Raw genomic sequence first — 56958 nt, forward strand, 5'->3', positions numbered from 1 at the left:
CGAGGCCGATGCCGATACCACCGCCCGTCACGATCGCGCGGCGTCCGGCGAGGGTCTGCGGCTTCTCCATGGTGTCTCCTTCAGTCGAGGTCTGCTGAGCTGGCCTGCACGAGCAGGTCACCGCTCACGAACGTATCGCCAAGCCCGATGGTCGAGAACGGCGTGGTCAGATAGGGGGTCGCCACGACGCTCGCGCGGTACCCCTCGGTCACCGGCCCAGAAGGCGGGATCTCGACGGCGAAGCTCGCCTCGCGAGGGATCCTCCAGGTCCCCTGGGGCTCACCGTGCGCGGCGCGGTTCGCGGCCGCGAGGCTGCCGGCCGCGAGCGCACGCTCCTCACGCGCAGGGTCGCGCCGATGCACGCTCATCGCCCACTCGTCGGCGTGCACGACCACCCGCTGCAGTCCGTGCGCAGCAGCGAACACGGCCGCGGCGTGTGACGGGTCACCGGCACCCACCAGCCGGCCGAGCTCGCTCGCGTTCATCCCCACCGAGTCGACGTGGCCGCCCACGAGTGCCATCACGCGATCGAGCTCACCGGCGGTCGCGTACTCGGCGAGCTCCAGGTGCACGAGCCGGGCGCCGCCGGCCCGCCAGCCTGCCGCGGCCTCGGCCACTCGCGGGAGCGCTTCCTCGCGTGCTCGTCCGATGCCGTTGAGGCCGGACACCAGGCCCACGCCGCCGGTCACCAGCGAGGGCGACACCGCCAGGAAGCCCTCGTCGAGCTGCAGGCGCTTACGGACCAGCACCACGGTGATCCGGCTCGATCGCGTCACGGTGACACCGCCGCCGGAGGTACCGCGAGTCAGCTCCAGCACGTGGTTGGAAGGCACCACCGGGCCCGGCACCGGTGCGAGCTGCCTCACGGGTGCCGGCGCACCGTCGTCGATCACATGCACGTTGTCGGCGGTCGCACGCAGCTGCCGCTCGCTGCGGTTCGTCAGCGCCAGCAGGGGCGCCAGCCCGAGCGCCGACCAGCTCCAGCACGCCTGGATCGAGGTACCACCGCACTGCACCCGCTCCGGGGGCCCGACCAGCTGCTCCAGCAGCGGCTCGGCCGCCTCGTCGTCGATGAACAGCTCGCCGTCACGGCCCTCCAGCAACCACGACCGCAGCGTGGCCATCCCGGCGTCGAACGCCTCGGACCCGGCGTGGTCGCCGGTCAGCAGACGCTCGAGCGCACTGTCGGTCACCCGGTGCAGGGCATCGGTGGTCGCGCTGAACCCAGCCACGACCGGTCCGCATCCCTCCACGAGCGCCGCCCGTTGCTCGACGAGCCGTTCGTACCGCTCCCGCGCGTCGGTCATGTCGCCACCAAGCCGGCGACCAGGCCGCCGAGGAAGGTGTCGCCGAGCCCGATCGTGGTCGGCGCAGCGGTGGCAGGCCGCGGGATCGGCACGACGGCGATCATGTCGCCCACCAGCTCCTCGATGCGGCGCGTGACCTCGCTGACCGCGGGCTCGATCTCCAGCTCACCGACGGCGTCCCTGTCGGGCTCCCGCCAGTCGTCACCGTGGGCGAAGCGTGCAGTGGCGGTCAGCACCCCGGAGCGGAGCGCGTGCCGGAGGTCGGAGCCACCGCCGTAGGCGAGCGCCCAGTCGCGCGTGTGCATGACGAGGGTGGGGGTACCGATCAGCCCGTGCAGCGTGAGCACGGCCTCCGCGACCGCGCGGGCGTCGAGCAGGTCGAGGTCGTGGCCGAGGTAGAGCTGCGCCTCGTCCTCGTTCATCGACCACACGTCGATCGACCCGGCGAGGGTGGCAAGCACGACCTGCCGCTGCTCGTCGTGGTGGAAGCCGGCATCCTCGTAGACCACCAGCGCGCCCTGCCGCCGACCCGCCAGCGCATCGCGCACCTGGCCGGTCCGCGCCTGGATCACCTCCAGGTCCGGCATCGAGTTGAAGCCCGAGACCACGATCACCTCCGCCCGTGACACGGCGGCCCCGAAGTCCGGGTGCAGCCGGAGCTCGGCGTTCGGTGGGTCGTTCACGAGAATGAGCCGGTTCGGGCGCGGGGCCACCACCTCCGAGCCGTCGGTCAGCCGGATCCGCGCACCCTCGGCGTACTGCACGATCACGTGCGGGTCGGTCGAGTCCGCCTCCGCGCTGCAGATGAAGTCGACCGAGTCCGGCAGCAGCCTGCGCACGTCGTCGTCGATCGAGACCAGGTGCAGCAGCGAGGGGAGGCCGAGCCGGTCGAGCGCCACCGCTGCACGCACGCTCGACCCGCCCAGCGTCACCACGGTGTCGAAACGCTGCGAGAAGGCGAGCAGCGCCGTCGGGTCCGCGGCGAAGCGCTCCCCTCCATTCCCTGCGCGCATCTGCGAGAGCAGCGTGAGCAGGATGTCGCGCTCGCCGACCACAGCACCTGGCATGACGAGGTCGTCGATGCTGATCCCGTACGACTGGACCAGTCCCTCGATCACCTCCGCGTCCCACGAGATCTCGTAGTCCACGCATCCACCCATGCCGAGCACGATGTCGGCGCTCGCCGAGCTCATCGGTACAGCGAAGCCTTCCCCGCTGCGCCGAACAGGTCGATCTTCTGCGCGGCGACGACCTTCAGCGCCGCCTGGCAGGGCGGCTGGATGACGTTGGGCTCGCGATGTCCGGTGTCGGTGAGCACCTCGCGCATCTTCTGGAAGTACGCGACCTTGATGTCGGAGGAGATGTTGACCTTGTTGATGCCGCGCCGGCAGGCCTGACCGATCTCGTCATCCGGGTTGTTCGAACCGCCGTGCAGCACGAGCGGAGCCGCGACCGCGGCGTCGATCTCGTCGAGAAGGTCGAGCTTGAGCTCGGGCTTGAGGCTGGCGGGGTAGAGGCCGTGCCGGGTCCCGATCGCCACCGCGAGCGAGTCGACGCCGGTCTCCGCCACGAAGCGCACCGCGTCGTCGGGGACCGTGTAGATGATGTCGTCGGTGCCGGCCTCGGCGTAGCCGTCCGTCTTGCCGATCGTGCCGAGCTCCGCCTCGACCGAGACACCGACGGCGTGCGCGACCTCCGCCACGCGCCGCGAGAGCGCGACGTTCTCGTCGAACGGCAGCATCGAGGCGTCGATCATCACCGAGGTGAAGCCGTACTGGATCGCCGTCAGCGCTTGCTCGAACGTGGCTCCGTGATCCCAGTGGATCGCCGTGGGCACAGACGAGACCCGAGCCCGGTCGATGATCGCCGGCAGCAGGTACCTGCCGATGTGCGACACCTCGTCCGGGTGGATCGCGATGATGTGCGGCGACTCCTTCTCCTCGCAGATCTCGAAGACGGCGTTCATCATCGAGTAGTCACTGATGTTGAAGGCGGGGACGGCGAAGTTCGCCTCGGCGGCAACCTTCAGCACCTGGTCTCCGGACAGCAGCATGTGGTCTTCTCCTTCGTCGAGCCTGCGGGTTGTCAGCTGTAGTGATGCGTGGTGCCGGCCGACCCGAAGAGATCGATCTTGTGACGCACCAGGTCCTTGGCCGCATCCATCGCCGTGGGGACGATGAGACGTGGGTCGAGCAGCGAGGTGTTGGTCAGCACCTCGCGCATGCCGAGGTAGAAGGCACGCTTGACGTCGGAGGAGATGTTCACCTTGTTGATGCCGCGGGTGCAAGCATCGCGGATCTCCGCGTCGGGGTTGTCGGAGCCACCGTGCAGCACCAGCGGGATGTCCACCTCGATGTCGATGGCGTCGAGCAGGTCGAGCTTGATCTCGGGGACCAGGCTCTTCGGGTAGATCCCGTGCCGGGTGCCGATCGCGATGGCGAGCGAGTCGATCCCCGTGCGCTCGGCGAACTCCCTTGCCTCCTCCGGCTCCGTGTAGAGGATGTCGTCGGTGCCGCCCTCGTCGGCGCCCTCGGTCTTGCCGATCGTGCCGAGCTCGCCCTCGACCGAGACCCCGGCCGCGTGCGCGATCTCGACGACCCGCGATGTGATCTCGATGTTCTTCTCGAACGGCTGCAGCGAGGCGTCGATCATCACCGACGTGTAGCCGAGCCGGATGGCTCGGACGACCTCGGACAGGTCGTTGCCGTGGTCCCAGTGCAGCACCGTGGGCACGCTGCTGCGCGCCGCCCGTGACAGCACTGCCGGGATGTAGTCCTGGCCGATCCAGTTGCCCTCCTTCGGCCCGAGCGCGACGATGAGCGGCGACTTCAGCTCCTCGCACACCTCGAAGGCGGCCATGAGCATGCCGTAGTCGGACAGGTTGAGCGCCGGAACCGCGAAACCGTGCTCGTTGGCGGGCGCAAGGATCTCGGTCCCCGTGATGAGTGCCATGAAGGTCGTGCTGCCTCTCGTGTGGGTGAAGGGGTCGTTCTTCAGTTCTTGACGGAGCCCGATGTCATGCCGCCGATGAAGTAGCGCTGGAAGAAGATGAAGAGCAGGATCACCGGCAGCGACCCCAGCACGCTCATCGCCATCATCTGGTTCCAGTCGTAGGAGTGCTGGCCCATCAGCAGCTGGATGCCGATCGGGACCGTGCGCATGTCGTCGGTGCGGGTCAGGGTGAGCGCGAACAGGTACTCGTTCCACGCGATCATGAACGTGTACATGCCCACGGAGACCATGCCCGGGATCGCGATCGGGATCAGGATCCGCCAGAGCGCCCCGAACGAGGAGGTGCCGTCGACGCGTGCGGCCTCGTCGAGCTCGCGGGGCAAGGTGTTGAAGTACCCGGTCATCATGATGATCGCGTACGGGAGCGTGAACACCATGTAGGTGAGGATCAGGCCGGGGTAGGTGTTGTACAGCCCGAGCGCCACGACCAGCCCGAAGTAGGGGATCAGCAGCGTGATCGGCGGTACGGCCTGCACCGAGATCACCGCGATGTTGATGATGCTCTTGCCCGGGAAGTCGTACCGGCTGAAGGCGTAGGCCGCGTGCACGGCCACCAGCAGCGTCAGCCCGGCCACCGCCAGCGACACCACGTACGAGTTGAGGAAGAACCTCAGCTGGCGTGAGTCGTTGAGGATCGCCAGGTACGGCGCGAGCGAGGAGTTCTCGGTGATGAGCTGCGGTGGGTAGGCGAAGATCTCCGGGTTCGCCTTGAGCGAGGAGAAGACCATCCACAGCACCGGCGCACCGGCGAACAGGGCTCCCACGATCAGCCCGGCGAGTGTCAGCGCGACGGCGATGCGGCGCCGCCCCGCCGTGCTCAGCTGTCTGCGGGGGCGGCTCTGCTCGACAGCGGCCGATGTGCGGGTCACGGTGGTCGTGGTCATGATCAGTCCCTCGCTCGCTGGTGGCGGACGTAGGCGAACGCCAGCACCGCGGAGATCACAAGCACGACGACAGCACTGGCCGAGGCGGCCGAGAACATGTACTGCGAGAACGCCAGCTTGTAGGTGTAGGTGGACAGCAGCTCGGTCCGGTCGAGCGGACCGCCGCCGGTGGTCATCCAGATCAGGGTGAACTGGTGCGACGTCCAGATGAGGTCGAGCAACGTCATCGAGATGATGATCGGCCGCAGCTGCGGGATGGTGATCGAGAAGAAGGCGCGGATCGGTCCGGCGCCATCGACCGAAGCCGCCTCGTAGAGATCCGCCGAGATTCCCTGCAGCCCCGCCAGCAGGCTGATCATGAAGAACGGGTACCCGCACCAGATGTTGATCAGCACGACGGCGAACAGCGCCAGGTTCGGATCGGCCAGCCACTCGCGCGGTGCATCGATCAGGCCGGTGGAGACCAGCAGGTAGTTGAAGACGCCGTTGGGGTTGAGGATCAGCCGCCACAGCACCGCCACGATGGCGACGGTCAGCAGCCACGGCAGCACGAAGATCGTGCGGAAGATCGTCTTGACCCAGTGCGGCAGCAGCCGGGTGTTCAGCAGCATCGCGAACGCCAGACCGATGACCAGGTGCGCGGCGACCGAGGCGAGCACGAATACCGCGGTGTTCTTGAGCGCTGCGTGGAACTGGGCGTCCGCGAAGATCTCGAGGTAGTGCTCGAGCCCCACGAACTGCGGGCTCGCGTTGGTGATGACGTTGTTCTGCAGCGAGAACCAGACGACCATGCCGATCGGCAGGGCCATCAGGACCGCCATCAGCACGAGCGTCGGCGACAGGTAGGCGAGGGCCGACGCTGTCGACCTGCGCGCTCTGCTACTACTCACGGTGAGCCCTTTCTCACGGTGGAGGACCGAGGAGGCGGCGCGGAGCACCCGGGGAAGGCCCCGCGCCGCCGTGTCATCTAGAAGGAGCCTTCCCACTCCGTCTGGATGTTCCCCAGCGCCTCGTCGATCGGCTTGTCCTCGGCGAGCACCTGCTGCAGCTCCTCGTCGAAGACCCGCATCAGCTCGTCGGCGAGCGGCAGGCCCGTGAACTCACTGACGGGGTAGCCGGCCTGCCAGATGTTGAAGGCGTCCTCGAACAGCGGGTCGGACTCGGTGAAGTCAGGGGTCACGTTGGCGTTGCCCGGGAACCCGTTCGCAAGCGCGCTGAGCTGCCCGTTGGCACCCTCGCTCATGAGGAACTCGATGAGCTTCCAGGACTCCTCCGGGTGCTCGGTGTTGGCCGACATCCCGATGCCCCAGGAGGCGTAGCGCACCCCGGACTCACCGGTGTAGCCGTCCTGCACCGGCAGCGGCACCACCGAGAAGTCCAGCTCGGGGTTGTTCTCCCGGATCAGGTTGATGTGGGCGAGCGAGGACACCATCATCGCCACGCGCTCGTTGGTGAACTCCTCGACCTTGTCCTGCTCGGCCATCGTCAGGCCGCCGGGGGCGATCACGCCGGCGTCCCACATCTCCTTGATGAACTCGATCGTGGCGGTGACGTCCTCGTTGTTGACCGCGGGGCCGCCGTCCTCGGAGAGCATGGTCCCGCCCGAGGCCCAGGTCCACGGGAGGATGTCGATGTTGATGCCGTTGGGCTTCTCGAGGCCGAGCGCGGCCACGAAGCCCGAGGCACCGCTGCCGGAGTCGACGACCGCCTGCGCGGCGCTCTGGAACTCGCTCCAGGTCGTCGGGACCTCGACACCTGCCTGCTCGAGCAACGAGTTGTTGACGAACATCGGGTAGGCGAAGTTGACGACCGGGATCATGCGGGTCGCGCCGTCCACCTGCACCTGTGCCGCCAGCTGCGAGTCGTCGTAACCGGCGTCGGACATCGCTGCCGAGAGGTCAGCGATCGAGCCCTGGGTCGCGAAGTCGTGCACCCAGGCACCGTCGAGCCCGAGGACGTCGGGCATCGTGCCCGACGCGGAACCCGCGATGACCTGGTCCTTGATCGAGGCGTACGGGCCGGAGAGCAGCTCGACGTCGATGCCGGGGTTCTCCTCCTCGAACTGCTCGATCAGTGCTGCGAACTCCCCGTCTGGGAGCTCGGGCTCCCACCACTGCATGAACTCGATGGTGACGTCTCCGCCCTCCTCCGAGCCTCCTCCGCTGCCGCAGCCTGCGGCCAGGGCGACGACGCCGAGCGCCGCCACCATGACGTGGGTCTGCTTGCGCCAGCGGTCGTGCCGAACAGCGCTGTTCATTGCTCCTCCAAGTGTGCTGCAGGTCAGGGCAACCACTGCTGTGTGATGCCCGATCGTGCCGAAGCGGTGCGTGATACTTGCACGAAAATGCAGAAACATGCAAGAGTCGGCAGCGAAGTCGCGTCGGAGAGGCAGTTCTCGGCGCACATTGCCGGTACTTTCGGCATGTCAGGGGCACGACGTCGGGCAAGGGAGGCTGACCAGGTGAGCACGGAGGCCACGGATTCAGGCGGCGGCGAGCTGCCCGCGGTCAGACGGGACCGCATCATCGGGTTCGTCGAGACGGCCCGACAGGCGAGCGTGCACGAGATCGCCGAGCACTTCGACGTCTCGCCCGATACGGTGCGCCGCGACCTCACCGCCCTGCACAAGGAGGGTCAGCTGACCCGAACACGCGGCGGCGCCGTCGCGAACTCGCTCCTCAACAGCCCCGACCGCGAGCTGCGGATCCGTCAGATGCTGCAGGAGCAGGAGAAGTCACGGATCGGGGAGCTCGCCGCACCGCTGATCAGGAACGCAGCCGTGGTCGCGTTCAACGGCGGCACCACGACCCTCGCGGTCGCGCGCAACCTGACCGACCACCGCGAGCTGACTGTCGCGACCAACAACCTGAGCATCCCGTTCGAGATACCCGCCCACGCCGTCAACAACCTCTACGTGTTCGGTGGCGATGTCCGCTTCAGCTCGCAGGTGACGATCGGGTTCACGTCCTTCCCCGATGTCGAGGTGCCTGGGATGGTGCACTTCGACATCGCGATCATCGGTGTCGGCGGCGTCACCACCGAGGGCTACTCGGTGAGCAACCTCGGCGAGGCCTCGATGATGCGACAGATGATCCGTCGGTCCACCACGGTCGTCGTCGTCACCGACGCCACCAAGTTCAACCGGCACCAGTTCGCGCTCGTCGCTCCGCTCGACTCCGCGCAGCACCTGGTCACCGACTCACCACCCCCGCCGGACGTCCACGAAGCGCTGAGCTCGGCCGGCGTCCAGCTTCACTTCGACCCCGCCGAGGACGAGCCTGATGACTGAGCCCGCCGGCGGCGACCGACCCAACATCGTGCTGGTCATGACCGACCAGCAGCGGTACGACACGATCGCGGCGCTCGGCTACCCACACATGGTGACGCCCCATATCGACCGGCTCGTGCGGGAGGGCGTCGCCTTCGTGCAGGCCCACGTGACCGCTCCCTCCTGCACGCCGAGCCGAGCCAGCTTCTTCACGGGGCTCTACCCCTCCGGGTGCGGCGTGCTTCGCAACGACGAGTCGTGGCCGCGGACCTGGGTCGAGGACCTGGCGGCATCGGGCTACCGCTGCATCAACGTCGGGAAGATGCACACCTCGCCGTACGAGGAGGCCACCGGGTTCCACGAGCGTCACGTCGTCGAGAACAAAGACCGCGGCACCCCGAACGTGCCGTATCTCCTCGACAACTGGGACAAGGCGTTGCACGCCAGCGGTCTCGAGAAGCCCGATCGGCGCACGCTGCGCAACCGGCCCGACTACAACGAGCGGCTCGGTGCCTTCGAATGGACGCTGCCGGAACGGCTGCACGCGGACGTGTTCGTCGGCTCTGTCGCCACCTTCTGGCTCGACACCTACCCCGGCGACGAGCCGTTCTTCCTGCAGGTCGGCTTCCCCGGGCCGCACCCGCCCTACGACGCCCCGGCCCGGCTGCTCGAGGTCTACGCCGACGCGGACATCCCCGAGGTCAACCGCCACGAGAGCGAGTTCGCCGCGATGCCGCCGCAGGTGCAGTCCGTGCGGCGCGAGCACCTCGAGCACGACCACGACTCGATCGTCCACCTCGAGAACCCCACCGCGGAGCAGCTGCGCCGCCAACGCGTCCACTACTACGCGAACATCACCCTGATCGACGAGCAGATCGGCGAGCTGATCAGCGCGCTGGAGCGGCGGGGCGTGCTCGAGGACACCGTCATCATGGTCACCTCCGACCACGGCGACGCCCTGGGCGATCACGGCCTCTCGCAGAAGTGGACGATGTACGAGCCGGCGGTCCACGTGCCGGCGATCGTGCACGCGCCCGGGCGGGTACGCGCCGGCATCACGGTCCCCGATCTCATCTCGCACTTCGACCTCGGGGCCACGATCCTGGACCTCGCGGGCGTCGAGCAGCAACCGGGCGTCGCCGCCCGCTCGCTTCGCCCCGTGCTCCAGGGCGAGGAGTGGCAGGGGCGTGATGTCGTGTTCGCCCAGCAGGCACGGGACGGTATCCAGCGGGACTCCGAGATGATGACCATGGCCTTCGACGGACGTTGGAAGCTCGTCAGCTTCAGCGACTCACCCGACGACGGTCAGCTCTTCGACCTCGAGACCGATCCCCACGAGCGTCACGACCTCTGGGACGACCCCTCAGCGGCCGACCAGCGGACACGCCTGCTGGACCGCATCGCCACGTGGCACCGCGACGTGCTGTACAGCTCGCGGGACTGGTGGCGCGCCGTCAGCTGAGTGCGCCGCGACCTCAGTCCGACCGCGAGCGGTCACCGCCCTGAGCAGCCACCCACGCAGTCACCTCGTCGTTACCGAGCCGACCCCACAGCTCGGGGACGTCGGCGCCGAGCTGGCTGCGGAGCCACCCGCGGAACTCCGCCATGCCCGCCACGGCCTCGGGGTGCTGCGGCGGCTGCCCGAGCTCGTCGGGCGCGATCTGCTGGTAGCCGATGGCAGCCAGCCGAAGCAGGTCGAGAGGGCTCCCGATCAAGGAGGCTCCGCCGTCGGGCATGAAGGCGACCACCTTGGTGAGGCCGTCGTCGTCCAGCCACAGCGCGAACCGGGTGTCGAGCGAGGTGCCCGCGATCGGGAGGGTACGGGCGAGCACGGGGCTGCTCTCCTCGTACCGGTCGAGGAGCGTCAGGCCGTCGCTGAACACGATGGCCGGGCGTGCGTGCGGCGGACCGGGGGCCACGAGCCGGGTGCCGTCGTCGGTCGCCATCGCCCACCGCTTCGACTCCATGAAGGCCCAGGCGGCCTCCAGCTCGGCGGGGATCGTCATTCCTTCAGGTAGCCGTGCCTGAAGCGACTCGCCGATCCGGGTGGGCTCCGCGGGGGCGTCACCGGCGCGGTCGAGCCACGTGAGAGGGTCCTTGATGCCCGTCATCACACGCTCCAGGCGCACGCGGATGCGCCACGGGTTCGACATCTCGCCGTACCGGTAGCCGAGCTCGTCGCCCGCGACCTTCAGCATGCTGCCGATCCGCAGGGCGTCGGCGTCCACGACCGCTGCGTGCTCCGGGTCCATGAAGGTGCGGAGCAGGCTCCGCACGGTCGCGCGGGGGGTGCCGTCCCCGGTGCAGAACAGCACCGAGCGGGTGTCACGCCAACCGAAGCCCTCCTGCAGCACGGCGTGCAGCGACGCCAGCGATCCGCTCCCGAGGATGCGGAAGCGCCGCCACACACCCGGGTCGTGCTCGAAGGAGGCCACGAGATCCAGCCCGGCGTCCTCGCGCATCGTGAAGGGCAGCTCGACCGGCTCCCACGGGGCCAGGTCTTCGGGCGCACCCACAGCACCGGTCACGTCCGAGACCGCCTGCACCGTCGCATGGCGGAAGGGTTCCGGCGCCAGGTACGCGATCGAGCCCTGCGGGAGGGTCACCTCGTCGAGCACCCCGAACCTGATCATAGCCTGCAGCACCGTGATCACTTCGGCGGTGAAGGGCGCGAGCCTCTCGTCCTCCGGGCCGCTGAGCAGTCGCTCGACGAGATGCTCGACGAGCTCGGCCGACCCCTCCTCGGGGTCGTCCGCGTCGTCCGGGCCGGGGAGGAAGAGACTCTCGTCGGTCGCCCCGATCACCGCCATGAGCAGCGCCGTTGCGCGGGGTAGGTTGTCGAGCCCGTCCGCGGCGTCGGCGTCGACGATCTGCCACAGCCCTGCGCGGATGATTCCGCGCACGAGCGCGTTCACGAGGTCTGTCGACGGCGGTGGGCACCCACCTGCGTCGGTCACCACCTGCAGGGGTCTGAGCAGTCCGCCGTCGTCCACCCGGGCCAGACCTGCCTCGCCGAGCGAGCGCAGCCACAGCTCGAGCGCGACCGTGTCCTCGGCCACGCCCGCCAGAGCGGCCGCCGCGGAGCGGTCGAGCGCGCCCCGCTCGGCGAGCGCGTCCAAGGTCGCTCGCAGGGGTGCTACATAGGCGCGGTCGATCCCGGTGGCGAGCACGTCTGCCGGCGCGGGGCGCCGAGACCGACGGTCGGCGAGAACGCCGTCGACGACAGAGCCGAGCGTCGTCAGGCCGAGCGGACGCTGGGCAGCGATGTCGACCGCCTCCCAGCACTCCTGCACCGCGCGCTCGCTGCGGCGCCAGAGCTCGTGGGACCGGAGGAACAGCAGGTACCAGGGCAGCACGGCGAGCCGTTCGGTGTACTCCTCGGAAGGCGGGCCGTCGTCACGCGCCAGGTCGCGCGACAACCAGAGGATCAGCTCGCCGGTCGGGTCGTGCAAGTCAGCACCGCCGCGTTCCGCGCTGGCGAACAGGTCGGCGAGATGCCGGGCACCCGAGGCCGGGTCGAACGGCAGCTCCTCCTCGCTGGCAGCCAACCAGGCCTCGAACTGCGCGACCGTCCCGACGCTCGTGCGCTCATCGCTCATGCTTTCCCACTCCCCGCGTGCCGTTCCGTGCACCGTCCACCCTGTCGCATCCACCCGCCTCACGCGGCGCGCCACGATGGGTACCGCTGCCCGAGCAGCATGACAACGCCCCACCCGTCACGCCATGATCGTGCTCGACCAGGAGGGAGGGCCATGCGCTTTCAGCTCGCACTGCTGCGGATCCTCGGCATCCTCGGCGCGGCCGCGCTGCTGGGCCTGGCATCGGTCGCTCCCGCGCACGCCGTGGACCCGCCGTGGTCGCCCGCGGGGCTCGACCTCGGCGAGGAGGCGACGTTCGTGATGGACGGTGAAGCCCGTTGCTCCGAGGGTCGGCGCTGGTCGTGGTCGGACGAGAGCGACCAGATCGGGCTCATCCTGGTGCCGTGCGACAACCAGGTCGCGGCGCAGGCGGCGGCGCAGAGCCAGGTGCTGCTCACCGACGAGCACCCCGACGAGCGGGTCCTCGGCGTCGAGCACGTGAGCTGGTCGGAGCCCGAGCAGATAGCGCTGCGGGTGTGGGTGCAGGAGTCGACGATCGTGGTGCTCGCTGCTGCCGTGATCGACGGCGACGCCGCCGATGCGTTCACACTCGGCGGCCGGCACGCACCGGACCTCGCGGCGTCCCTGCCCGGTGACCCTGTGCCACCACAGGCCGACGGCGCCGGTGTGCAGGGCATGCTCGTCGCGGCCCCGCTGGCGATCTGGGTGCTGCTGGTGCTGCCCGCCCGTGGCCTGGTGGCGCTGCGCCGTCCGCGCTACGACGTCGCCGGCACCGAGCCGGGCTGGCTCGACATCACGCCCGCCGCGCACGGCCTCGCACGGCGCCGGCGTTGGCGTCGCGCGGGCTGGTGGGTGGCAGGTCTCTCGATCAGCCTCATCGTCTTCGGCGTCCTCAACACGATCATCGGGGAGATCGCCGACGGCGTCCCGCGTGCGCTGGTGGGGATCGCCGGCAGCGTCGGCGGCATCGCCATGATCCGGAAGAACGCGGCGCTCCCGGTCGAGCGAGCCGGCCGGCTGCCCACCACGCACGGAGCCCGGGCCTGGTGGGGCACGGCGCTGAGCGTGCTCGCCTACGCGCTCGCGCTCGGCGTCGTGCTCGCGACGGCGTTCGCCGCGGTGGCCAGCGTGATCCTGCCGCCGGCGGATCGCATCCCGACGGTCGCGGAGATCCTCGGCGCCGGATCCGCCGCCCCGCTGCTGCTCCTGGTGACGGTCAGCCTGCTGCTCCGGGACGCCATGGTGCTCGTGCTGCTGGGCGTGGTCGTGCTGCTCGCTGCGGTCGCCGGGATCGACGCGCTCGGGCGGCGGCTGCGCGCAGCGTCTCTGCGCGAGGTGCTCCTCGCCGACCCACGCCCGCCCGTGCTGTACCTGCGGTCCTTCGACGAGGACCGCCTCAGCCTGCCCGCGACGCTGCACCGGCGCGGCCTGATGGACACCCTCAATGTCATCCGGCGGCGGCGCTTCGAAGAGGCGATCGTGGTCCAGCTCCAGCGGTGCGGACCCGTCGTGGCCATCGCGCCACCGGGTGCGCGGCTGCCGCGTATCGGCGCCGCGCGGGCCTCCTACGGGCACGACGAGTGGCAGGACAAGGTGACCGAGCTCGCCCAGCGCGCCGCCGTCGTCGTGCTCTCGGCCACTCCCGACTCGGTCCGTGAGGGCTTCGGCTGGGAGATCGACCTGGTGGCGAACCACCTCGAGCACGGTCGCGTGATGGTGGTCGTGGGGCCGTGGCGTGGGCAGCTCGAGCGGCGCTGGGAGGCGTTCCGCAGCTACGTCGCGCGGCTGCCGTTCTTCGCGCCGCTCGCCACGGCGTCGTTGCCGGCGGGTCTGCTGGTCGCGGCGCACACGACCCGGTGGGGCTGGGCCTCGTGGGGCGCCACGCAGCGAACCGACGTCACGTACGCCGTGGCGATCGACCACGCCCTGCACGCGCTCGCCGAGGACATGACAGGCATCGATGCCGACCCCGACGCCGTCGACCCCTTGCTGGTCGAGGCGAGCGGTCAGTCCCCGGTCACGGCACCCGAACGGTGAGCCCGCCAGGTTCCACGGTCATGGTGAACGCCACCACGTCACCCATCTCGTCGCCGTCGAGCTCGAACGGCTCCGGCTCCGAGAGCCGCACCTCGAACCGCTTGCCCCGGCGGTAGCGGAGTGCGTCCAGCTGCTTGGGGCCGCGCTTGTTGAGCGGCAGGCTCGTCGAGTCCGGACGGCGCCGCATGAACGGGTGCTCCACCAGCACCCGGAAGAGCACGCTCAGCCAGCCCAGCGCACCATCGGGGCGCAGGGCGACCAGGTCGAGCACGCCGTCATCGAGCTCGGCATCGGGGAGCAGCACCACGTCGCCGGTGAGCGTGCCCACGTTGCCCACCATCACCGTGTGCACGGTGGTCTTGCGCGGCTTGGCCCCGTCGATCCGATACGCCACCTTGATGCGGTGGTCGCCCTTCAACGAGAGCCAGATCGCCCGCACGTAGGCGAGCCAGCCGGCCTTCTTCTTCAGCTCGGAATCGGTGTTGACGAGCATCTGCGCGTCCAGCCCCACCCCGCCCAGCACGAGGAACACGCGCTCCTCCTTGCTCGCGATGCCCTCACGCCGCAGGGTGGCAACCCCGAGATCGATCTTGCGCTCCTCGCCGGCGAACGCGGTGGCGACGGCGTCATCGACGTCATCGAGCACGAGCCCCAGGTTGCGTGCCAGCAGGTTCCCGGTGCCGCTCGGGATCAGCGCGAGGGCGACCCCGCTGCCGCGCAGCCCCTCAGCGACCGCCCGCACGGTGCCGTCGCCTCCGGCGACGAGCACGACCCCCACCCCTGCCTCGACGGCCTGCTTCGCCATCTCGACACCCGGATCCTCGGCGGTGGTCTCGATCCACAGGCTCGGCTCGTAGTCGGCGCGTTCCTGCGCAGCTTCCACGGCTGCCTCCAGCACCTCGCGCTCGACCTTGGTCGGGTTGTAGACGATCGCCGCGCGCCGAGGCGGAGGTGGAGTCCCGTGCTCGGCGACCTTCTCCGCCGTCTCGCCGGCGGTCGCGACCGCAGCCGCTCCCGGGTCGGTGTTCTGGATCGGTCCGGATGGATCCGGGATCTTCTCGCTCGCCACCCCCACATCGAACCCCATGGACGACGGCGGTCGCGCCAGTTTCGCTCCCGGCAGTGGTCGGGTGCGTGGCCGAGTGGGCGGGCGAGGCATCGGCTGGCCCCGACAAGCCGAGGTAGCGACCCACGCCGCGCTGACGGAACGCTCCCGACCGTTGTGATGTGGGTACGACGTACCTGACGCGTCCGATCCGCACCGCAACGGCCTCAGCGGTCCTCGGGTCGTTCCCGCCGTCGGAACCTCAGCGGTCCTGCGCGCAGCGGAACCCGACGTGGGACATCCCCGTGTCCTCCGTCTGCGGGGAGCGGGCGGCGGGGCGGAAGCGCAGGCAGTACTCGGGCGAGCAGAGGAACGAGCCGCCCTTGAGCACGCGGCGGGGTGCGCCGGCCGGTTCCGGGTTGAGCAGGCTCGGCCGGCCGGAGAGATCGAGGCTGGGCGCCGGGTGGTGGCCGGGGCGGTAGATGTCGGTGGTCCACTCCCAGGTGTTGCCGATCAGGTCGACGAGCCCGAAGTCGTTGGCCGGGAACGAGCCCACGGGCGAGGTGCCGCCGTAGCCCTGGTTGTCGTACGGGAAGCGACCGATCCAGGTGTTGGCCTGCGGGACGCCGTCGGGATAGGGGTCGGCGCCCCAGGCGAACATGCGGCCCTCGTGCCCGCCGCGGGCGGCGAGCTCGTGCTCGGCCTCGGTGGGAAGGCGCAGCCCGCGCCAGGCCGCGTAGGCGGTGGCATCCTCGAACGCGACGTGGACCACCGGGTGGTCGAGGAGCCCGTCGAGGTCGGAGTCGGGGCCGAACGGGCGGTTCCAGGCCGCGCCCGGCTGCCAGCGCCACCAGTGGCGCCAGTTGCCGAGGTCGACCGGGCCCTCGGTGGGCGTGAACACCATCGCCCCCGGGACGAGCGCAGCGGGGTCGGCCCCGGGGAAGTCCGCCGGGTCGAGCTCGCGCTCGGCCACCGTGACGTACCCGGTCGCGCTGACGAACTCGGCGTACTGCGCGTTCGTCACCGGGTGCCGGTCGATCGCGAACGGACCGACCTCACGCTGGTGCACGGGTCGCTCGTCGGGATAGAAGTCCTCGGACCCCATGAGGAAGGTGCCGCCGGACAGAGGGACGAGATCGTGTTCGCTCACACGACCATCATGCGCCACCACCGAGCGCGGTTGCTGGCGTGGGTCGGCGCGCGGCGAGCAGCTGGGTGGGCGTCTCGCCGGCGTGCCGGGCGACGTCGCGGGTGAAATGGCTCTGGTCGGCGTAGCCGTGCTCGGCAGCGATCGTGGCCAATGGTCGGCGGCCCAGCTCCGCCGTCGCACGCTCGAAGCGCACCACGCCGGCGAGCTCCTTGGGGCTCAGCCCTATGTGGTGGGTGAACGTCGTCGATACGTGGCGATGGCTCCAACCGGTCGCAGCCACGAGGTCCCTGATCCTTGACCTCCCACCGCTGCGAGCGATCGTGCCCGACATCCAGCTCACCCAGTCCGGAACCGGTCTCGCGTGGTCCAACCGGGAGATCAGCAGCCTCTCGACCAGCGCGAAGCGGTCCTGCCACTCCGCGGCGTCGTTCAGCCGGTCGGCGAGCCGGTCGCCCAGGGATGCCGAGACGTCGGCGGCATCGGTCACCCTGCGCGCGAGCTCCTTGCCCGGGATCGACAGGAGCTGCTGCACGCCGGTCGGCGTGAGGTAGATCTGGACGCAGCGCTGAATGCCGTCGAACGAGGTGTCGGCCACCCCGGTGGACAGTCCGGCGACGAACGAGCCGTACGTCTGCCCGGCGCCCACGCCATCGCTGAGGGTGTCGATCCGCAGCGGATCTCCGAACGCGAGCACCAGAGGGATCAGGGTGCCGGCCGGTTGTCGCCGGTGCACTGGCTCAACACTGCGCTCGGACATGCCCACCATGCCCGCGACCAGTCCGGCAAGCGGCGGCGCGACCCGGTGCCGCACGAGCTCGAGCGTGGGCCCAGCCTCCATCACCGCAGTGTCTCAGAGCAGCAAGGTCCAATTTGTTCAAGCCACGCGCCCACCGCCGGCACCACCATGGGTCCATGCGAAACCTGGTCGTGATCGAGTTCCTGAGCGTCGACGGCGTCATGCAGGGCCTGGGCTCACCCGAGGAAGACACCGATGGCGGTTTCGTTCACGGCGGCTGGGGTGCCCCCTATGCCGCGGCCGTCCACGACGCCGTGACCGCCGACGGGATGGACAGCACGGCGGCCTACCTGTTCGGCCGGCGCACCTACGAGAAGCTCGCGGCTTTCTGGCCGCAGCAGAGCGACGACAACCCGATGGCCCGGCAGCTGAACCAGTCACCGAAGTACGTCGTCACCCGCACGCTCACCGAGCTGGCGTGGCACGGGGCGGTCGTGCTCGATGGCGACCTCGGCACCGCTGTCACCGCGCTCAAGGCCGCCGGTGAGGGCGACATCGTGGCGCTGGGCAGCGGGGTTCTCGTGCACGAGCTGATGCAGCTCGGCCTGGTGGACGAGTTCCGACTCTTCATCCACCCGCTGCTGCTCGGCACGGGCAAGCGGTTGTTCCGGGGTCTGCCGGAGCCGCAGCGGTTGCGGCTGGAGTCGCAGACCGCCACGACCGCGGGCACCGTCGTCGTGCGCTATCGCTTGGAGTAGCGCGGTCCGATCAGGCCAGCCGCATGCTCGACCACCCGTGCCCGATCTGCTGCTGGGACTTCACCCAGGCCTTGGCATTCCCGCGGTAGAGGAACATCGCGCCGTTGGGGGCGATCGTCAGGTAGTCGTCCAGGCTGTCGGCGTCGAACCCCCCGACCGAGTACACGCGCAGTCCGGACCAACCGGTACCGACCTGCACCCGGGCGCCGGCGAAGCGGCCGGAACCGTTGCCGAGGTAGGCGAACATCCGCCCCGACCGGTCCACGCCGAGGATGTCGGGGCGGCCGTCGCGGTTGACGTCGCCCCCGGCGAGGACCTGGGTGAACACGCCCCACCCGTGGCCGATCTGGGTCCGGCCCGACTGGAAGCCGCCCTTGCCGTTGCCCTTGTACAGCCACATCTTGCCGCCGGCGTCGATGGCGACGAGGTCGCTGCGGCCGTCGCCATCGAAGTCGCCGGGGGAGAACACGTGGGTCATCGCGGACCAGCCGCTGCCGAACGAGAGCCGGGCTCCGAACGACCCGTTGCCCCTGCCCGGGTACAGGTGCAGCCGGCCGCTGGCGTCGATGCCGAAGATGTCCGCCCTGCCGTCGCCGTTGGCGTCGTTGGCAGCGAGGATCCGGAACGTCTTCCACCCGGACCCCACCTTGCGCGAGCTGGACCAGCCGCCCGAGCCGTTGCCCTGGTACAGCCGCAGCGCACCGGTGGCGTCCACCGCCAGGACATCGGAGAACGTGTCGCCCGTGTAGTCGTGGTGCAGCACGTGGCGGGGCACCGGCGCGGCGACCACCGGCCGCGGCGAGACCTGGGAGGCGGGCGCCCAGCCCTGGGTACCACTGGGCGTGGTGACCTGGATGAACGAGTTGGTCTTCACGCCGGCGCCGGGCGTGGTGAGCACGGTCCCGGAGCGGACCGTCGTGACGAGCTGCGCCGTCGACGACGGGGTCGTGCGCAGGGCGGTGGTACCCAGCGCCCAATAGCTGCAGGAGGTGGGTGTCTTGGACACGCTCACCGAGATCGCACCGTCGCGCAGGGAGATGCCGCGGGCTGCGAGCCAGGTGTCGGGGTTGAGCACGCTGCCGCCGGCCGCCTCGCCGTAGCGGCCCTGCCAGATCTCGAGGTGCAGGTGCGGCCCGGTGGAGACACCGGTGGAGGCGACCGTCGCGATCCGCTGCCCGGCGACGACCCGGTCGCCCGCACGCACGAACTCGGTGGCGTTGCGCGAGTGCGAGTAGGAGCTGGTGATGATCTTGCCGTCGATGACGTGCTCGATGACGATCCACTGACCGGCGGCCACGTTGGGCTTGGCGGTCTTCACCACACCGGCGGCGATGGCGTAGATCGGGGTGCCCAACGGGGCGGCCATGTCCTGGCCCATGTGCGCCAGGGAGGCGTTGATCGTCGGCGCGCACCGAGGACCCTGCGGCGAGGTCATGCGGTAGACCCCGGATGGCAGCGGCAGGGCGAGCACAGGCGCGGCCATGACCGTGAGCGACTGGGGCCCGACCTGGGTGGTGGTGACCTCGGTCCTGTCCGTCGGGAGGGCCTCATCGACGACGACGGCGCCCGGCTCGGTGGGCTCCTCGCCCTGCTCCGCGGGCTCGGTGGGCTCGGGCGCGGGCTCCGTGGTGGGCTCGGGCGCGGGATCCGTGGTGGGCGTGGACGACGGCGTGGGCGACGGCTCCGGCGTGGCCTCCTCGGTGACCTGCTCCTGCGTCGGAGGTTCCGACGGAGTGGCATCCGACGGCGCGCTCATGCCCGCGGTGATCAGCACCCCCACGAAAGCGGCTGCGGCCGCACGCGCGAAGAGGCGTTGGCCAGGGCGAGGTCGTGGCGGTGTCATGTCATCCCCCGATGTCATGTGGATCCCAGATATGGGCGTGTCGGATGTGCCGAATGTGCATAGTGTGCAGTATGTGACAGGTGTCTATCGACACACCTGCCCTGCGGGCATCTCCGGGACCCTGACTTGCCCGTGTCGGGAGCCCGCCTCGAGCCGACGGTGGCGACGGTCGGACGGGTCGGTCACCGGGTATCCGCAGGCGCGCGTCGACGTTGCATCGTTGCCAACCAACTAGATAGTTGCTACCTTCGGCGCGTGCCCGCATCCGGATCGACCAGGGACGGCCACGCGTCGAGAGAACGCCTCTTGAACGCTGCGACAGCGGAGTTTGCGCAGTACGGCCTCGCAGGGGCGCGCGTCGACCGGATCGCCGCCGCAGCAGGCGTGAACAAGGCGCAGTCGTACGCCTGGTTCGGCAACAAGGACAACCTGTTCGCGCTGGTCTTCGCCCGACACCTGGCCGCGATCGCCCAGCTCATCCCTCTCGACGGGTTCGACCTGCCCGACTACGTCGTGCGGCTGTACGACTTCTACCTCGAGGACCCCACGCACGTGCGGCTCGCGACCTGGATGCGCCTCGAACGGGTGCCAGCGGGCCTGCTCTCGGAGCAGATGAACGACCACCTGGGCCCGATGCTGGAGAGCATCGCGCTCGCACAGGCGCAGGGTGTGGTGACGGACCGGTACACCCCCCCTGAGGCGTATCAGCTCGCCATCGGCCTGAGCCTGACCTGGTCGCCCGCCAGCGTCCTGGTCGCGGCTGCGCCGGACGACGACGAGTCCGAGCATCAGCGGCGACGCGCGATCCTGCGAGAAACCGCGCAGCGCACCTTCGCGCCCTGACCCGATGCGAACCACACCGACCCCACGACGACGAATGGACCTCATGACCACGAGTCACCGCACATGCCCGGCCCGCCGTCCAGGCCGGCTGAGCTTGGGATGGCTTCGGCAACGGCCTACGCCGCCCTCTCATCCGACACACCGCTGCAGCCGATCACGATCACCCGTCGCGAGCTGCGCGACGACGATGTGGCCGTCACGATCACGCACTGCGGGGTGTGCCACTCCGACCTCGATGCCATCCGCGGGCACCGGGGTCCGACACCGCTCGTACCAGGGCACGAGTTCGTGGGGATCGTCACCGCGGTCGGTACGAGTGTCTCGCAGCTCGGACCGGGCGATCGGGTCGCCGTCGGAAACATCGTCGACAGCTGCGGCGCGTGCGACATGTGCCTGGCCGGCCAGGAGAACTACTGCCGGGAGTTCCCCACCCTCACCTACGGAGGCACGGACCGGCACGACCGCACAACCACTCAGGGTGGGTACGCCACCGAGTACGTCGTCAGGGAACGCTTCGCCTACGCGCTGCCCGACGGTCTCGACCCGGCCGGAGTGGCGCCCCTGATGTGCGCCGGCGTCACGGTGTGGGAGCCGCTCCGACGCTGGGGTGTCGGCGCGGGCACGGCGGTCGGCGTCGTCGGGCTCGGTGGGTTGGGACACCTCGCGGTGAAGTTCGCGGCGGCGCTCGGGGCGGAGGTCACCGTGTTCACGACGGCGGCGGCCAAGGCGAGCGAGGCGCTGCGGCTCGGCGCATCGCGCGCGGTGGTCAGCACACGATCCGACGAGCTTGCTGCCGAGCGCGGTGGTCAGGACTTCATCCTGGACACGGCGTCCGGCCAGCACGACCTGGACCCGTACCTCGACGCCCTCAGGCTCGACGGGACACTCTGCGTCGTCGGCATGAGCGGGCAGCCGAGGTTCGATCCTCTCGCCCTCCTCATCGGCCGGAAGAGCCTGGCCTCGGCGGGCAGCGGCGGGGTTCCCAGAACGCGCGAGATGCTCGACTTCTGCGCGGAGCGCGGGATCACCGCCGACGTCGAGGTCCTCCCGCTCACCGAGGTCAACACGGCACTCGAACGCCTTCGCCGGGGCGATGTCCGCTACCGGTTCACCCTCGCCGTGGAGCAGGCCGTGGCGGCCGTACCCCCTCGGTCGAATCCGAGTCCGGTGATGCGTCATCACCCAAACGGCCCGACGGGCCCGACGAGAGGATGACGAGATGACAACCTTCCTGGTGCTGATCTACGGCAACGAGCAGGCGTGGCACGCCATGTCCACCGAGGAGATGGCCGAGCTCGAAGCAGGCCACCGCGACCTGGTGGCGGCGGCGGGAGCGGGGATTCGCGCCTCCGGAGAGCTCGAAGGTTCCGATCGGGCGACGACCTTGCGCGCAGATGCGGCGGGACGGCCCGCCCGAACCGCGGGCCCCTTCGCGGAGTCCACGGAGATCATCGGCGGCTACTACGTGATCGAGGCCCGCGACATCGACGAGGTAGCCGGCTGGGCCGCGCGGCTTCACGAGGCGTCCGCCGGCCACGGAGGGGTGGAGATCCGTCAGCACCTGGAGCTGCGGTGAGCGCGGAGAGCGCGGGCTCGATGGAACCACGCCTCCCTACCTTGCTGGTGCAACGGCTGGATGCCGGCCGGGACCACGTGCTCCAGACGATCGAGGGGCTCGACGAACCAGAGCTCGACACGGTGGTCGCGCCCTCCGGCTGGACTGCGCGCTCGATGATCAGCCACCTGCTCTACGACGTCGAGATCTTCTGGCTCCAGGCCGTGCTGGCTGCCGATGAGGACGCAATCGCTCGTGTGCGCGATGGCTGGACGGCACCGTCGGTGCCGGGTCCGGAGCTCCGTGCCTCGTACCGTGACGCGGTCGCTCGCGGAAACCACGTGCTCGCGGAGGCGGACCTCGATGCGCCGCCGGCGTGGTGGCCGCCACCGGAGGTCTTCGGCGGTCCGCGGTTGAGCACCGGCTGGGAGATCCTCCTGCGCGTCCTGGAGGAGACCTCGGTGCATGCCGGGCACCTTGATATGGCCCGCGAACGGCTCGACGGCCGCCAGCACCTGGTCGTCACCTGATCCGAAGCGGAACGTCGTGGCCCTCGCGAAACCGCCCGCGTTGACACGGGACCCCGTTCGTAGCGATGCGCCAGGCTTCGCCGCGCCCGCACCGCGGCAGGGAACCAGTGGGCGGCACTGCCGGCGCGCCATAGGATCGCCGCAGTGATCATCTGCGTGACGGGACCGGCCGGCTCGGGGAAGTCAACGCTGGCGAAGCGGCTCGAGGAGCTGCAGCCGGGTGTTTTCGCCCGGGTGCCGGTCGACTACTTCTTCGTACCTCGGCCGCCGGCGGTCACGCTGGGGGCCTACCTAGCTGAACCCCTTCGTTACGACTGGGCGCTGCTCGACGCGGCGCTGCAGGCGACAGGTCCGCACCGATCGACGCCGGACTGCGACTTCGGTGACTTCAGCTGGCGGTCGGAGTCGGGCGGGTTGCCGATCGCGACGGCGCCGATCGCGGTACTCGACGGGATGCGGTCGCACCCGCGAACCGAACTGGTGATCATGCTGGAGCTAGACGGCCGCGAGCAACGGCGCCGCCTGATGGAACGCGACCACCGGTGGGGCACTCACCTTGCAGATCGAGGCAACCACCTCACCGCCACGTTCGAGCAGGGCGTGCGGGACCTGGTCCGAGACCCCGACCTACGGCTCAACGCCGCTGACCCGATCGAGCAGAACGCGGATCGGGTGATCGCCCTGCTCAACTCTTACTCGCCGGGGCGTGTGCGCTGAGCACGGGCGACGTGTTCTCGATCGCCAGCTCTCACGGACGGTCGGTTCGGGACCGTCGAGACGGCCCGGAGTGGTGGGCGGCGTAGCATCCCCGCCATGCTGCCCGTGGACAACCTGCTGGCGTTCGTGATCACCTCCGCAGTGATCATCGTCATCCCCGGCCCGAGTGTCCTGTTCGTGCTCGGCCGCTCGATCGCTCTGGGTCGACGAGCGGGCGTTCTGAGCGTCGTCGGCAACAGTCTCGGGACGATCCCTGCCGTGGTCGCAGTGGCCTTCGGCGTGGGGGCAATCGTGGCCGCCTCGGTCACCGCCTTCACCATCATCAAGCTGGCTGGGGCCGCCTACCTGATCTGGCTGGGCATCCAGGCCATCCGTCACCGGAGAGACCACACCCACGAGCTCACACCGCAGGCTTCGTCTACTGCCGCGCTGCTGAGCCAAGGCTTCATCGTGGGGTTGACGAACCCCAAGACCATCGCGTTCTTCGTCGCCGTCCTGCCGCAGTTCGTCGCATCTGCTGCTGGCCCCATCTGGGCGCAGCTCCTCCTGCTTGGCTTGACGTTCCAGGTGATGGCTCTCACCTGCGACAGCGTGTGGGCTCTGGCCGCCGGCACCGCGCGCAACTGGTTCGCCCGCTCCCCCCGACGCGTCACGACCCTGACTGCCACGGGCGGCACGATGATGATCGGGCTCGGCGGCACCCTGGCCCTCTCGGGTACCAGGCACGCCTAGAACGTCATTCCGGGCGTGGTCAGAGACGCTTCCGATGCCCACGCGGCCCGTGGGCCCCTGTCAGCGCATGAAGAGAGCATGGACATGAAGAAGGACCGGCAGAATCCCTCCGTCTCGTGGGGATTCCGCCGATCCTGTGCTGTGCGCAAGGGGGGAGTTGAACCCCCACGCCCTTTCGGGCACACGGACCTGAACCGTGCGCGTCTGCCTATTCCGCCACTTGCGCGTGGTGCTCGCGCTGCCCGATTTCTCGCGCAGTTGAGCGGGTAGCAGGGTAGCACGCGGACACCGCCCTCCTCACATCCGCACCCGGTGGGACGACGTCCACGCTCGACGTGCTCGCTGGGGCGATGCAACCGGTTGTCACGCCATCGAGCGTGAAGAACGGCCCAGCCGGCCTCAGCCCACGAGTGCTGGCACCTCGCCACCGGTCGCGCTCAGCGGCACGGCCCAGACGGCGATCGTGTACGGAGCCCACACGCAGGCGACGTCCGGATCGGCCTTCACCACCTCGAACCGCACCTCGCTGTCACCGACGATCACCACCCTGCTGCCCTCCCGGCAACGCGGGTAGCCGCCGATCACCAGGAAGCTCTCCTCCAGGTCGACTGCCTCCAGCGCGTCGAACGTCCCTTCGCCTGCTCCCGAGCCGTAGGCATCGACCCATTGCTGCAGCTCCTCCTCCGACCCGATCACGGCGCCCGCGACCGGCCGCACGTCGGCGACCCAGTCGGCGCTGCTCTCCGACCACTGGGAGACGTGCTCGATGGCCACGTCGTCGCCGGCCTGGCCGCACCCTGCGAGCAGCGCGACCAGCGCCGCCCCCACCATGCCCTTCACCAATGTCTTCATGCCGCGACTGTGTGCGCACGGCGCTCGCTGCGTCGTCGAACCTCTGGGCACACCTACCCACCTGGCGTAGCGTCGAACCATGAAGGTCGCCGAACAGCTCATCGCCCAGCTCCAGGCCGCAGGCGTCAAGAGGATCTACGGGATCGTCGGGGACAGCCTCAACCCGATCGTCGATGCCGTGCGCCGCACCGGCGGCTCCGCGAAGGGCGGCATCGACTGGATCCACACCCGCCACGAGGAGACCGCCGCGTTCGCCGCCGCCGCCGACGCCCAGCTCACCGGCGAGCTCGCCGTGTGCGCGGGCTCCTGCGGGCCCGGCAACCTCCACCTGATCAACGGTCTCTACGACGCCAACCGCACCGGCGCCCCCGTCCTGGCCATCGCCAGCCACATCCCCAGCGTTCAGATCGGCCAGGGCTACTTCCAGGAGACCCACCCCGACCGGCTCTTCACCGAGTGCTCGGTGTACTCCGAGATGGTCAGCACCACCGACCAGGCCCCCCGCGTGGTCAACGCCGCCATCACGCACGCGCTCGCCCGCAGCGGCGTCGCCGTGGTCACGCTCCCCGGCGACATCGCCGATGAGCGCTCGACGGCGGAGACCCCGCCGTACTGCCGGGTCCCCTCGGGTGTGCTGGTACCCCACGAGGACTCCCTGCGAGCGCTCGCCGACGCCATCAACGACGCCAAGAAGGTGGCCCTCTTCGTCGGTGAGGGGATCGCCGGGTCGCACGACGCCGTCGTCGAGCTGGCCGAGAAGATCAAGGCACCGATCGGGCACAGCCTGCGCGGCAAGGATCACATCCAGTACGACAACCCCTACGACGTCGGGATGACCGGCCTGCTCGGCTACGGCGCGGCGGCGGCCGGGCTCGAGGACGCCGATCTCGTGGTCCTCCTCGGCACCGACTTCCCGTACGACCAGTTCCTGCCCGACGTCCGAACCGCCCAGGTCGACTCCGACGCCGCCGTCATCGGGCGCCGCACCACCGTGGACGTGGCCGTGCACGCCGAGATCGCGCCGACGCTGAGCGCGCTGCTGCCGTTGGTCAAGGAGAAGAAGAACAGGCGCTTCCTCGACAAGATGCTCGACAAGCACGACAGGTTGATGAACGACGCCGTCGGCGCCTACACCAAGGACGTCGAGCACCTGCGACCGATCCACCCCGAGTACGCGGCCTCGGTGCTCGACCAGGTCGCCGCCGACGACGCGATCTTCACCGCCGACACCGGCATGAGCAACGTGTGGACCGCGCGCTACCTCAACCCCAACGGTCGACGGCGGCTGATCGGGTCCTTCAAGCACGGCAGCATGGCCAACGCGATGCCTCATGCGATCGGGGCCCAGTTCGCCTTCCCGGACCGCCAGGTGATCTCGGTCAGCGGCGACGGCGGGCTCTCGATGCTGCTGGGCGATCTGCTCACCGCGGTGACCTACGACCTGCCGCTCACGGTCGTCCTCTTCAACAACTCCACGCTCGGCATGGTCAAGCTGGAGATGCTCGTGGACAAGCTGCCCGACTTCGGCGTGGACGTGCCCAGCACCGACTACGCCGCGATCGCCGCCGCCATGGGGATGCACGCGCGCCGCGTGGAGGACCCGACCGAGCTCCACGACGCGTTCACCGACGCCCTCGCGCACCAGGGGCCGTCGCTGGTCGACGTCGTCACCGACCCCAACGCGTTGTCCATCCCGCCGAAGATCACCCGCGACCAGGTGTTCGGCTTCGCGACCGCGCTCAGCAAGATCGTGCTCAACGGCGGCGCCGGCGAGGCCGTGTCGATGGCCAGGTCGAACCTCCGCAACATCCCCCGCGGCTGAGGCCGCCGCCGAGCCCACTCGCCCCCGACTGCGTGAGATCGCACATCCACGGTGACCTCGCACCGTGCGGTGTGCGTTGTCACCGTCGATGTGCGGTCTCAGCCCCTCGGACGCCAGCTCGCTCCACAACCCACACCCCTTTCCCGCGCGCCGGACACGACTGGCCTGGATCCGCCGCATACCATGAGCGTGCACACGTGTGCCACGGGTTCGCGCGCACGACGGGAAGGGAGGGGCGCCGGCATGGGAGTTCTCGACAGGTTCGAGAAGGGGGTCGAGCGTGCCCTCAGCAACACCTTCTCCAAGGCGTTCAAGCCGGACCTGAAACCGGTCGACATCGCCTCGGCCATCCGCCGCGACATGGACGACCGCACCGCGGCCCTGTCGCGGGGCCGCACGGTCGTGCCGAACACGTTCACCGTGGAGCTCGGCGCCACCGAGTTCGACCAGATCCAGGACTGGGGTGCGGACGCGCTCGCCGACGAGATGGTCGCCGCCGCCGAGGACCACGCCCGCGAGCAGGGGTACGTGTTCGTGGGCCCGGTCGAGGTCTCCTTCGTCGAGACCGAGGAGCCCACCGGCGCCTTCCGGGTGCGCTCCTCGTCCCGCCGCGGCGCCGTGGCCCCCGCGACCGGCGGCGCCCCGAGCCGCCGCCACCCGATCCTCGACATCGACGGCCAGCGCTACCTCCTCACCGGCCCCGTGACCGTGATCGGCCGCGGCAGCGAGGCGGACATCATCGTCGACGACACCGGCGTCTCCCGCCGGCACCTCGAGATCCGCGTCACCCCCGACGGCGTCATCGCCTCGGACATGGGCTCGACCAACGGCACCTACGTCGAGGGCCACCGCGTGCCCGCCGCCACCCTCGTGGATGGCAACACCCTCACCATCGGCCGCACCCGCATCCTGTTCTGGACCGGCACAGACGAGGCCGAGTGAGGCAGCGACACGTGACTGGGGCGATCACGTGAGCGAGCTCGTCGTCACGCTGATCCGGTTGGGCTACCTCGTGCTGCTGTGGCTGCTGGTGCTCGCCGCGATCGGCGTGCTCCGCCGCGACATCTCCGGCACCCGGGTGCTCGCCCGCGGCTCCCTCACCGGCCGCTCGGCCCAGGCCAAGGCAGCGCCCGACGGCGGAGCTCCCCCCGGTCGGGGATCTCGCGGCAAGCGTGGGGCTCCCACGCGGCTCGTGGTCACCGCCGGGCCGCTGAACGGCACCACCCTGCGCCTGGGTGAGAACTCGATCCTGCTGGGCCGGGCGCCGTCGTCGACCCTCGTGCTCGACGACGACTACTCCTCCACGCGGCACGCCCGGATCTTCCCCTCCGAGGGCGGCTGGTACGTCGAGGACCTCGGCTCCACGAACGGCACCTGGCTGGGCACCGCTCAGGTGGAGGGCCCCACACCGGTCCCGGTCGGTACCCCGATCCGCGTGGGACAGACCGTCATCGAGCTCCGGCGGTAACCCGGCGATGTCAGTCTCCATCCACTACGCGGCCCGCTCCGACGTGGGGCTCACGCGAGAGAACAATCAGGACTCCGGGTACGCGGGCCCGCAGCTGCTGGTCGTCGCCGACGGGATGGGCGGCGCAGCGGCCGGCGACGTGGCCTCCTCGGTCGCGGTCGCGCACCTCGTGCCGCTCGACGGTGACGAGCACTCCTCCGACGAGCTCCTCGACCTGCTGCGGCGCGCCGTCTCCGACGCCCACGGCGACCTGCTCAACTACGCCCGCGAGCGACCGGCGAACGCGGGTCTCGGCACCACGGTGATCGCGCTGCTGCGCACCGGGGCCACCGCCGCGATGGTGCACATCGGTGACTCGCGCGCCTACCTGATGCGCGACGGCGAGATGCACCAGGTCACCCACGACCACACGTTCGTGCAGCATCTCGTGGACACCGGCCAGCTCACCTCCGAGGAGGCGGAGAACCACCCGCAGCGCTCGGTGCTGCTGCGGGTGCTGGGCGACTCCGGCGCCGAGGTCGAGCTCGACGAGTCGGTCCGTGAGCTCCGCGACGGCGACCGCTGGCTGCTGTGCTCCGACGGCCTGTCCTCCTACGTGTCGGCCGAGACGATCGCCGACGTGCTCGCCGAGGCCGCCGATCCGGGTCAGTGCGCCGACGATCTCGTGCAGCTCGCGCTGCGCGCCGGCGGCCAGGACAACATCACGGTGATCGTTGCCGACGTCGTGAAGGATGCGACCGACCCCGGCACGCTGCCCGAGAACACCCCGCAGGTGGTGGGCGCGGCCGCGGTCGACCGCAAGGCGCCCAGCCGCGGCGGTGACTCCCCGGCCGCCCGCGCCGCAGCGCTGACCGCCGCCGCTCGCAAGGACTCCCCCCGGCAGATGATCCGGGACACCTCCGACGACGAGGAGGAGCTCGACCTCGACGCCCCGCCGCGCCGTCGCCCGCTGTTCACCGTGCTCGCGATCCTCGTCGTGCTGCTGATGCTCGCGGGCCTCGGCACGCTCGGCTACCGCTGGACGCAGACCCAGTTCTACGTGGCCCCCGACGACGCCGGCACGGTGGCGATCTACCGAGGTGTACCGCAGCAGATCGGGCCGCTGGAGCTCTCGAGCGTGGCGGAGACCTCCGACATCGCGCTCGCGGACCTGCCGCCGTTCGTCCAGTCCCGGGTGGAGGCGGGCATCACCGCCTCGAGCCTGGATGATGCGCGGGCCACGGTCGCCGATCTCGAGGGCGAGCTGGAGCCCGACCCCACCGAGGAGCCGACCACCCCCGTATCCGACGAGACCACCGCACCCACGCCGTCGGACGGGTCCTCGGAACCGACGACCGAGGCGAGCGGCTGATGGCCACCGTCGCCCCCACCCGCCCCCGCGCCGGCCGCAACAGCGAGCTGGGCCTGCTCGCGATCGCGCTCGCCGTGGGTGTGGCGGCGTACGCGATCGTGGGACTCAATCTCGACGGCGCGATCCCGGGTGATCTCGTGCGTCACGTGGGCATCCTCATCGGCCTGACCGTGGTGCTGCACCTGGTGATGCGCTGGCGGGCGCCGAACGCCGACCCGGTGATGCTGCCGGTGGTCGCAGGCCTGAACGGGCTTGGGCTGGCGATGATCTTCCGGATCGATCAACCGCTGGCCGCGCGCGGCCTGACCTCCGGGTTCGCCGAGCGGCAGCTGATGTGGACGATCCTCGGCATCGTGCTGGCCATCGGGGTGCTGGTGCTGCTGCGCGACCACCGCACACTGCGCCGGTACCCGTTCCTGGCGATGGTGGCCGGCCTGCTGCTGCTGTGCCTGCCGATGGTGCCGTTCATCGGGCAGACCATCAACGGCGCGCGCCTGTGGATCAACGTGGCCGGGTTCTCGTTCCAGCCGGCCGAGGTGGCGAAGATCCTGCTGGCGATCTTCTTCGCGGGCTACTTCGTGAACCGGCGCGACGCGCTGACGCTCGCGGGCAACAAGCTGCTCGGGCTGAACCTGCCCCGGTTCGCTGACCTCGCGCCGATCGTGGTGGTCTGGCTCGTGAGTGTGGGCGTGCTGGTGCTCGAGCGGGACCTGGGCACCTCGCTGCTGTTCTTCGGCCTGTTCGTGGCGATGCTGTACGTGGCCACCGAGAAGGTCAGCTGGATCATCATCGGGCTGCTGCTGGTGGGAATCGGCGTGGTGTTCGCGTACTCGACGTTCGACTACGTGGCGGCCCGCTTCGACGTGTGGCTGAACGCCCTGGACTCCGAGATCTACAATCGCGACCCGGGCGGCTCCGGCCAGCTGGTGCGCGGCCTGTTCGGGCTCGCCGCCGGCGGCCTGATGGGCACCGGCCTGGGTCTGGGCCACCCGGACCTGGTGCCGTACGCGAACTCGGACTTCATCGTGGCGAGCCTGGGCGAGGAGCTGGGCCTGACCGGCCTGGTGGCGATCCTCATGCTCTACCTGGTGCTGGCGCAGCGCGGGCTGCGGGCGGCGATCGGGGTCCGCGACGGCTTCGGCAAGCTGCTGGCCTCGGGGTTCGCCTTCGTGATCGCCTTCCAGGTGTTCGTGGTGGTGGGCGGTGTCACGCGACTGATCCCGCTCACCGGCCTGACGATGCCCTTCATGGCTGCCGGCGGCTCCTCCTTGATCGCCAACTGGATCATCATCGCGATCCTGCTGCGCATCTCCGACGCCGCCCGCCGCCCCGCCCCCGCGGGCGCCGGCTCGGTGGTCGGCAACGAGACCGCCCTCATCGCCCTCGGTGACCTCGCCCCAGAACCCCCCTCTGCCTCGACCCCCACCACACCCCCGGCCCGCCAGTCCGCCTTCGGCTGGGACAACGACGACCCAGAACCAGACACGACCTCGCACTCCCAGACAGAGCTCATCGGCCACCGCGAAGAGCACCCCACCAACGCCGTCGGGCATGAATCAGACCGAGCCCAGGACACAGGTGACATCAGAGGCGATGTCGAGGTCCCGCGCGCGGGACTGGATGGGCCTGGCGGGACTGAGCGAGGGACGAGCGAAGGAGTGGTTGGTCCCGCGCGCGGGACCTCGACAGCGCCGGAACAAGACTCGGCCGAGGATGGATTCGGCGACGACGACAACCCGACCGAGGTGGTGAAGCGATGAACAGCCCGCTGCGTCGCCTCTCCATCGTCGTCCTCGCCATGTTCGTGCTCCTCATGGGCAACGCGAGCTGGGTCCAGTACGGCCAGGCGGGCGCGCTCAACGACGACCCGCGGAACGTGCGGACGATCTACCGCGAGTACGGGCAGGACCGAGGCCCGATCGTGGTGGCGGGCGAGGAGGTCGCGTTCTCGGAGCCGGTGAACGATCCGTTCGGGTTCCAGCGGATCTACGCGAACGGGCCGTTGTACGCGCCGGTCACGGGTCATTTCTCGGTGGTGTTCGCGAGCACAGGGATCGAGGACAAGAGCAACGCCGTGCTGAACGGCACGGACTCCTCGTTGTTGTTCCAGCGGATCCAGCAGCTGTTCACGGGTGGTAGCCAGCAGGGCGGCAGCGTCGAGGTGACGATCGACCCGGCGGCGCAGCAGGCGGCCTGGGACCTGTTGGGTGACCAGCGGGGTGCGGTCGTGGCCCTGGACCCGAGCACCGGGGCGATCCTGGCGCTGGTCAGCAAGCCGAGCTATGACCCGAACGCCCTCGCCGGGCACTCGACCTCCGAGGTGAACGATGCCTGGCAGGCGCTGCTGGCCGACGAGACGGACCCGCTGATCAACCGCACGATCACCGGTGACCTGTACGCGCCCGGATCGGTTTTCAAGCTGGTCGACACCGCGATGCTGCTGGAGTCGGGCGAGTTCACGCCGGACAGCGAGGTACCGGCGCCCACGGTGTACACCCCGCCGGGCACCAGCACCGGTATCAAGAACCCGGGTGGCGCGGTGTGCGGCAACGGCACCACGGCCACGCTGACCGAGGCGCTGCGGGTCTCGTGCAACACCCCGTTCGCGCAGCTCGCGGTGCAGCAGGGTGCGGAGGCCCTGCAGTCCCAGGCACAGGCGTTCGGTTTCGACCAAGACCTGACCATCCCGATGACGGTCACCCCCAGCACGCTCGGGTCGGACTTCGACAGCAATGACCCCGCGCTCGCCCAGACGGCGATCGGGCAGCGCAGCGTGCGGGTCACCCCGCTGCAGATGGCGATGGTCTCGGCGGCGATCGCGAACGACGGCGAGCTGATGCGCCCGTACCTGGTGGAGACCGAGCGGGGCCCGAACCTGGACGTCAGCAACCAGGCGGATCCGAGCGTGTTCGCACGGCCGATCTCGGCGTCGACGGCGTCGATGATGACCGAGATGATGGTCAACGTCGTCGAGAACGGCACGGGTTGGCCCGGGCAGGTCTCCGGCGTGTCGGTGGCCGGCAAGACGGGAACGGCGCAGTCTGGTGTCGAGGGGGTCGCACCGACCGCGTGGTTCACGGCGTTCGCGCCGGCCGACGACCCGCAGATCGCTATCGCAGTCGTGGTGGAGGAGGGCGGTGACCTCGGGAACGAGGCCACCGGCGCACAGGTGGCGGCACCGATCGCCGCGGGGGTCATCGAGGCGGTGCTGGGGCAATGACACCAGAGGTGGGGTTGGTACTCGGCGGGCGCTATGAGCTGATGGAGCGCATCGCCGTCGGAGGCATGGGCGAGGTCTGGCAGGCCGCCGACCTGCACCTCGACCGCAAGGTCGCGGCCAAGGTGCTGCGCGCGGAGTTCGCCGGCGACAGCTCGTTCCTGCAACGGATGCGGGCCGAGGCGCGCAACGGTGCGGGGCTCTCGCACATCAACGTGACGGCGATGTACGACTACGGCGAGCAGGATGGCACCGGCTACCTGATCATGGAGCTGGTCGAGGGTGAGCCGCTCTCGGAGCTGCTGGCCCGGGAACGCACGCTGGCCGTGGGGCAGCTGCTGCCGATCCTGGCGCAGACCGCGCGCGGGCTGCACGCCGCGCACGTGGCGGGCGTGATCCACCGTGACGTCAAGCCCTCCAACCTGCTCATCACCCGCGACGGCACGGTCAAGATCACCGACTTCGGCATCGCGCTCGGTGCCAACCAGGCCCCGATGACGGCGGCGGGGATGGTGATGGGCACGGCCCAGTACCTGCCGCCGGAGCAGGCGATGGGCAAGGCCGCCCAGGGCGTCGGCGACATCTATGCGCTCGGGGTCATTGCCTACGAGGCGCTCGTGGGTCGACGGCCGTTCACCGGATCCACGCAGGTGGACATCGCGTTCGCCCACGTCAACCAGCCGGTGCCGCCGATGCCGGAGAAGATCGACCCGCGGGTGCGGGAGGTCGTGATGTCGATGCTCGACAAGGACCCGGAGCGGCGCCCACGCAGCGGTGCCTCGCTGGGTCGGATCCTCGACGACCTCGTCCAGGTGCTGCGTGCGGAGAACACCGGCGGTCGCCTCGCGCCGCACCTCGCGGTCCGCGAGGACGTCGCGGCGCTCGCCACCCAGGCGATGCCGGAGGCGGTCGACCGGGATTCCGCGCAGCTCGCGCGCGAGGCCGCCCGCCCGGCCCCGAACGATGCCAGTCGCACAGTCGCGAGCGCAGCGGCGGTCGCTGCGGGCGGTGGTCCGGTCGGGGGTGCGCCGGCGCCGAGCGGCCGGCGCGCGCACGCCGGCCTGGTGCCGCCGATCGTCGGGTCCTCGGCGCTGAAGTTCGAGGAGGCGATGCCCGATCCCGGGCCGCAGCCCGACCCCGACCCTGTCGCTGAGCCGATCCCGGTGCCGACCCGTGCGGCCGACCCCGGCGAGATCGGGCGTGGCTCGACCGGCGCACCCGGCGCCGCGGGTGCAGCAGCCGGTGCCGCGCGCACCGTGGTGGAGAAGGCGGCCGGCGTGCGCAGGCCGGCGATGCCGGCGGCGCGGCCGGCGCCCACGGTGAGCGCCCGGGCAACGGGGGAGTACGCCGTCGAGACCCCCGATCGGGGGTTCGCACCTGACTGGGCGCCGCTGAGGGCGCAGGTACGCACCGCCGTCGAGACCCCCGCTCCCACCAGGCCGCGGAAGCGGCGGCACGACCGGATACCCGGTGTGTGGACCTGGCAGAACCTCGTGAAGGTGCTGGTCGTGGGGCTCATGCTGATCGTGCTCGTCGTCTGGCTGGGTACGCTGGCCCAAGCGGCAGCGCTGGCACCGGCGCTCAGCGCCGCCTGTGTGCTGGGACCGACCCGCACCAAGATCCGCAGAACACGCAAGAGGAGACCGACGAGTGGCTGACGGACCCTCCCGCGTGCTGGCCGGGCGTTATGAGGTCGGCGAGCTGATCGGGCGCGGCGGCATGGCCGAGGTGCACATCGGGCACGACAACCGGCTCGGCCGCACCGTGGCGATCAAGGTGCTGCGCAGCGACCTCGCGCGCGACCCCACGTTCCTGGCGCGGTTCCGCCGCGAGGCGCAGTCGGCGGCATCGCTCAACCACCCCGCGATCGTGTCGGTCTACGACACGGGCGAGGACACCGGCGTCGACGCGCAGGGCAACGAGACCCACGTGCCGTTCATCGTCATGGAGTACGTCGAGGGCCACACGGTCCGCGACCTTGTGCGTGACGGCGCGGCGCTCCCGATCGACGAGGCCGTGGAGATCACCGCGGGCGTGCTGTCGGCGCTCGAGTACAGCCACCGCGCGGGCATCGTGCACCGCGACATCAAGCCCGCGAACGTCATGCTCACGCCCACCGGCGACGTCAAGGTGATGGACTTCGGCATCGCGCGAGCGATGACGGATGCCTCGGGCGGGATGACGCAGACCCAGGCCGTGGTCGGCACGGCGCAGTACCTGTCGCCCGAACAGGCGCGCGGCGAGGTCGTGGACACGCGTTCCGACCTGTACTCCACCGGCTGCCTCCTGTACGAGCTGCTCACCGGGCGGCCGCCGTTCCAGGGCGACTCCGCGGTGAGCGTGGCGTACCAGCACGTGAGCGAGGCGGCCTCGGTTCCCTCGGCGATCGCGCCGGACGTGCCCGAGGAGCTCGACCGGATCGTCATGAAGGCCCTCGCCAAGGACCGGGAGGAGCGCTATGGCACCGCCGCGGAGTTCCGCTCCGACCTCGAGGCTGCCGCGGGCAACGGTGTGGTCTCCGCACCCCCGGTCGGTGCGACCACCGTGCTCGCCGGCGCCGGTGCTGGTGCTGCCACCCAGGTGTTCGGCGCTGCGGCACCACCGCCAGCCACCCGCGCCGAGGCCAAGGCTCTCGCCGAGGACGAGGAGGAGCCCAAGCGCAACAACGCGCTGATCTGGATCCTCTCGGTGATCGGCGTCATCGCGCTGGTCGCGATCATCTGGCTGCTCATCACCCGGAACCAGGGTGTGGAAGAACCCGAGACGCCGACGACGACGGCCGACACCATGGTGGAGATCCCCGCCCTCGAGCAGGGCATGACCGAGGACGAGGTCGTCGCTGCGCTCGAGGAAGCGGAGCTCGTCGCCGACATCCAGGACCCTGAGCCCAGCGACACCGTGGCGGAGGGCGGCTTCCTGCGCTCCGACCCGCAGTCGGGTGCGCGGGTGGACGTGAGCGTCGAGGCGAACAGGACCGTGCAGGTGTGGTTCTCGGCCGGGCCGGATGCGCTGCCGATCCCGGATGTCAGCGGCATGACGCAGGACGAGGCACGCCAGGCGCTCGTCGACGAGGGGTTCAACGCGGCGAACATCAGCGTCTCCACCGAGGACATCCCCGGCAGGCCCAGCAACGAGGCGGACCGCACCGATCCGGAGGCCGGGACCGAGGCAGCACCCGACGCGGCGATCACGATCATCGTGGGATCAGGGAACGTCGCGCTCCCGGACCTGCGGACGATGACGGTGGAGCAGCTCGAGCAGACCATGCAGGAGCTCGGCCTGCAGTACGACACCGGCCCGGCTCTGAACAGCAACGACTACGACGAGGGCACCGTGGCGGCGCAGACCCCCAGTCCGGGGCTCGTCGCGATCGACACCCGCGTCACGGTGCAGTTCTCGCTCGGCCCGACCGAGGAGCCCAGCACCGAAGAGCCGACGACCGAGGATCCGACCACGGAGGATCCGACGACCGACCCGACGACGGAGCCCGCCAACGGCAACGGCAACGACAACCCAGGTCCGCCGGAGAACCCCGGCAACTCCGGCAACCCCGGCGGCAGGAGCGACGACTGACCCCAGCGCGGTCTCCACTGGCGGGAGGGTCAGGTGGCGGGGGCGAGGGGGGCAAGGCCCTCGGAGCGCGCGACGGCGTCGGCGTCGCCGCACACCGCCAGCCAGTTCGCCAGGAGCCGGTGACCGCCCTCGGTGAGCACCGACTCGGGGTGGAACTGGACCCCGTGCAGGGGGAGCTCGCGGTGCTGCAGGCCCATGATGATGCCGTTGTCGGTGGTCGCCGTGACCTCGAGAACAGGGGGCACGGTGTCGGCGAGGAGCGCGAGGGAGTGATAGCGGGTAGCCGTAAACGGCGTGCGCAGCCCCTCGAACACGCCCACGCCCTCGTGCGCCACCTGCGAGGTCTTGCCGTGCATCAGCTCGGGTGAGTGGCCGACCGTGCCGCCGAACACCTCACCGAGGGCTTGGTGTCCCAGGCAGACGCCCAGCATCGGGGTCGCCGTCGCGGCGCACACCTCGATGATCGGGATGCTCGAGCCGGCCCCATCGGGAGTGCCGGGACCCGGAGAGATGAGGACGCCGTCGTACGCCCTGAGCCTGTCGGGGTCGGCCACGATCTCGGCGAGCAACGGATCGTCGTTGCGGACCACCTCGGTCTGCGCACCGAGCTCGTTGAGGTACCCGACGATCGTGTAGACGAAGCTGTCGTAGTTGTCGACGACGAGCACGCGTGTCACAGCACTCATGATCCGTCTCCCACCGTGTTCTGGTCCACCGGAAGCAGGGGGGCGACCGCCGGGAAGACGTACTCGAAGAGCGCCAGCACGACGGCGGCAGCGAGCACGAGCAGGATGAGCGCCCGCACCAGTGCCGGCCCGGGCAGGTGCCGCCAGATCCATCCGTACATCAGCTCGCCCCCGCCTCGATCATCTCTGCCGGGCGACCGTCCTCGCGGTCGATCCAGTGGTCGAGGACGCCGTGGATGATCCACCGCTCCCGCGTGGACCACAGCGGATGGCACGTGGTCAGCGTGATCGTCCGCTCGGTGGCCACCGCTCCAGGGTCACCGGGATCGGGTGCGATCACCTCGGTCTGGGTGGGGTAGACGACGTAGGACTCGGTGACCTTGTAGACGTACCAGGCCTGCGCCGTCTGCACGATCACGGAGTCGCCCACCTCCAGGGAGTCGACGCCGAAGAACGGCTTGGCGTGCGACTGCCGGTGGCCCGCGAGCGCGAAGTTCCCCACGGCGCCCGGCAGCTGGGTCTCGGGGTAGTGACCCACGTAGCCGGCATCGAGGACGTCTTCGCGGCCCACGCCCTCGGCGATCGGGAACTGCCAGTCCGGGCCCCAGGCCGGCACGAACATCGTCGCGAAGGTCTCACCCGCGGCCGGCACAGGCTCGGCGGGCGGCTCGCCCGTCTGCGGCGTGCCGGGCTGCTCCGGTGACTCCGGGAGGATCTCCTCGAAGGACTCGATGTGGCTCGTGGCTGCGCGCGCTCCGGTCACATCGGTCCAGAACACCTGCCACACCACGAACAGCGCGACGATCACGCCTGCCGTGATCAGCAGCTCGCCCAGCACCCCGACGGCGCGCAACCCGAGAGAGGTTCGCCTGCGCGCGTGAGTGGCGTGATTCCGCTCCGCCACCTCAGCCCGGGACACGCGCGTAGTCCATGCTGAGGTTGGAGTCGTCGGCTGGCATGTCCAGGGCGTCGTCCGTGCGGACCTCCCAGCCCAGGTTCAGCGCTTCCACGTACTGAAGGTAGGTCTGCACCGAGCGGCTGTCCATGAGGCCTGCTTGCAGCGCCTCGACGTCACCGATCGCAGCGATCTCGTACGGCGGTGAGTAGGTGGCACCGTCGATCAGGAGCACGTTGCCGACGCAGCGCACCGATGACGTCGTCGTCACCCGGTGGCCCTGCACCATCATCGCCTCCGCACCGCCGGCCCACAGCGCGTTCATCACGCCCTCGAGGTCCTGCTGGTGCACCACCAGATCGTCCAGGCTCGCCCATTCCGGCAGCCTCCCGGGCGTCGGCGCATCCCACAACGACACCGTCACCCCGGGTCCGGTCACGGCCGTGGCGCCGGCGGCGAACGTGATCGACTCGTCCACCTGCGCGGGGTCCCGCTGGTCCTCGAGAAGCTCCGCCACCTCCTCGCGCAGCGCCAGCACGTCGGCGTTGGTCTCCTTGAGCCGCTCGGACTCGGCGCGAACCCAGTCGCGCATGTTGTCGGGCTGCCGCTCGCCGCCGGAGCTGTCGGCCAGGCTCGCGCTGGTGCTGAACAGCAACCCCGCCAGCAGCCCCACCACGCCCAGACCCACCGATGCCTGGAACGTGTACCTGCTCAGCCGCCGTCGCCCACCGGTGGAGCCCTCAGGCCCGGCGGCGTGACGGTGCGACATCATGTCCGTCAGTGTAGGTGCCCCACGCCGGGCTACCATGGGCCGGTCCAGACGGCCCACGCCGTGACCGGACAGATCCGCCCCGAAGGAGTCCAGCTCGTGCCCGAGTCCGCGTCCCGGCGTCGCAAGAAGCCCGCCTACACGCCGCCGCCTGCCTCCTCCGCACCGAAGCTGAGCAAGCCGTGGTACGCGCCGGTGTGCGTCGCGCTGCTGATCGTCGGCCTCGTCTGGGTGGTCACCACCTACATCGCCGAGTGGGCGTTCCCGATCCCGGGCATCGGTGGCTGGAACCTCGCGATCGGGTTCACGGTGATGATGGTCGGCTTCATCATGCTCATGCGGTGGCGCTGAGAGCTCTCCCCCTCACGCGGCTCCCTCGCCCTTGGCGAGCTGGCGCCGCTCGTACTCCCGGCGGCTGTAGGTAGCCTCGACGACAGCCCGGTCCGAGTCGAAGTTGGAGCCGATGGCACCTCCCGCCGTTCCCAGCGAGGCGGCCAGCCAGGTGAGCCGGAGGTAGTCGGCGGCCGTCACGGGCCGTTCCAGCTGGCCCGCGAGGAACTCGGACGTGATGATCGTGAACGCGGCTCCCAGCAGCAGCAGGTAGAGCATCACGTACATCGCCGCGACGCTCAGCCCGACGGTGATGATCGTCGCGGCGTTGTCGAGCCAGCGGCTGCGCGGACCGTCCAGGTCGTGGTGACCGGTCCAGAGACCGTTGTAGATGATCAACCACGCCGACATGGCCGCGATCACCGCCAGGCTGATCAGCGCCAGCCGGGCCGGGTCGAGCGAGTCGGCCATCGTCCAGATGCTGGCGTAGAAGATGCCGAACGCCCCGGTGCCGACGCCCGCCGCGATGGTGCGCGACAGCGCGAACACGAGTCGGCCCGGCCGGTTGTTACGCACCAGGCCGGCCAGCAGCCGCATCCAACCCACCTTGCCGGACAGGGTCAGGTAGCGCACACCGGGTGCCGCATCCTTGGTGCTCGTGCCTCGGGCCGCGCGAGTGGCGCTCGCGTCGGCTGACCCACCGGCGAGGGAGGCGAGCAACGGGATCAGCAGCGCGCGGGTGCGGGCGGTGACGCCCCAGGCGCCGAGCGTGGGCAGGGACACGAGGATCGTGCGGTCGCTCGAGCTGAGCTCGGCCACGACCGGCTCGTCATCGTGACGGCGGGGAAGATCGGTGAGGTAGACGACGGCGTCCCACCCGTGCTGCTCCATGATGCCTGGTGCGGAGGAACTCAGGGGGATCTCGCCCGCCTCGGTGAGCGGGAGCGTCTCCCGGCTGGCATCGATCCGCCACTCGACCCCGGCGACCGCGCGCGCGAGGTTCGGACCCAGGTCCTCCACGAGATGTGCGGCAACCTGTTCCGGCAGCCCGGGGTCCGCGATCAGACCCACGGTCACAGCTCGAGACATCTGCACCTCTCCGGTTCCCGGACGCGGCCCGCACGATCAGGCTATCGATCGGAGTCCCGGGGACGCCCCGGACCGACAGCGCAAGCGTGCTCCCAGGGAGCGCGCGAACATCCACAGGGTTGTTCACACGTGTGGAATTACACCCGTGTAGTTCTCCACAACGTTGCCCACACCTGGGGACTGGCGCACGGCAGCACCACCCGAGCCAGGGAGAGGGAGGCGAGCCGAACAGCGGCGAGCGCCGTCGTCGTCCCGGGCTGTGCGTGAACGGGGTCCGAGAGCCGGACTAGACCATCCCGTAACGGATGACGGCGGCCAGGATCAGGGCGACGGCGATCGCGGAGACGCCTGCGATGGCACCCGTCTGCTGGAGCTTCTTGGGCAGGTAGGCGTACACGGCCGCGATGGCGGCGCCGGTGAGCAGGCCACCGAGGTGGGCCTGCCAGGAGATGTTCGGCACCAGGAACGTGATCACCAGGTTCATGCCGATGACGCTGAAGATCGAGGAGTTGCGCATCTTCAGTCGCAGCATCACGACCGCGACGGCGCCGAACAGCCCGAAGACCGCGCCCGAGGCACCCACCGCACCGCGCTCCCACAGCTCCAGCGGCGTCAGCAGCAGCACCGCGACCGAGCCGCCCAGCGCGCTGACCAGGTACAACGCCAGGAACCGGATCCGGCCGAGCGCCTGCTCGAGGAAGGGGCCGGTGAACCACAGCGCCACCATGTTGAACCCGAGGTGCACGATCCCGAAGCTCCCGGGCGCGTGCAGGAATGCCGTGGTGAGCATCCGCCACGGTTCGATGCGCCCGCTCGCCGGGCTGAACGTGAACGCCTGCCGCAGCGAGGAGTCCACCATGTCGATCAGGAACACCAGCACGCACAGCGCGATCATCGTGATCGTGACGACCGGCCTGGCGCCCGGCTGCACCTTCGCGCCGAACACGGTCGTGCGCGGGCGGACGTTCTTGGTGGCCTCGCGGACGCAGTCGACGCAGTGAACCCCGACCGCGGCCGGGCGCTGGCACTCCGGGCACGTGGGGCGTCCGCAGCGCTGACAGCTCACATAGCTGACCCGGTCAGGGTGCCGCGGGCAGACCGGTGCCCCCTGCTGGGGTGGCACCGGGGTCCCCGCGTTCCCGAAGGGCGACCCACCGGCCCACCCCTGGCCAGCAGCAGGCGGCGGGGTCCCGAACGGCGAGGAACCGCCGTCGGACCCGCCGGGCTGACCAGGGGGCGGCGCGGAGGGGTAGGACGTCATGGGGTCAGTCGACGATCTCGACCGAGTTGATCACCACGTCCTGCACGGGCGCGTCGCCGGGCGCCTCGCGCTCGTCGGTGATCTTGAACAGCTCCATCGCGCGCCGGTTGGGCCCGGTGGCGACACCACTGATCTGGTCGACGACGGCGGAGCTCGCCTGGTCCTTGACCTTGCCGAAGATCGTGTGCTTGCCCTGCAGGTGCGGGGTGGGGCCGACCGTGATGAAGAACTGCGAGCCGTTGGTGCCGCGGCCCATGCGCTTGCCCGCGTTGGCCATCGCGAGCACGTAGGGCTGACCGAAGCCGAGCTCGGGGTGGATCTCGTCGTCGAAGTTGTAGCCGGGACCGCCGGTGCCGGTGCCGAGCGGGTCGCCCGCCTGCACCATGAAACCGGGGATCACGCGGTGGAAGACGGTGCCGTCGTAGTACGGCTCGTTCTTCTCCTCGCCGCTGGCCGGGTCGGTCCAGGTGCGCTCGCCCTTGGCGAGCTCGACGAAGTTCTTGACTGTCTTCGGGGCATGGTTCGGGAGCAGCTCGATGACGATGTCGCCGGCGCTGGTGTGAAGGATCGCGTCCATGCCCCTCATCCTCGCACTGCTGCACCCGTGTGCGCGCCGCGCCTGGACGACATAGGCTGGGGCTTCATCACCCACCTGCGGATCGCGCAGGTGCTACAGCGTGGGGAGAGACATGGCTCGCAAGGACAAGATCTCCGCGGACCAGGTCCGCGACACCGCCCAGGATGCTGCGCACGAAGCCGGCAAGATCGCCAGGTCGCTCGCTGAGCAGGGCAAGGACTGGGCCAGCCCGAAGGTCGAGCACGCGATCGAGTGGGCAACGCCGCGGGTCGAGAGCGCCTGGAAGAAGGGCGTCGAGGCCGCTGCTCCCAAGGTGGCCGAGGCCGCTGAGAAGAGCCGTGGCGCAGTCGACGTCGCGCACGAGAAGATCGTCGACGAGGTCATCCCCCGGGTGATCGCCGCCATGGAGGAGGCCGCCAAGGCCGCCCGTACCGGCGCCGATGACCTGCACGTCAAGGCGGGCGCCGCGATCGCTGCTGCCGAGAAGGTCGCCAAAGAGCAGGAGAAGCAGGCCAAGGGCGGCAACAAGTTCGCCAAGACGCTCGGCTGGGTGCTCGTGGGCACCGCCGTGGCGGGCGCAGGCGTGCTGATCTGGCGCCGCACCCAGCCGGTCGACGACCCGTGGGCGGAGGAGTACTGGGACGACGCCGTCGCCCCGGCGCCGCACCAGGGTCCCTCGGCCGTCGACAAGGCGAAGCACGCCGCGTCCGACGTGGCCGCCTCGGTCTCCGGTGCTGCCGTCAAGGCCAAGGATGCTGCTGCTGAGGCCGCTGGCAAGGTCAAGGACGCGGCTGCTGAGGCCGTGGACAAGTCCAAGGACGCCGCCGGCGAGGCCAAGGACAAGACCAAGGACGCCGCCGGTGAGGCGAAGGCCGAGGTCAAGGACGCCGCCGAGGACGCGAAGAACGACTGAGGCTCAACCCTCACGAACGGCCCCCACCGCACGGTGAGGGGCCGTTCGTCGTCGGACACCGCCTCACGGTGACGGCGAGCAGGTCCGCACTCGGCTCGACACCCGGCGGTCTCACCGACCACCTCGTTCCCCGGCTGGTGGCGCAGCGTCCACCACCGGACCTGGCAGGTGGCGCAGCGTCCACCGAGCCGTCTGCTGTGGCCGCTGCGTGACCAGTGGCACCGGCCGAGTGGCCGCTGAGCCACCATCGATCCCGTGGTGTGGACCCTGAGCCACCGCCACCCCGCCGGGGGCAGCCGTGCCACTGCGCGGGCGGTGCGAGAATGACGGGCGTGTCTGCGCATGTGACCCCTCTTGCCGAGCAGCTCAGCACTGCACTCGGCCACGCGATCGCTGCTTCCTACCCCGATCACGCCGGGGCGGACCCGCTGATCCGACCGAGCGACCACGCGGACCTGCAGGCGAACGCGGCGCTCGCGCTCGCGAAGAAGGTCGGGACCTCGCCGCGGGAGGTGGCGAGCGCCGTCGTCGAGCAGATCAGCGAGAACGTGCTGATCGGCGAGGTCGAGATCTCGGGCCCCGGGTTCATCAACCTCACGCTCTCGGACGCCGCGTTGTGGTCACAGGTCGAGGCACGGCTCGCTGACGACCGGCTCGGGGTGCCCTCGACCGAGCTCGGGCGGCGCACCGTGGTCGACTACTCGGCGCCGAACATCGCCAAGGAGATGCACGTCGGGCACCTGCGCTCCACGATCATCGGTGACTCGCTCGTGCGCGTGCTCGAGTTCCTGGGCAGCCAGGTGATCCGCCAGAACCACCTCGGTGACTGGGGCACCCAGTTCGGCATGCTGATCACCTACATCGACGAGCACCCCGACGAGCCGTGGCGCCACGCGGACCTGGAGGGTGCGGCTGACCCCGCCTCGCCGGTCTCTGCGCTGGATGAGCTGTACAAGAAGGCCAGAGCTGAGTTCGACGGCGATCCGGGGTTCGCGCACCGTGCCCGCAGGCGTGTGGTCGCCCTGCAGGCAGGTGACGAGGACACGCTCCGGGTCTGGAAGGACATCGTCACGGAGTCGGAGTACGCCTTCGACACGATCTACGCCCGGCTGGGCGTGCAGATCTCCTCGGCCGACTCCGCCGGGGAGTCGACGTACAACGCCGTGCTGGCGTCGGTGGCCAAGGAGATGGCCGATGCAGGAGTCGCGGTCGAGAGTGACGGCGCGCTGGTGGTGCTGTCCGAGGAGATCATCGGCCGCGACGAGCAGCCGGCGGCCCTGATCATCCGCAAGTCCGACGGCGGCTACGGCTACGGCACCACCGACATGGCCACGATCCGGCACCGGATCAAGGATCTCAAGGCCGACCGGATCCTGTACGTGGTGGGCGCACCGCAGGCGATGCACTTCAAGCAGGTGTTCGAGGCTGCGCGCCGGATGGGCTGGCTGACCGACCAGATCGAGGCCGTGCACGTGCCGTTCGGCTCGGTGCTGGGCTCGGACGGGAAGATGTTCAAGACCCGCGCGGGCGGCACGGTCCGGTTGGCGGAGCTGCTGGACCAGGCCGTCGAGGCGGCTGAGAACGTCGTGCGCGAGGGCGCTGAGGGACGCGGCGAGCAGGTCGACGAGGCCGAGCTCACGCGGATCTCCGAGCAAGCCGGCATCGGCGCGATCAAGTACGCGGACCTCAGCAGCAACCGGGTCAAGGACTACGTCTTCGACCCCGAGCGGATGGTGGCGTTCACCGGGAACACGGGGGTGTACCTGCAGTACGCGCACACCCGGATGGCCTCGATCCTGCGCAAGGCGACCGACCGCGGACTGGCCACCCCCACGATGGTGCCGGGCGCCGTCGCGCAGGGACTGGAGCCCGCAGAGCGGGCGCTGACCTTGCAGCTCGACGCTTTCGGCGAGGTCCTGGTCGACGTCATCGACGGCTACGAGCCGCACAAGCTCGCGACCTACCTCTACGAGACGGCACGCGCGTTCACCGAGTTCTACGAGGCATGCCCGGTGCTGAGTGCCGAGGGGGTCGTGCGCGACCGGCGGCTGGCTCTCGTCGACCTGACACGGCGCACAGTGGCGCGGGCGCTGGACCTGTTGGGCATCGCCGCTCCCGAGCGGATGTAGGACGCGCGGTGCGGGCTGGTCCCCTCTCCAGCCCGCACCGCTCGTCTCCCCTCCGACCACCTCCGTGCGGTGGGGCAGGCCCGACCCCGCCCCACCCACCGAAGGTGTGGACTCGACCCAACCCCCCGGATGGGTACGTGTGAGAGACGCCGTGGCTCACGGATCATGACGCGCATCCGTGTGTGATGTATGTCACTCGGAGCGCTGCCGTACCATGTGCAGCAGTAGCCATGGTGTGGAGACACGCCGAGTCACAGGAACTGGGGGCCTTATGGCGGTGCCCGTCGGCATGCCCGACCACGCTCTGCTCACGCGTGCCCGGGATGGCGACGGCGAAGCCTTCGAGGCCCTGTACCGGCGGCACCATCGTGCGGCCACCCGTGCGGCGCACAGCTACTCCTCCCGCAGCCAGCTCGCCGAGGACGCGGTGCAGGAGGCGTTCATGCGCATCCTGCACGCGACCAAGGAGGGTGGCGGGCCGATCACGGAGTTCCGCGCCTACCTCGCCACCACGGTGCGGCACGTGATCGCCGGGTGGACGCGCGGTGAGCGCACGATCGCCACCGACGAGCTCGAGACGCTCGCGGGCGAGGACCTGCGCGACACCTCGAAGCCGGAGTCGCGGCTGCGCTGGCACCTGTTGACGAAGGCGTTCAAGTCGCTGCCGACCCGCTGGCAGGAGGCGCTGTGGCTCGGCGAGGTCGAGGGCATCTCGCCCGCCGAGCTGGCCGAGCGGTGGAACATGTCGGCGAACTCGGCGGCTGCACTGTCCTACCGGGCGCGCGAAGGACTGCGGACCGCCTGGCTGGACGCGCACGTCAACGAGGGCCTGGTGCCGGAGGACTGCCGGCCGTACGTGAGCGATCTCAGCCGCTACACGCAGGGCAAGCTGACCGACCGCCGCGAGACCCAGGTGCGCGGCCACCTCGACGACTGCGAGTACTGCCGCGCGGTGCTGCTCGAGGTCGACGCCGCGGCGTCCGAGCTGCGCGTGCTGCTCCTCCCGGTCGTGCTGTGGGGTGGGTTGGCGCTCGCAGGTACCGGGCTCTCGCTCGGTCCCGCCACGTGGGTGGCGAAGCAGCTCGGGGCCGTGGGCAGGCGTGGGCTGGCCTTCGGCGCGGCCTCGACGGCGGCTGTGGTGGTGGTCGCCGTGGTCGCCATGAACCCGGGGTCGGCTGAGCCGATCGGCAACGCCGACGACGGCCGGAGCCTCGTCGTGTCTCCGGTCGCGGGTGGCAGCTCGGGCGGGGGCACCGACTCCGCGTCCGACGGTGACGACGCCGATGAGGCGAGCGACCCCGCGGACTCCCCGACAGACAGTTCGACGACGACGCCGGGCGACGGGGCCGGCCTGCCAGGTTCGTCCGTTCCGGCCGGCGCGGGAGGGTCGGCGACCACGACCACCCCCATCGATCCGCCCTCGAAGGACCCGTCACCGACGGTCCCGGCGCCGACCGCGCCCCCGGTGACCGACCCGACCGACCCGGTCCCGACGGTGCCGCCGGTGACCGACCCGACCGACCCCACCGAGGAGCCTGAGCCGTCCGAGGAGCCGCCCGCAGCACCGGGAATGACCTATCTGGTGACCGAGGCCGGTCTCATCGAGCTGCACGGCACGGGCGAGCCGGGCGCGACGGTCACGGTGGCGGCCGCTGACACAGGCACCTCCGGCGGGACGACCGGCACACGATCGGTCGTTCCCCGCGCGCCGCTGGCGCTGCCTGGTGGCGAGGTCGCGACCACGACCGTCGCAGCCGACGGCACCTGGAGCGTGCAGCCCGACCTCGATGTGGTCGCCGGCCTCACGGTCGTGGCCATCCAGACGATCAACGAGCTCGAGTCGGCCCTCAGCGAGCCGGTCCCGCTCCCTGCCCGGCCTGCCCCGCCGACGATCACCGGGTACGCCACGACCGGCACCACCGTGGATCTGAGCGGTGCCGGTGCCGATCCCGGCGCGCGGGTCCGGATCGTCGGCATCGGGGGAGCCCCGCTCGCCCAGGTGACTGCCGACGACAACGGCGTCTGGGGTGCGCGCTTCGCCCTCAGCACCGAGATCGGCGGCACTGCGGCCGTCGCTATCCAGGTCGGGTCCCACGGGCTTGCGTCTACCGGGTCCGCGCCGATGACACTGCCCAACTACGTGCCGCCGATCCTGAACCCCATCCCGCTCGTGCCCTTGACGCTGGCGATCGAGAGCCAGGGCGATCTGATCGTGTTCAGTGGAACCGGTGAGCCGGGCGCTTCCGTGAGCCTGAGCGGTGAGGGCCTACAGGTTGACTCCGGTCTCGTGCATACCGACGGCTCCTGGCGGCTGGAAACCGCCGCCCTGCCGGAGCTGAGCGGTGTCGAGGTCGTCGCGACGCAGACCCTCGGGGACCGGACGTCGCAGAGCACTCCGCAGTCGATCCCACTGATCGACGATCCTGAGGTTCCGGTCCCGCCGGCCGCGCCGACGATCGGTGGGATCACCGTCGCCGGCATCGGGGTGGCGCTCGGGGGCGAGGCCGTGGACGGGGCGACCGTGGAGCTGCGGAACCCCGCGGGTGAGTCAGTCCTGGAGACCACGGCGGTCAACGGCGACTGGCTCTTCCTCCTCACGCTCATCCCCAGCGGCGTCGACGAGGTGTACGCGGTCCAGATCGTCAACGGCGTCGAGTCTCCCGCGAGCGAGTCGATCAACGTGGGATGGCTGATCGGTATCCACCTCGAAGCGTTTGAGTCAACGGCAGGCTAGGCGGTCCCGCAATATCGCGCACCTACGCGTGCGCCGCGACCTCGTCATGGTCGTCGTGCCCGGCGGGCTCGAGCTGGAACGTGGAGTGCTCGACGTCGAAGTGGCCGCGCAGGCAGCCCTGCATCGCGTCGAGCGCGGCGCAGAAGTTCTCAGGTGCGAGCACGGTGTCGTCGACGACGACGTGCGCCGTCAGCACCGGCACCCCGGAGGTGATGGTCCAGGCGTGCAGGTCATGGACGGCCACCACGCCCTCCACCCCTTCCAGGTGCGTGCGGACCTCAGCGAGCCGGAGGTCGTCCGGGGTGCCTTCGAGGAGGACCTTGGCGACCGATCGCAGCAACGCAAGAGCACGCGGCAGGATCAGCACGGCGATCGCGACCGAGGCGGCCGCGTCCGCGCGCTGCCAGCCGGTGGTGACGATCACGATCGCGGCGACGATGACCGCCACCGAGCCGATGAGGTCCCCGAGCACCTCGAGGTAGGCGCCACGCACGTTGATGCTCTCGCGCTGACCACCTCGCAGCAGCAGGAGCGCGACGAGGTTGGCGATCAGGCCCAGCGCACCGATCGCCAGCATGCCGGGCGCCGCCACCTCCGGTGGGTGCTGCCAGCGCTGGATCCCCTCGACGAGCACCAGCACCGCGACGACCGTGAGCAGGACGCCGTTCACGAGCGCCGCGAGCACCTCGGCGCGCTGCCAGCCGAACGTCCAGCGCTGGTCAGCAGGCCGCGCGGCGAGCCACGTGGCCGCGAGCGCGATCGCCAGCCCGGCCGCGTCGGTGAGCATGTGACCGGCGTCGGACAGCAGCGCCAGCGAGCCAGTCACCGCGGCGCCGATGACCTCGACCACCATCACGGTGCACGTGATCGCGAGTGCGGCGATCAGCCGGCCCCAGTGCCGCTGCCCGGCCGTCCCCCCGCCGTGGTCGTGGCCCATCCCCATGTCAGTCCTCGTGCCGGTGCACGACGGCGTGCAGACCCTCGTCGAGCAGCTCCTCGGCCCGATGCACGAGGGCGCCGAGCGAACCGGTGGTGAGCGAGTAGTACGTGGAGCGCCCGACCGCCCGGGGCGCGACCAGGCCGGCCTCGCGGAGGACCGCGAGGTGAGCCGACGTCGTCGACTGGGCGAGCCCCACCTCGGAGACGAGATCGACCACCCGGCGCTCGCCGTCGGACAGCGAATGGACGATCTGCAGCCGCACGGGCTCGGAGAGCGCGCGGAACACCGCAGCCACGGCCTCGTGGTCATGGCGGGAGGTGCGGCAGGTGCCATCGGCGCCGTCACGCAGGTCCGCCCCATTCATCGTCATAGAGCGATGATATCGCCCTATGACGTGGAATGCGAGGGCTCAGGCCGACGCGGTCTCCGGGAATCGCTTGGCGTTACGGGCGCGGGCCTTCTCACGCTCGACCTCGCGATCCTTGGGCGGCGCGGTGGTGACGAGATCGGCGAGCAGGTGCTCGGTGGCATGCGCGATCTCGGCCACCGCGCGGTCGAAGACCTCCTGGTTGGCCTGCGAGGGCTTGGTCATCCCGCTGATCTTGCGCACGTACTGCAGCGCGGCGTCCTGCACCTCCTGCGAGGTGGCATGGGGCTCGAAGTTGTGGAGGGGTCGGATGTTGCGGCACATGGCCCCAGGCTGACACGGAGCACCCACACCGGCAAGAGTCCGGGTGCACACAGGTCCGCCCGATTCCTCGACCGGACCTGTGTGCACCTCGGGCCGTCAGACCGTCCGGCGACGGCGGACCGCCAGCAGCGCGACGCCCAGGAGCATCAGGGCGAGGGCCGCGGCGAGGGGCTCGGCGCCCCGGTCGGTGCCGGTCTGGGCAAGCTGCGGCTGCAGCACAGTCCCGCTGCTCGCCACCTCGCCCTCGACCTCGGTCTCGGTCTCGTCCGGATCGGGCTGCTCGGTCGCAGTCGGGGGATCGGTCGGCTCGACCGTCGGGGGCGGATCGGTCGGCGTCGTGGGTGACGCCGTGTTCGTGAGCTGCACCGCCGTGACCTCGCCGGCGGCAATGGTCACCGAGTCGGTCGAGAACACCGCGCCCTCCCAGGTCAGGCCGGTGATCGTCGCGGGCTCGAGCTCGGTGAGCGTGAGCACCGCGCCCGCGGGCAGCTGCGGGCTCTCCACCACCGTGCCGTCGGCGGGCACGAGCAGCTCACCCGAGCCGGCCTCGTACCCCTGCCCGGCCGGGTAGGAGTAGGCCACCACGAAGGTGGTGTCGGCCGGGACCAGGGCTGCGCCGTCGCCCTCGATGGACTTGGCGACCGAGAAGGCGCCGGTGAGCAGGGTCGCCTCGTTGGTGAGCACAACGGCGGTGCGGGTCCCCGAGCCGAGGGTGAAGTCGTTCTGGGAGAACACCGGCGCGGCCCAGCTCACGTTCGCGGGTCCGGTCGGCACCGCCTCGGTCAGGTGCACGGTCGAGCCGCGGGGGAAGCTCGCGCTCGTCCAGGTCTGCCCGTCGGAGACCTCGAACGTGCCCTCATGGACGCTGCCGCCCGGCGTCGTCACGGTGTAGCGGCCGCTGAAGGTCATGCCAACCACGGCGTCAGCGGCACCGAGCACCTCCTTGGTGATCGTGAACGCTCCGACGTTGGTGCCCGAGCCGGTGCCGCCTCCACCCTTGTTGACCACCTTGGCGTGCACGGTCTTGGTGTTCTCGCCCGCGATCGTGATGTCGGCCTCGTTCGTGTACGTGGCCGAGGCGCCGCCGTCGGTGATGGCGGTGACGTAGTCGATCACGTAGAAGAAGCCCTGCTCGGTGGTCAGCGTGACGGTGCTGAGGTCGTCCGAGACCGAGTACCCGCTGGGGTCCATCGTCACGTACCGCCCAGGTCCCTCACGGCCGTTCCCGTCGATGACGAGCGTGTCGGTGTGGCGCACACGCACGCTGACGATCTCCTGCCCAGCGCCCACCCGGTCGGTGACCGTGAGCTGCTCGCCACCCGCCATTCCCTGCGCGGGTGCCTTCACGACCACCTGCCAGGAGGCGGTGTCCGTGGCGGTGTCGTAGCTGCCCCACTTGTAGCTGCCGCGGCCGGTGAACTCGCAGCTGTCCTTGCAGGTTCCCGAGGAGGGCGGGTTCACCGTGATGGTGGCCTCCACGCCGTGGACGTCGTAGGTGACCTCGGTGCTCTCGGACACCTCGGTGCGCACCTTCACCCAGAAGGAGAGGGCACCGCTGATGTCGAGCGGGTTCTCGGCGAGGTAGTCGGCGTCCAGGTCGCAGTAGACCTGCGCGGCGGTGACCGTGCACGCGCCCATCTCGATGCCGTCGCCGTCCAGCAGCGGGAACGAGTCCGCGTAGCCGCGCAACGGCTCGGGAAGGTCGATCACGAACCCGGCCGGCGCCGCCGGGTGGTCCGCGAGCGCCCACGTCAGGTCGAGCTGTGCCGTGCTGCCGGAGGTGACCTCCTCGAGCCTGAAGTCGACCGAGGTGATGGTCGCCTCGGTCGTGTATGGCGGGGCAGCCGTGGCCGCCCCCGCCCCGATGATCGCGCTGAGCAGCAGCGCAAGGAATCCGATCAGACCCACCGATCGACGGCGGGCGTGCGTGTGTGTCGTGCGCATGGTCCTCCAGGGCGGCCGCAGCGCAGCCACCCTCATCTGTCGCCCCGAACGGCGGAGCGGTTCCCCTACATGTCCGCGACTACCCCCTCAGGCAAACGCCGCGCGACCTCGTCACGCTAACCCGCTGACCAGGTGGTTCATCGGCCTCAGAGCCCTGACGCGAGGGCGATCCCGGGCTGCCCTTCTCGCCCTGAGAGGGTGAGCGGGGTGAGCACGCTCGACGGCGTCGCACCCGTGGGTGGGCAGTACTCACCAGGGATGTGGGTGAGGAATGTGGGTCGGCCCTGCCACGATGGTGCAGGGGACGCATGGCGTGCGCCCTGCCGAGTCGAGGGAGAAGCCGTGACCATGACGCCATCGCGCGCGATCGCCACCATCCGGACCGACGGGAACGCCCAGGTCGTCATCGACGGCGTGGCCAAGCGGGTGCTCGCCACCACGCTGCAGCAGACCCGTGCCGACGTGGTGGCCCACATCGCCGCGCACGCCCGCCAGCAGGGGCGCCCGATCCAGGTCGACACCTACGACCCCGAGGGCCGATTCGTGCTCACCGTGAACCCCGACGGATCGCTCGGTGAGATGACCAGCAACGACCTGCCCGAGGACACGATCCCGCCCGGCTCGGTCACCGCGGAGGAGGTGGTCGACGAGACCGCCAGCGCCTGGGGCCCGCCCGGCGCGGCACCGTCCACGCTCGAGGCCCCGACCCAGGTGCCGGCACCGGTGCCGGCGCCGGCCACCGGGCCGGCGAACGTCGCCTCATGGATGCGCACGGCAGCGAACGACCCGCAGGGTGCCCGGCCCGCCGAGACGCCGCCGCAGCCCGCCCCGTCACCCTTCGCCCCTGGGCCCACGCCCGGGCAGGAGCCGCAGCAGGACCGGCCGTCCCAGCAGCACGCACCTCAGCAGCAGGCGCCCCAGCAGATCCCGTCGCCCCAGCATCCGACTCCGACGCACCACGAGGCACCCCAGCTCTACGAAGCGCCCCAGCAGGGGTCCTCGCCCTGGACCCAGGGCCAACCGCCGCCCCAGCCCCAGCCGCAGCAGCCCCATTCCGGGTACCCCCAGGACCACGGTGCCGGTCAGGGTCAGCCGGGCTCCGCCGTCGGGCAGGAGCAGCCGCTCACCCGGCGGCAGCTGCGCGAGTCGTTCCTCAAGTCCGAGCAGGTCGAGGCCCCCGCGAGCAAGGGGTTGCGCGGCACGCTCGCGCGGGTGGGAATCCGGACGCAGCCGTCGGCGGCGGAGCGTGCCGAGCGCGACGACATCCACGCGGTCTCGCAGCACTGGCCCGGCGTCCGCACGATCGCCGTGGTGAACGGTAAAGGCGGAGCGAACAAGACCCCGACGACGGCGCTGCTCGCCGCAACGTTCGCCCGCTACTCCGGTGCCGCCACGATCGCGTGGGACAACAACGAGACTCGCGGCACGCTCGGGTGGCGCACCGAGCAGGGCAAGCACGAGGGCACGGTGCTCGACCTCATCCCGCGCACCGACGAGCTCCTGAACCCGAGCGCGCGGGCCGGCGACATCAGCCACTTCGTGCACCACCAGGCCGCGGACAAGTACGACGTGCTGCGGTCCAACCCGAACCTGCTCAGCTCCGAGCAGCGGATCAGCGGCTCCGACGTGGACTCGATCCACGACGTGCTCGGCCGCTACTACCGACTGATCCTCGTCGACTCGGGCAACGACGAGTCGGCCAGCCACTGGCTCCGGATGATCGAGAAGGCCGACCAGCTCGTGGTGCCGACGATCGCCAAGCCCGAGCACGCCGAGGCGGGTGCACTGCTGCTCGAAGCGCTGACCAAGCGCGGTGGCCGGTCGGCCGAGCTCGCACAGCGTGCCGTCGTCGTCGTCTCCCAGGCGCGTGAGAAGGACTCGAACCCCTCCGCGGCGGACATCGCGCGCGGGTTCGAGGGCTGGGTGTCCTCGGTGGTGACGATCCCGTTCGACCGCGCCATGGTGGAGAACGTGCTGCGGTTCGACGCCCTCGGTGCCGCTACCCAGCGGGCCTGGCTCCGCGCGGCCGCCGCGGTGGCGCGTCAGCTGTAGCGGTCACACTTTCACCGCGCCGGGCGTCTCCTTCATGGACCCGCCACCCGGGCGGGACCGGAAGGAGAACCTCATGCTCAGCACGCTCGAGCCACAGCTCGACGGATTCACCGGTTCGGTCATCACCCCCGACTCGCCCGACTACGAGGCCGCAGCCCGCACACCGCTGCTGCCCAGCACGCCCGCGCTCGTGCTCCGGCCGCGCGACGTGGCCGACGTGCAGCGGGCCGTGCGGGCTGCCGCCGCATCCGGGCTGGCTGTCGCGGTGCGCGGCGGCGGGCACTCGTTCGCCGGTCTGGGGACCGTGGACGAGGGGATCGTCATCGACCTGCGAGCGCTCGACTCGATCGAGGTGCTCGACGGCGATCGCGTGCGCATCGGAGGCGGCGCCACCTGGGGCGCGGTCGTCCAGGCACTCACCCCGCACGGGCTGGCGATCTCCTCGGGCGACACCGCCTCGGTGGGCGTCGGCGGGCTGACCCTCTCGGGCGGGATCGGCTGGATGGTGCGCTCGCACGGCCTGACGCTGGACCACCTGGTCTCGGCCGAGGTGGTCACGGCGGCCGGCGAGGTCGTCACGGCCTCCACCGTGAGCCACCCGGACCTGTTCTGGGCGCTGCGCGGTGGCGGCGGTGGTCTCGCCGTGGTGACCTCCTTCGAGCTCCAGGCCGAGAGGCTGTCCACCGTCACGTTCGGCACGTTGACCTTCCCCGCCACCGAGGCCGCGCAGGTCGTGACCGGCTGGGCGGAGCACCTGCGGACGGCTCCGCGCGAGCTGACCTCGGCGGTCAGGCTCGCGAACCCGTTCGCGGGCGGCGTGGATGCGCCGGTGGAGGTCACGGTGGCCGCCATCGGAGGGGACGCCGATTCCCTGATAGACCCGCTGCGCGCCCTCGGGACCCTGCAGTCCGACACCGTCACGGTGCAGCCGTACGGAGAGGTCCTCGAAGAGGGCCACGTGCTGCCGCCGGGGATCCGGCTCGCGGTGCGGAGCGGCTTCGTGCCGCCAGAATCGGTCGGTGACGCCGTGGCCGAGGTGGTGGCGATCGCTGTTGCGCCGCAGCCCGCAGCGATCGTGCTGAACAGCATCGGCGGTGCGGTGGCCGACGTCGGTCCCCACGACACCGCATTCGCCCACCGCCGCGCCGAGCTGATGGTGACCACGTTCTGCGGTGGCCCGGCACCCGCGTTCGACGGCATCCGCGCCGGGCTCGACGGCGTCTGGGCGCGGCTGGCACCACACACCGAGGGTGCGTACGCCAACTTCCTCGACGGCAGCTCGCCCGAGGCACGGGCGAGCGTCCATCCGGAAGGCACGCGCCGCCGTCTGGAAGAGATCCGCGCCGAGTACGACCCACAGGCACTGTTCGCGAGGAGGTCCGCGAGCTAGTGTCGTCGACGATGACCGGCAACGCATCGGGTGAGGGTCTCGCTGTCGAGTTCGACCGGCATCGGGCGTACCTGGCGGCCGTCGCCTATCGGATGCTCGGCTCGTACGCGGACGCCGAGGATGCGGTCCAGGAGACATGGCTGCGACTCGCGCGCACCGACGTGACCGACGTCGAGGACCTGCGGGCGTGGTTGACCCGTGTGGTCAGCCGGATCTGCCTGGACCAGCTGCGGGTACGCACCCGCCGCCCCGAGGACCCGCTCGACGCATTGCCCGACCTGGAGACGGCGATCCCCGGGCCGGCCTCACGCATCGAGACGGCCGAGCGCGTCAGTTATGCGCTGATGATCGTGCTCGATCAGCTCGAGCCCGACGAGCGCCTGGCGTACGTGCTTCACGATGTGTTCGGGATGCCGTTCGGCGAGGTCGCGGGGGTGGTGGACCGGACCCCGGCGACCGCGCGCAAGCTCGCGAGCCGCGCGCGGGAGCGGCTGCGTGGTGCGCAGCCCAGCGGTGACGCCACCCGGCGGCAGCAACGGGCGGTCGTGGACGCGTTCCTCGAGGCTGCCGGCACCGGGAACTTCGAGGGACTCATCGGCGTGCTGCACCCGGACGTGGAGTTCCGCGTGGACGAGGGCCCGGCGGGCATCCGGATCGTGCGCGGCGCCGAGCAGGTGGCCAACGGCGCCACACGATTCCGCCAGGGAGTGACCCGATACGAGTTCGAGGTGGTGGAGCTCGGGGACCGGCTCGGCGTGCTCAGCACGGACGACGGCGAGCCCGCGTCGCTGCTGCTCATCACGAGCGAGGGGGATCGCATCATCGCGATGGAGGCTCGGCGGCTCCGGTAGCCCGGTCGGGACCCCGACGAGGTCGAAGCCATCGGGGCTCTGCACCAGCCGGCTCAGCCGACCGCGACCGCGCGATCTCGCAACGCCCTGTCGCCCTCGTGCCAGAGCGGTGAGGCGAGGTAGCTGTCCAGGGCGAGCGCGGCCGAGGCGTGGGGCCAGTAGTCGGGGCGACGGCGGTCGTAGAAGCGGACCTTCGCCTCCCGCCCGACGAGCTCGCGGTAGCGCACGCGAATCATGTCGATGCAGCTCTCGATCTCCTCGGGTGTCCCCAACCTGCCGCGCACGGTGGTCTCGGTGGGCGCCACCAGGCTCATGATGAGCGGGACCACGCGGCCCAGCTCCTCGGCCCGGGCCTGGCGGAGCTGGCGCAGCCCCTCGGTGTCATCCTTGGGGTAGAGGTCCCGCTGCAACGACCCGGGGGGCAGCAGTCCCGAGTCGACGGCGCGCCGCAGCAGCGCATCGTCCGTGCACGTCGCCTTGACGCACCCGATCTGACCGCACTCGCACGGGAAGGTGGAACCCGGCACGATGAGGTGCGAGACGAGCCCTCCCGCGCCCGGACCGTCCCAGACCAGGTCGTCGCCTCGCATCAGGGCCACGCCCACGGACCGCCCGACGAGGACCGTGAGGACGTCGTCGCCACCCTGGGCCCACCAGTAGTGCTCGAGCGCCTGCGCGCGGACGTTCGGCTCGACGCGCACCGGGTGGGAGAGGTGCCCACGCAGGCCGGTGTAGAGGGCGTGCGGATCGACGTCGGCGACCAGCGGTGGGGGCTGACCGTGGTGCAGCTCGGCCCACGGCGTGGTCATGCCGATCCCGATGACTGCGGCGGACCCGACCTCCGCCACGATCTCCTCGACGAGCTCGGCGGCCTCCTCGATGCGTTCCCGCTGGGTCCCACCGCTCGCGGGCGCCGACCGCCAGGTGACGACATCTCCGCGCATCGTGTAAGCACCGCAGGAGGTGGACTCCGGGTGCAGGTGCCCGCCGACCACCAGGCGGCCGACGGCAGGGACGTCGAGCGGGGTCACCGGTCGCCCGGCGCCGCGCGGTGCCGAGGGTGGTACCTCCGTGAGTGCGCCGAGCTCGAGGAGCTCGGTCACGGTCTTGGTGATCGTGGTGAAGCTGACGCCGGTGACTGCGGCGAGCTCCTTGCGACCGAGCGGTCCCTGGCGCACGATCGTGCGCATGATCGCCGACGCCGTTGCGTTGCGCTGACGCACCATGAGTTCGGTTCGCTCTGTGCGAGAAGCCACCTGGCCAGCGTAGGCCAGCCGACCTCATGGGCGATCACTGGCGCCAATCGTGGCTCCATGGGTCCAGGGGGCACCCCGACACCGGGCGCTCGGGCGCGGTGCTGGAACGTTCCGTCCCGGCTAGGCCGTCGACGTGAGCAGTTGGAGCGCCG

Annotated in this window: 52 protein-coding genes and 1 tRNA gene (2 of these 53 only partly in view); 25 read left to right on the top strand and 28 right to left on the bottom strand. The window is 70.4% G+C overall.

Translation table 11 applies throughout. The features are described from left to right. The 8 genes from GPA03_RS19535 to GPA03_RS19570 form a co-directional block, all read right to left on the bottom strand. A protein-coding gene (locus tag GPA03_RS19535; protein ID WP_156253734.1) for an SDR family NAD(P)-dependent oxidoreductase crosses the window boundary here: on the bottom strand, positions 1-70 show its 5' end (the start). The gene continues 689 nt to the left of window position 1, outside the view; only the first 70 of its 759 coding nucleotides appear in the window; it begins with the start codon at positions 68-70; its stop codon lies beyond the left edge, outside the window. 10 nt (positions 71-80) lie between these two features. Then, positions 81-1307: an ADP-dependent glucokinase/phosphofructokinase gene (locus GPA03_RS19540; RefSeq protein WP_156253735.1), complete on the bottom strand. Its 1227-nt coding sequence runs from the start codon at positions 1305-1307 to the stop codon at positions 81-83. Then, a complete protein-coding gene (locus GPA03_RS19545) occupies positions 1304-2500 on the bottom strand; it encodes an ADP-dependent glucokinase/phosphofructokinase (protein ID WP_156253736.1) in 1197 nt (398 codons plus the stop codon). Before GPA03_RS19545 ends, GPA03_RS19540 begins: the two co-directional genes overlap by 4 nt. Next, positions 2497-3360, bottom strand: coding sequence for a ketose-bisphosphate aldolase (locus GPA03_RS19550; RefSeq protein WP_156253737.1), 864 nt, complete (start codon positions 3358-3360; stop codon positions 2497-2499). The genes GPA03_RS19545 and GPA03_RS19550 overlap by 4 nt, the downstream gene beginning before the upstream one ends. Before the next feature lie 32 nt (positions 3361-3392). Continuing rightward, positions 3393-4259 (bottom strand): ketose-bisphosphate aldolase, encoded by an 867-nt coding sequence (locus GPA03_RS19555; protein ID WP_156253738.1) that lies wholly within the window; start codon positions 4257-4259, stop codon positions 3393-3395. 41 nt (positions 4260-4300) lie between these two features. Beyond that, positions 4301-5203, bottom strand: coding sequence for a carbohydrate ABC transporter permease (locus tag GPA03_RS19560; protein ID WP_156253739.1), 903 nt, complete (start codon positions 5201-5203; stop codon positions 4301-4303). A gap of 2 nt (positions 5204-5205) precedes the next feature. After that, positions 5206-6093, bottom strand: a complete 888-nt coding sequence (locus tag GPA03_RS19565) for a carbohydrate ABC transporter permease (RefSeq protein ID WP_241681389.1) — start codon at positions 6091-6093, stop codon at positions 5206-5208. Between the two features lie 77 nt (positions 6094-6170). Next, the gene (locus GPA03_RS19570; RefSeq protein ID WP_241681390.1) at positions 6171-7460 is read right to left on the bottom strand and encodes an ABC transporter substrate-binding protein; all 1290 of its coding nucleotides are present in this window, start codon (positions 7458-7460) and stop codon (positions 6171-6173) included. A gap of 204 nt (positions 7461-7664) precedes the next feature. Between GPA03_RS19570 and GPA03_RS19575 the strand changes: the two genes are divergently transcribed. Both GPA03_RS19575 and GPA03_RS19580 read left to right on the top strand, forming a co-directional pair. Continuing rightward, the gene (locus GPA03_RS19575; RefSeq protein ID WP_162458438.1) at positions 7665-8492 is read left to right on the top strand and encodes a DeoR/GlpR family DNA-binding transcription regulator; all 828 of its coding nucleotides are present in this window, start codon (positions 7665-7667) and stop codon (positions 8490-8492) included. Then, positions 8485-9933 carry a sulfatase family protein gene (locus GPA03_RS19580; RefSeq protein ID WP_156253741.1) on the top strand — a complete coding sequence of 483 codons (1449 nt, stop codon included), beginning with the start codon at positions 8485-8487 and terminating at the stop codon, positions 9931-9933. Before GPA03_RS19575 ends, GPA03_RS19580 begins: the two co-directional genes overlap by 8 nt. A 13-nt stretch (positions 9934-9946) precedes the next feature. Here GPA03_RS19580 and GPA03_RS19585 read toward each other — a convergent pair whose 3' ends face one another. Next, a complete protein-coding gene (locus GPA03_RS19585) occupies positions 9947-12070 on the bottom strand; it encodes an IS1096 element passenger TnpR family protein (protein ID WP_156253742.1) in 2124 nt (707 codons plus the stop codon). A gap of 153 nt (positions 12071-12223) precedes the next feature. Between GPA03_RS19585 and GPA03_RS19590 the strand changes: the two genes are divergently transcribed. Next, positions 12224-14107, top strand: coding sequence for a hypothetical protein (locus GPA03_RS19590; RefSeq protein ID WP_156253743.1), 1884 nt, complete (start codon positions 12224-12226; stop codon positions 14105-14107). On the opposite strand, the gene GPA03_RS19595 is transcribed toward GPA03_RS19590, so the two are convergent. From GPA03_RS19595 to GPA03_RS19605, 3 genes are all read right to left on the bottom strand, one after another. Continuing rightward, positions 14088-15194: a diacylglycerol/lipid kinase family protein gene (locus GPA03_RS19595; protein WP_156253744.1), complete on the bottom strand. Its 1107-nt coding sequence runs from the start codon at positions 15192-15194 to the stop codon at positions 14088-14090. The genes GPA03_RS19590 and GPA03_RS19595 overlap by 20 nt on opposite strands. Positions 15195-15414: 220 nt before the next feature. Continuing rightward, positions 15415-16302, bottom strand: coding sequence for a formylglycine-generating enzyme family protein (locus tag GPA03_RS19600; RefSeq protein WP_156253745.1), 888 nt, complete (start codon positions 16300-16302; stop codon positions 15415-15417). A 7-nt stretch (positions 16303-16309) separates the two neighbouring features. Further along, a complete protein-coding gene (locus GPA03_RS19605; protein ID WP_156253746.1) occupies positions 16310-17140 on the bottom strand; it encodes a helix-turn-helix domain-containing protein in 831 nt (276 codons plus the stop codon). Positions 17141-17214: 74 nt separating this feature from the next. Here GPA03_RS19605 and GPA03_RS19610 point away from each other — a divergent pair, with 74 nt between their 5' ends. Next, positions 17215-17796, top strand: a complete 582-nt coding sequence (locus GPA03_RS19610) for a dihydrofolate reductase family protein (RefSeq protein WP_156253747.1) — start codon at positions 17215-17217, stop codon at positions 17794-17796. 10 nt (positions 17797-17806) lie between these two features. Here GPA03_RS19610 and GPA03_RS19615 read toward each other — a convergent pair whose 3' ends face one another. After that, a complete protein-coding gene (locus GPA03_RS19615; protein WP_162458439.1) occupies positions 17807-19552 on the bottom strand; it encodes an FG-GAP-like repeat-containing protein in 1746 nt (581 codons plus the stop codon). Positions 19553-19945: 393 nt separating this feature from the next. Between GPA03_RS19615 and GPA03_RS19620 the strand changes: the two genes are divergently transcribed. The 6 genes from GPA03_RS19620 (at position 19946) to GPA03_RS19645 (ending at position 24016) form a co-directional block, all read left to right on the top strand. Continuing rightward, a complete protein-coding gene (locus tag GPA03_RS19620; RefSeq protein ID WP_241681391.1) occupies positions 19946-20482 on the top strand; it encodes a TetR/AcrR family transcriptional regulator in 537 nt (178 codons plus the stop codon). A gap of 99 nt (positions 20483-20581) precedes the next feature. Next, entirely contained in the window at positions 20582-21697 is a 1116-nt protein-coding gene (locus tag GPA03_RS19625) for an NAD(P)-dependent alcohol dehydrogenase (protein WP_156253750.1), read from the top strand. Positions 21698-21701: 4 nt separating this feature from the next. Next, positions 21702-22058 (top strand): YciI family protein, encoded by a 357-nt coding sequence (locus tag GPA03_RS19630; RefSeq protein WP_156253751.1) that lies wholly within the window; start codon positions 21702-21704, stop codon positions 22056-22058. After that, the gene (locus GPA03_RS19635; RefSeq protein ID WP_241681392.1) at positions 22055-22567 is read left to right on the top strand and encodes a mycothiol transferase; all 513 of its coding nucleotides are present in this window, start codon (positions 22055-22057) and stop codon (positions 22565-22567) included. The genes GPA03_RS19630 and GPA03_RS19635 overlap by 4 nt, the downstream gene beginning before the upstream one ends. A gap of 144 nt (positions 22568-22711) precedes the next feature. Next, positions 22712-23284: an AAA family ATPase gene (locus GPA03_RS19640; RefSeq protein WP_162458440.1), complete on the top strand. Its 573-nt coding sequence runs from the start codon at positions 22712-22714 to the stop codon at positions 23282-23284. 96 nt (positions 23285-23380) lie between these two features. Then, entirely contained in the window at positions 23381-24016 is a 636-nt protein-coding gene (locus GPA03_RS19645; RefSeq protein WP_156253753.1) for a LysE family translocator, read from the top strand. A gap of 142 nt (positions 24017-24158) precedes the next feature. Here the strand turns inward: GPA03_RS19645 and GPA03_RS19650 are convergent. Beyond that, a tRNA-Leu gene (locus GPA03_RS19650) sits at positions 24159-24242 on the bottom strand. 173 nt (positions 24243-24415) lie between these two features. Next, complete coding sequence (locus GPA03_RS19655; RefSeq protein WP_156253754.1) at positions 24416-24868, bottom strand: hypothetical protein; 453 nt, start codon at positions 24866-24868, stop codon at positions 24416-24418. Positions 24869-24947: 79 nt separating this feature from the next. Between GPA03_RS19655 and GPA03_RS19660 the strand changes: the two genes are divergently transcribed. The 8 genes from GPA03_RS19660 (at position 24948) to pknB (ending at position 36299) form a co-directional block, all read left to right on the top strand. Beyond that, entirely contained in the window at positions 24948-26690 is a 1743-nt protein-coding gene (locus GPA03_RS19660; RefSeq protein WP_156253755.1) for a pyruvate dehydrogenase, read from the top strand. 243 nt (positions 26691-26933) lie between these two features. Continuing rightward, complete coding sequence (locus tag GPA03_RS19665) at positions 26934-27632, top strand: FhaA domain-containing protein (RefSeq protein ID WP_156253756.1); 699 nt, start codon at positions 26934-26936, stop codon at positions 27630-27632. Between the two features lie 28 nt (positions 27633-27660). Next, complete coding sequence (locus GPA03_RS19670) at positions 27661-28158, top strand: FHA domain-containing protein FhaB/FipA (RefSeq protein ID WP_156253757.1); 498 nt, start codon at positions 27661-27663, stop codon at positions 28156-28158. Positions 28159-28165: 7 nt separating this feature from the next. Next, positions 28166-29509 carry a Stp1/IreP family PP2C-type Ser/Thr phosphatase gene (locus GPA03_RS19675; RefSeq protein WP_156253758.1) on the top strand — a complete coding sequence of 448 codons (1344 nt, stop codon included), beginning with the start codon at positions 28166-28168 and terminating at the stop codon, positions 29507-29509. Continuing rightward, positions 29509-31269 carry an FtsW/RodA/SpoVE family cell cycle protein gene (locus GPA03_RS19680; RefSeq protein ID WP_156253759.1) on the top strand — a complete coding sequence of 587 codons (1761 nt, stop codon included), beginning with the start codon at positions 29509-29511 and terminating at the stop codon, positions 31267-31269. The genes GPA03_RS19675 and GPA03_RS19680 overlap by 1 nt, the downstream gene beginning before the upstream one ends. Further along, positions 31266-32729, top strand: a complete 1464-nt coding sequence (locus GPA03_RS19685; protein WP_156253760.1) for a peptidoglycan D,D-transpeptidase FtsI family protein — start codon at positions 31266-31268, stop codon at positions 32727-32729. The genes GPA03_RS19680 and GPA03_RS19685 overlap by 4 nt, the downstream gene beginning before the upstream one ends. Next, positions 32726-34384 carry a serine/threonine-protein kinase gene (locus tag GPA03_RS19690; RefSeq protein ID WP_156253761.1) on the top strand — a complete coding sequence of 553 codons (1659 nt, stop codon included), beginning with the start codon at positions 32726-32728 and terminating at the stop codon, positions 34382-34384. The genes GPA03_RS19685 and GPA03_RS19690 overlap by 4 nt, the downstream gene beginning before the upstream one ends. Then, positions 34377-36299, top strand: a complete 1923-nt coding sequence (gene pknB / locus GPA03_RS19695) for a Stk1 family PASTA domain-containing Ser/Thr kinase (RefSeq protein ID WP_156253762.1) — start codon at positions 34377-34379, stop codon at positions 36297-36299. Before GPA03_RS19690 ends, pknB begins: the two co-directional genes overlap by 8 nt. 29 nt (positions 36300-36328) lie before the next feature. Here the strand turns inward: pknB and GPA03_RS19700 are convergent, their stop codons facing one another. The 4 genes from GPA03_RS19700 to GPA03_RS19710 are packed head-to-tail and all read right to left on the bottom strand — an operon-like array spanning position 36329 to position 38652. After that, positions 36329-36976: an aminodeoxychorismate/anthranilate synthase component II gene (locus tag GPA03_RS19700; RefSeq protein WP_156253805.1), complete on the bottom strand. Its 648-nt coding sequence runs from the start codon at positions 36974-36976 to the stop codon at positions 36329-36331. A 5-nt stretch (positions 36977-36981) separates the two neighbouring features. After that, the gene (locus GPA03_RS22540) at positions 36982-37146 is read right to left on the bottom strand and encodes a hypothetical protein (RefSeq protein ID WP_170296906.1); all 165 of its coding nucleotides are present in this window, start codon (positions 37144-37146) and stop codon (positions 36982-36984) included. Further along, positions 37146-37904 (bottom strand): class E sortase, encoded by a 759-nt coding sequence (locus GPA03_RS19705; protein ID WP_156253763.1) that lies wholly within the window; start codon positions 37902-37904, stop codon positions 37146-37148. The genes GPA03_RS22540 and GPA03_RS19705 overlap by 1 nt, the downstream gene beginning before the upstream one ends. Further along, on the bottom strand, positions 37891-38652 hold the full coding sequence (locus GPA03_RS19710; protein WP_162458441.1) for a DUF881 domain-containing protein: 762 nt from the start codon (positions 38650-38652) through the stop codon (positions 37891-37893). Before GPA03_RS19710 ends, GPA03_RS19705 begins: the two co-directional genes overlap by 14 nt. Positions 38653-38748: 96 nt before the next feature. On the opposite strand from GPA03_RS19710, the gene GPA03_RS19715 reads away from it, so the two are divergent. Continuing rightward, positions 38749-39000, top strand: coding sequence for a cell division protein CrgA (locus GPA03_RS19715; protein ID WP_156253765.1), 252 nt, complete (start codon positions 38749-38751; stop codon positions 38998-39000). Positions 39001-39012: 12 nt separating this feature from the next. On the opposite strand, the gene GPA03_RS19720 is transcribed toward GPA03_RS19715, so the two are convergent. From GPA03_RS19720 to GPA03_RS19730, 3 genes are all read right to left on the bottom strand, one after another. Further along, positions 39013-40068, bottom strand: coding sequence for a hypothetical protein (locus GPA03_RS19720; protein ID WP_156253766.1), 1056 nt, complete (start codon positions 40066-40068; stop codon positions 39013-39015). A gap of 286 nt (positions 40069-40354) precedes the next feature. Next, complete coding sequence (locus GPA03_RS19725; RefSeq protein WP_156253767.1) at positions 40355-41329, bottom strand: rhomboid family intramembrane serine protease; 975 nt, start codon at positions 41327-41329, stop codon at positions 40355-40357. Positions 41330-41333: 4 nt separating this feature from the next. Next, complete coding sequence (locus GPA03_RS19730; protein WP_156253768.1) at positions 41334-41906, bottom strand: peptidylprolyl isomerase; 573 nt, start codon at positions 41904-41906, stop codon at positions 41334-41336. A gap of 112 nt (positions 41907-42018) precedes the next feature. Between GPA03_RS19730 and GPA03_RS19735 the strand changes: the two genes are divergently transcribed. The 3 genes from GPA03_RS19735 to GPA03_RS19745 all read left to right on the top strand — a co-directional run bounded on the left by GPA03_RS19735 (position 42019) and on the right by GPA03_RS19745 (position 47682). Continuing rightward, entirely contained in the window at positions 42019-42819 is an 801-nt protein-coding gene (locus GPA03_RS19735) for a hypothetical protein (RefSeq protein ID WP_156253769.1), read from the top strand. A 323-nt stretch (positions 42820-43142) separates the two neighbouring features. Beyond that, the gene (gene argS, locus GPA03_RS19740) at positions 43143-44948 is read left to right on the top strand and encodes an arginine--tRNA ligase (RefSeq protein WP_156253770.1); all 1806 of its coding nucleotides are present in this window, start codon (positions 43143-43145) and stop codon (positions 44946-44948) included. 289 nt (positions 44949-45237) lie between these two features. Continuing rightward, the gene (locus tag GPA03_RS19745) at positions 45238-47682 is read left to right on the top strand and encodes a sigma-70 family RNA polymerase sigma factor (protein WP_162458442.1); all 2445 of its coding nucleotides are present in this window, start codon (positions 45238-45240) and stop codon (positions 47680-47682) included. A 22-nt stretch (positions 47683-47704) separates the two neighbouring features. On the opposite strand, the gene GPA03_RS19750 is transcribed toward GPA03_RS19745, so the two are convergent. The 4 genes from GPA03_RS19750 to GPA03_RS19765 all read right to left on the bottom strand — a co-directional run bounded on the left by GPA03_RS19750 (position 47705) and on the right by GPA03_RS19765 (position 51257). Beyond that, a complete protein-coding gene (locus GPA03_RS19750) occupies positions 47705-48619 on the bottom strand; it encodes a cation diffusion facilitator family transporter (RefSeq protein ID WP_156253772.1) in 915 nt (304 codons plus the stop codon). A gap of 7 nt (positions 48620-48626) precedes the next feature. Beyond that, positions 48627-48992: an ArsR/SmtB family transcription factor gene (locus GPA03_RS19755; RefSeq protein WP_241681394.1), complete on the bottom strand. Its 366-nt coding sequence runs from the start codon at positions 48990-48992 to the stop codon at positions 48627-48629. Positions 48993-49031: 39 nt separating this feature from the next. Next, positions 49032-49313, bottom strand: coding sequence for a DUF2277 domain-containing protein (locus GPA03_RS19760; protein WP_156253773.1), 282 nt, complete (start codon positions 49311-49313; stop codon positions 49032-49034). Positions 49314-49409: 96 nt separating this feature from the next. Then, positions 49410-51257 carry a DUF5979 domain-containing protein gene (locus GPA03_RS19765; RefSeq protein ID WP_156253774.1) on the bottom strand — a complete coding sequence of 616 codons (1848 nt, stop codon included), beginning with the start codon at positions 51255-51257 and terminating at the stop codon, positions 49410-49412. 348 nt (positions 51258-51605) lie between these two features. Between GPA03_RS19765 and GPA03_RS23085 the strand changes: the two genes are divergently transcribed. From GPA03_RS23085 to GPA03_RS19780, 3 genes are all read left to right on the top strand, one after another. Continuing rightward, entirely contained in the window at positions 51606-53309 is a 1704-nt protein-coding gene (locus GPA03_RS23085; RefSeq protein WP_277755260.1) for an ATPase, read from the top strand. A 73-nt stretch (positions 53310-53382) separates the two neighbouring features. Further along, positions 53383-54699, top strand: a complete 1317-nt coding sequence (locus GPA03_RS19775) for an FAD-binding oxidoreductase (RefSeq protein ID WP_156253776.1) — start codon at positions 53383-53385, stop codon at positions 54697-54699. 11 nt (positions 54700-54710) lie between these two features. Further along, positions 54711-55550, top strand: coding sequence for a sigma-70 family RNA polymerase sigma factor (locus tag GPA03_RS19780; RefSeq protein ID WP_156253777.1), 840 nt, complete (start codon positions 54711-54713; stop codon positions 55548-55550). Between the two features lie 53 nt (positions 55551-55603). On the opposite strand, the gene GPA03_RS19785 is transcribed toward GPA03_RS19780, so the two are convergent. Next, entirely contained in the window at positions 55604-56806 is a 1203-nt protein-coding gene (locus GPA03_RS19785) for an ROK family protein (RefSeq protein WP_156253778.1), read from the bottom strand. Between the two features lie 120 nt (positions 56807-56926). Then, positions 56927-56958, bottom strand: partial view of an MmyB family transcriptional regulator gene (locus tag GPA03_RS23120; RefSeq protein ID WP_338325740.1) — the final stretch only. The gene runs 394 nt beyond the window's last position; the window shows 32 of its 426 coding nt (coding positions 395-426); its start codon lies off the right edge, out of view — the gene reads right to left on this strand; its stop codon occupies positions 56927-56929.

The sequence above is a fragment of the Pseudactinotalea terrae genome (assembly GCF_009733845.1).
GTDB classification, from domain to species: domain Bacteria; phylum Actinomycetota; class Actinomycetes; order Actinomycetales; family Beutenbergiaceae; genus Pseudactinotalea; species Pseudactinotalea terrae.

Excerpts from the sequence above, each read along its gene's own strand:
- GPA03_RS19750 (WP_156253772.1), bottom strand. The coding sequence starts at position 48,619 with ATGGGCCACGACCACGGCGGGGGGACGGCCGGGCAGCGGCACTGGGGC.
- GPA03_RS19630 (WP_156253751.1), top strand. The coding sequence starts at position 21,702 with ATGACAACCTTCCTGGTGCTGATCTACGGCAACGAGCAGGCGTGGCAC.
- GPA03_RS19560 (WP_156253739.1), bottom strand. The coding sequence starts at position 5,203 with ATGACCACGACCACCGTGACCCGCACATCGGCCGCTGTCGAGCAGAGC.
- GPA03_RS19595 (WP_156253744.1), bottom strand. The coding sequence starts at position 15,194 with ATGGGGTTCGATGTGGGGGTGGCGAGCGAGAAGATCCCGGATCCATCC.
- GPA03_RS19725 (WP_156253767.1), bottom strand. The coding sequence starts at position 41,329 with ATGACGTCCTACCCCTCCGCGCCGCCCCCTGGTCAGCCCGGCGGGTCC.
- GPA03_RS19720 (WP_156253766.1), bottom strand. The coding sequence starts at position 40,068 with ATGTCTCGAGCTGTGACCGTGGGTCTGATCGCGGACCCCGGGCTGCCG.
- GPA03_RS19660 (WP_156253755.1), top strand. The coding sequence starts at position 24,948 with ATGAAGGTCGCCGAACAGCTCATCGCCCAGCTCCAGGCCGCAGGCGTC.
- GPA03_RS19570 (WP_241681390.1), bottom strand. The coding sequence starts at position 7,460 with ATGAACAGCGCTGTTCGGCACGACCGCTGGCGCAAGCAGACCCACGTC.
- GPA03_RS19690 (WP_156253761.1), top strand. The coding sequence starts at position 32,726 with ATGACACCAGAGGTGGGGTTGGTACTCGGCGGGCGCTATGAGCTGATG.
- GPA03_RS19580 (WP_156253741.1), top strand. The coding sequence starts at position 8,485 with ATGACTGAGCCCGCCGGCGGCGACCGACCCAACATCGTGCTGGTCATG.
- GPA03_RS19555 (WP_156253738.1), bottom strand. The coding sequence starts at position 4,259 with ATGGCACTCATCACGGGGACCGAGATCCTTGCGCCCGCCAACGAGCAC.
- GPA03_RS19780 (WP_156253777.1), top strand. The coding sequence starts at position 54,711 with ATGACCGGCAACGCATCGGGTGAGGGTCTCGCTGTCGAGTTCGACCGG.
- GPA03_RS19745 (WP_162458442.1), top strand. The coding sequence starts at position 45,238 with ATGCCCGACCACGCTCTGCTCACGCGTGCCCGGGATGGCGACGGCGAA.
- GPA03_RS19760 (WP_156253773.1), bottom strand. The coding sequence starts at position 49,313 with ATGTGCCGCAACATCCGACCCCTCCACAACTTCGAGCCCCATGCCACC.
- argS (WP_156253770.1), top strand. The coding sequence starts at position 43,143 with ATGACGGGCGTGTCTGCGCATGTGACCCCTCTTGCCGAGCAGCTCAGC.
- GPA03_RS19610 (WP_156253747.1), top strand. The coding sequence starts at position 17,215 with ATGCGAAACCTGGTCGTGATCGAGTTCCTGAGCGTCGACGGCGTCATG.
- GPA03_RS19765 (WP_156253774.1), bottom strand. The coding sequence starts at position 51,257 with ATGCGCACGACACACACGCACGCCCGCCGTCGATCGGTGGGTCTGATC.
- GPA03_RS19585 (WP_156253742.1), bottom strand. The coding sequence starts at position 12,070 with ATGAGCGATGAGCGCACGAGCGTCGGGACGGTCGCGCAGTTCGAGGCC.
- GPA03_RS19775 (WP_156253776.1), top strand. The coding sequence starts at position 53,383 with ATGCTCAGCACGCTCGAGCCACAGCTCGACGGATTCACCGGTTCGGTC.
- GPA03_RS19755 (WP_241681394.1), bottom strand. The coding sequence starts at position 48,992 with ATGACGATGAATGGGGCGGACCTGCGTGACGGCGCCGATGGCACCTGC.
- GPA03_RS19730 (WP_156253768.1), bottom strand. The coding sequence starts at position 41,906 with ATGGACGCGATCCTTCACACCAGCGCCGGCGACATCGTCATCGAGCTG.
- GPA03_RS22540 (WP_170296906.1), bottom strand. The coding sequence starts at position 37,146 with ATGTACGGATGGATCTGGCGGCACCTGCCCGGGCCGGCACTGGTGCGG.
- GPA03_RS19605 (WP_156253746.1), bottom strand. The coding sequence starts at position 17,140 with ATGGAGGCTGGGCCCACGCTCGAGCTCGTGCGGCACCGGGTCGCGCCG.
- GPA03_RS19615 (WP_162458439.1), bottom strand. The coding sequence starts at position 19,552 with ATGAGCGCGCCGTCGGATGCCACTCCGTCGGAACCTCCGACGCAGGAG.
- GPA03_RS19675 (WP_156253758.1), top strand. The coding sequence starts at position 28,166 with ATGTCAGTCTCCATCCACTACGCGGCCCGCTCCGACGTGGGGCTCACG.
- GPA03_RS19645 (WP_156253753.1), top strand. The coding sequence starts at position 23,381 with ATGCTGCCCGTGGACAACCTGCTGGCGTTCGTGATCACCTCCGCAGTG.
- GPA03_RS19665 (WP_156253756.1), top strand. The coding sequence starts at position 26,934 with ATGGGAGTTCTCGACAGGTTCGAGAAGGGGGTCGAGCGTGCCCTCAGC.
- GPA03_RS19680 (WP_156253759.1), top strand. The coding sequence starts at position 29,509 with ATGGCCACCGTCGCCCCCACCCGCCCCCGCGCCGGCCGCAACAGCGAG.
- GPA03_RS19550 (WP_156253737.1), bottom strand. The coding sequence starts at position 3,360 with ATGCTGCTGTCCGGAGACCAGGTGCTGAAGGTTGCCGCCGAGGCGAAC.
- GPA03_RS19590 (WP_156253743.1), top strand. The coding sequence starts at position 12,224 with ATGCGCTTTCAGCTCGCACTGCTGCGGATCCTCGGCATCCTCGGCGCG.
- GPA03_RS19540 (WP_156253735.1), bottom strand. The coding sequence starts at position 1,307 with ATGACCGACGCGCGGGAGCGGTACGAACGGCTCGTCGAGCAACGGGCG.
- GPA03_RS19685 (WP_156253760.1), top strand. The coding sequence starts at position 31,266 with ATGAACAGCCCGCTGCGTCGCCTCTCCATCGTCGTCCTCGCCATGTTC.
- GPA03_RS19545 (WP_156253736.1), bottom strand. The coding sequence starts at position 2,500 with ATGAGCTCGGCGAGCGCCGACATCGTGCTCGGCATGGGTGGATGCGTG.
- GPA03_RS19625 (WP_156253750.1), top strand. The coding sequence starts at position 20,582 with ATGGCTTCGGCAACGGCCTACGCCGCCCTCTCATCCGACACACCGCTG.
- GPA03_RS19710 (WP_162458441.1), bottom strand. The coding sequence starts at position 38,652 with ATGATGTCGCACCGTCACGCCGCCGGGCCTGAGGGCTCCACCGGTGGG.
- GPA03_RS23085 (WP_277755260.1), top strand. The coding sequence starts at position 51,606 with ATGACGCCATCGCGCGCGATCGCCACCATCCGGACCGACGGGAACGCC.
- GPA03_RS19735 (WP_156253769.1), top strand. The coding sequence starts at position 42,019 with ATGGCTCGCAAGGACAAGATCTCCGCGGACCAGGTCCGCGACACCGCC.
- GPA03_RS19655 (WP_156253754.1), bottom strand. The coding sequence starts at position 24,868 with ATGAAGACATTGGTGAAGGGCATGGTGGGGGCGGCGCTGGTCGCGCTG.